Source organism: Ornithinibacillus californiensis, assembly GCF_001038485.1.
Lineage (GTDB): Bacteria > Bacillota > Bacilli > Bacillales > Amphibacillaceae > Ornithinibacillus > Ornithinibacillus californiensis.
On the sequence record NZ_LDUE01000063.1, the window covers coordinates 1 to 57,671 of the forward strand.

At 35.2% G+C, this 57,671-nt stretch carries 59 protein-coding genes and 1 tRNA gene (1 of these 60 running past the window's edge); 35 read left to right on the forward strand and 25 right to left on the reverse strand.

Annotated features, from left to right (window positions below; genetic code table 11):
- On the forward strand, positions 1-781 hold a 781-nt coding region (locus TE34_RS16295; RefSeq protein WP_047983079.1), incomplete at its 5' end, for an IS256 family transposase.
- A complete protein-coding gene (locus TE34_RS16300; RefSeq protein WP_047985884.1) occupies positions 781-2,181 on the forward strand; it encodes a hypothetical protein in 1,401 nt (466 codons plus the stop codon). The genes TE34_RS16295 and TE34_RS16300, both read left to right, overlap by 1 nt.
- Before the next feature lie 633 nt (positions 2,182-2,814).
- Here the strand turns inward: TE34_RS16300 and TE34_RS16305 are convergent.
- A complete protein-coding gene (locus TE34_RS16305) occupies positions 2,815-4,065 on the reverse strand; it encodes a HEPN/Toprim-associated domain-containing protein (protein ID WP_047985885.1) in 1,251 nt (416 codons plus the stop codon).
- Positions 4,066-4,323: 258 nt separating this feature from the next.
- Between TE34_RS16305 and TE34_RS16310 the strand changes: the two genes are divergently transcribed.
- Entirely contained in the window at positions 4,324-5,421 is a 1,098-nt protein-coding gene (locus TE34_RS16310) for a DUF4297 domain-containing protein (protein WP_047985886.1), read from the forward strand.
- Positions 5,422-5,462: 41 nt separating this feature from the next.
- A complete protein-coding gene (locus TE34_RS16315; protein ID WP_047985887.1) occupies positions 5,463-7,151 on the forward strand; it encodes an AAA family ATPase in 1,689 nt (562 codons plus the stop codon).
- 524 nt (positions 7,152-7,675) lie between these two features.
- Here TE34_RS16315 and TE34_RS16320 read toward each other — a convergent pair.
- Together TE34_RS16320 and TE34_RS16325 are read right to left on the reverse strand one after the other, a co-directional pair.
- A complete protein-coding gene (locus tag TE34_RS16320) occupies positions 7,676-8,440 on the reverse strand; it encodes a SurA N-terminal domain-containing protein (RefSeq protein ID WP_047985888.1) in 765 nt (254 codons plus the stop codon).
- Positions 8,441-8,687: 247 nt separating this feature from the next.
- The gene (locus TE34_RS16325) at positions 8,688-9,110 is read right to left on the reverse strand and encodes a pyridoxamine 5'-phosphate oxidase family protein (protein WP_047985889.1); all 423 of its coding nucleotides are present in this window, start codon (positions 9,108-9,110) and stop codon (positions 8,688-8,690) included.
- Between the two features lie 168 nt (positions 9,111-9,278).
- Between TE34_RS16325 and TE34_RS16330 the strand changes: the two genes are divergently transcribed.
- Positions 9,279-9,575, forward strand: coding sequence for a DUF378 domain-containing protein (locus tag TE34_RS16330; RefSeq protein ID WP_047985890.1), 297 nt, complete (start codon positions 9,279-9,281; stop codon positions 9,573-9,575).
- 18 nt (positions 9,576-9,593) lie between these two features.
- Here TE34_RS16330 and TE34_RS16335 read toward each other — a convergent pair whose 3' ends face one another.
- Positions 9,594-9,899: a hypothetical protein gene (locus TE34_RS16335; protein WP_047985891.1), complete on the reverse strand. Its 306-nt coding sequence runs from the start codon at positions 9,897-9,899 to the stop codon at positions 9,594-9,596.
- A gap of 142 nt (positions 9,900-10,041) precedes the next feature.
- Here TE34_RS16335 and TE34_RS16340 point away from each other — a divergent pair, with 142 nt between their 5' ends.
- Both TE34_RS16340 and TE34_RS16345 read left to right on the forward strand, forming a co-directional pair.
- Positions 10,042-10,845 (forward strand): MBL fold metallo-hydrolase, encoded by an 804-nt coding sequence (locus TE34_RS16340; protein WP_047985892.1) that lies wholly within the window; start codon positions 10,042-10,044, stop codon positions 10,843-10,845.
- A gap of 190 nt (positions 10,846-11,035) precedes the next feature.
- Positions 11,036-12,175, forward strand: a complete 1,140-nt coding sequence (locus tag TE34_RS16345) for a PQQ-dependent sugar dehydrogenase (protein WP_047985893.1) — start codon at positions 11,036-11,038, stop codon at positions 12,173-12,175.
- 54 nt (positions 12,176-12,229) lie between these two features.
- Here the strand turns inward: TE34_RS16345 and TE34_RS16350 are convergent, their stop codons facing one another.
- Positions 12,230-14,479 (reverse strand): outer membrane protein assembly factor BamB family protein, encoded by a 2,250-nt coding sequence (locus tag TE34_RS16350; RefSeq protein ID WP_047985894.1) that lies wholly within the window; start codon positions 14,477-14,479, stop codon positions 12,230-12,232.
- Between the two features lie 205 nt (positions 14,480-14,684).
- Here TE34_RS16350 and TE34_RS16355 point away from each other — a divergent pair, with 205 nt between their 5' ends.
- From TE34_RS16355 to TE34_RS16380, 6 genes are all read left to right on the forward strand, one after another.
- On the forward strand, positions 14,685-15,209 hold the full coding sequence (locus TE34_RS16355; RefSeq protein WP_047985895.1) for a cupredoxin domain-containing protein: 525 nt from the start codon (positions 14,685-14,687) through the stop codon (positions 15,207-15,209).
- A 17-nt stretch (positions 15,210-15,226) separates the two neighbouring features.
- Positions 15,227-16,708 (forward strand): cbb3-type cytochrome c oxidase subunit I, encoded by a 1,482-nt coding sequence (locus TE34_RS16360; RefSeq protein WP_047985896.1) that lies wholly within the window; start codon positions 15,227-15,229, stop codon positions 16,706-16,708.
- Positions 16,689-17,321, forward strand: a complete 633-nt coding sequence (locus TE34_RS16365) for an SCO family protein (RefSeq protein ID WP_047985897.1) — start codon at positions 16,689-16,691, stop codon at positions 17,319-17,321. The genes TE34_RS16360 and TE34_RS16365 overlap by 20 nt, the downstream gene beginning before the upstream one ends.
- A gap of 4 nt (positions 17,322-17,325) precedes the next feature.
- Positions 17,326-17,889, forward strand: coding sequence for a hypothetical protein (locus tag TE34_RS16370; RefSeq protein ID WP_047985898.1), 564 nt, complete (start codon positions 17,326-17,328; stop codon positions 17,887-17,889).
- 301 nt (positions 17,890-18,190) lie between these two features.
- On the forward strand, positions 18,191-19,417 hold the full coding sequence (locus TE34_RS16375; protein ID WP_047985899.1) for a putative glycoside hydrolase: 1,227 nt from the start codon (positions 18,191-18,193) through the stop codon (positions 19,415-19,417).
- Between the two features lie 147 nt (positions 19,418-19,564).
- Entirely contained in the window at positions 19,565-20,158 is a 594-nt protein-coding gene (locus TE34_RS16380) for a GNAT family N-acetyltransferase (RefSeq protein WP_047985900.1), read from the forward strand.
- A gap of 61 nt (positions 20,159-20,219) precedes the next feature.
- Here the strand turns inward: TE34_RS16380 and TE34_RS16385 are convergent, their stop codons facing one another.
- Both TE34_RS16385 and TE34_RS16390 read right to left on the reverse strand, forming a co-directional pair.
- The gene (locus tag TE34_RS16385) at positions 20,220-21,530 is read right to left on the reverse strand and encodes an ammonium transporter (RefSeq protein ID WP_047985901.1); all 1,311 of its coding nucleotides are present in this window, start codon (positions 21,528-21,530) and stop codon (positions 20,220-20,222) included.
- A gap of 33 nt (positions 21,531-21,563) precedes the next feature.
- The gene (locus tag TE34_RS16390; protein ID WP_047985902.1) at positions 21,564-21,905 is read right to left on the reverse strand and encodes a P-II family nitrogen regulator; all 342 of its coding nucleotides are present in this window, start codon (positions 21,903-21,905) and stop codon (positions 21,564-21,566) included.
- A gap of 347 nt (positions 21,906-22,252) precedes the next feature.
- Between TE34_RS16390 and spxA the strand changes: the two genes are divergently transcribed.
- The 4 genes from spxA (at position 22,253) to pepF (ending at position 26,780) form a co-directional block, all read left to right on the forward strand.
- Positions 22,253-22,648 carry a transcriptional regulator SpxA gene (gene spxA, locus TE34_RS16395; protein ID WP_047985903.1) on the forward strand — a complete coding sequence of 132 codons (396 nt, stop codon included), beginning with the start codon at positions 22,253-22,255 and terminating at the stop codon, positions 22,646-22,648.
- A 248-nt stretch (positions 22,649-22,896) separates the two neighbouring features.
- Positions 22,897-23,592: an adaptor protein MecA gene (gene mecA / locus TE34_RS16400; RefSeq protein WP_047985904.1), complete on the forward strand. Its 696-nt coding sequence runs from the start codon at positions 22,897-22,899 to the stop codon at positions 23,590-23,592.
- Positions 23,593-23,678: 86 nt separating this feature from the next.
- Positions 23,679-24,872, forward strand: a complete 1,194-nt coding sequence (locus tag TE34_RS20345) for a competence protein CoiA (protein ID WP_053075113.1) — start codon at positions 23,679-23,681, stop codon at positions 24,870-24,872.
- A gap of 93 nt (positions 24,873-24,965) precedes the next feature.
- A complete protein-coding gene (gene pepF, locus TE34_RS16410) occupies positions 24,966-26,780 on the forward strand; it encodes an oligoendopeptidase F (RefSeq protein ID WP_047985905.1) in 1,815 nt (604 codons plus the stop codon).
- A gap of 597 nt (positions 26,781-27,377) precedes the next feature.
- Here pepF and TE34_RS16415 read toward each other — a convergent pair.
- The 3 genes from TE34_RS16415 to TE34_RS16425 all read right to left on the reverse strand — a co-directional run bounded on the left by TE34_RS16415 (position 27,378) and on the right by TE34_RS16425 (position 29,320).
- Entirely contained in the window at positions 27,378-28,271 is an 894-nt protein-coding gene (locus tag TE34_RS16415) for a ClpXP adapter SpxH family protein (RefSeq protein WP_047985906.1), read from the reverse strand.
- Between the two features lie 21 nt (positions 28,272-28,292).
- Positions 28,293-28,673, reverse strand: a complete 381-nt coding sequence (locus TE34_RS16420) for a globin domain-containing protein (RefSeq protein ID WP_047985907.1) — start codon at positions 28,671-28,673, stop codon at positions 28,293-28,295.
- A 77-nt stretch (positions 28,674-28,750) separates the two neighbouring features.
- A complete protein-coding gene (locus tag TE34_RS16425) occupies positions 28,751-29,320 on the reverse strand; it encodes a CYTH domain-containing protein (protein ID WP_047985908.1) in 570 nt (189 codons plus the stop codon).
- A gap of 127 nt (positions 29,321-29,447) precedes the next feature.
- Here TE34_RS16425 and TE34_RS16430 point away from each other — a divergent pair, with 127 nt between their 5' ends.
- From TE34_RS16430 to TE34_RS16440, 3 genes are read left to right on the forward strand one after another with little or no spacing between them, the layout of a single operon-like run.
- On the forward strand, positions 29,448-30,056 hold the full coding sequence (locus TE34_RS16430; RefSeq protein ID WP_047985909.1) for a GTP pyrophosphokinase: 609 nt from the start codon (positions 29,448-29,450) through the stop codon (positions 30,054-30,056).
- Between the two features lie 26 nt (positions 30,057-30,082).
- Entirely contained in the window at positions 30,083-30,883 is an 801-nt protein-coding gene (locus TE34_RS16435) for an NAD kinase (protein ID WP_047985910.1), read from the forward strand.
- Between the two features lie 18 nt (positions 30,884-30,901).
- Entirely contained in the window at positions 30,902-31,780 is an 879-nt protein-coding gene (locus TE34_RS16440; RefSeq protein WP_047985911.1) for an RluA family pseudouridine synthase, read from the forward strand.
- A gap of 7 nt (positions 31,781-31,787) precedes the next feature.
- Here the strand turns inward: TE34_RS16440 and prpE are convergent, their stop codons facing one another.
- Both prpE and TE34_RS16450 read right to left on the reverse strand, forming a co-directional pair.
- Entirely contained in the window at positions 31,788-32,531 is a 744-nt protein-coding gene (gene prpE, locus TE34_RS16445) for a bis(5'-nucleosyl)-tetraphosphatase PrpE (RefSeq protein ID WP_047985912.1), read from the reverse strand.
- A 53-nt stretch (positions 32,532-32,584) separates the two neighbouring features.
- On the reverse strand, positions 32,585-33,754 hold the full coding sequence (locus TE34_RS16450; protein ID WP_047985913.1) for an FtsW/RodA/SpoVE family cell cycle protein: 1,170 nt from the start codon (positions 33,752-33,754) through the stop codon (positions 32,585-32,587).
- Positions 33,755-33,907: 153 nt separating this feature from the next.
- Between TE34_RS16450 and mgtE the strand changes: the two genes are divergently transcribed.
- Both mgtE and TE34_RS16460 read left to right on the forward strand, forming a co-directional pair.
- Positions 33,908-35,269, forward strand: coding sequence for a magnesium transporter (gene mgtE / locus TE34_RS16455; protein ID WP_047985914.1), 1,362 nt, complete (start codon positions 33,908-33,910; stop codon positions 35,267-35,269).
- Between the two features lie 471 nt (positions 35,270-35,740).
- The gene (locus TE34_RS16460; RefSeq protein ID WP_047985915.1) at positions 35,741-36,286 is read left to right on the forward strand and encodes a CotO family spore coat protein; all 546 of its coding nucleotides are present in this window, start codon (positions 35,741-35,743) and stop codon (positions 36,284-36,286) included.
- A 47-nt stretch (positions 36,287-36,333) separates the two neighbouring features.
- Here the strand turns inward: TE34_RS16460 and TE34_RS16465 are convergent, their stop codons facing one another.
- Complete coding sequence (locus tag TE34_RS16465) at positions 36,334-36,828, reverse strand: CotY/CotZ family spore coat protein (RefSeq protein WP_047985916.1); 495 nt, start codon at positions 36,826-36,828, stop codon at positions 36,334-36,336.
- 225 nt (positions 36,829-37,053) lie between these two features.
- Between TE34_RS16465 and TE34_RS16470 the strand changes: the two genes are divergently transcribed.
- From TE34_RS16470 to TE34_RS16485, 4 genes are all read left to right on the forward strand, one after another.
- A complete protein-coding gene (locus TE34_RS16470; RefSeq protein WP_047985917.1) occupies positions 37,054-37,278 on the forward strand; it encodes a hypothetical protein in 225 nt (74 codons plus the stop codon).
- An 85-nt stretch (positions 37,279-37,363) separates the two neighbouring features.
- Positions 37,364-37,561 (forward strand): hypothetical protein, encoded by a 198-nt coding sequence (locus TE34_RS16475; protein ID WP_047985918.1) that lies wholly within the window; start codon positions 37,364-37,366, stop codon positions 37,559-37,561.
- A gap of 74 nt (positions 37,562-37,635) precedes the next feature.
- A complete protein-coding gene (locus tag TE34_RS16480; RefSeq protein WP_047985919.1) occupies positions 37,636-37,908 on the forward strand; it encodes a hypothetical protein in 273 nt (90 codons plus the stop codon).
- 79 nt (positions 37,909-37,987) lie between these two features.
- A complete protein-coding gene (locus TE34_RS16485) occupies positions 37,988-38,653 on the forward strand; it encodes a nucleoside deaminase (RefSeq protein WP_047985920.1) in 666 nt (221 codons plus the stop codon).
- A gap of 20 nt (positions 38,654-38,673) precedes the next feature.
- Here TE34_RS16485 and TE34_RS16490 read toward each other — a convergent pair whose 3' ends face one another.
- The 6 genes from TE34_RS16490 to TE34_RS16515 form a co-directional block, all read right to left on the reverse strand.
- Positions 38,674-39,375 (reverse strand): YetF domain-containing protein, encoded by a 702-nt coding sequence (locus tag TE34_RS16490; protein WP_084710753.1) that lies wholly within the window; start codon positions 39,373-39,375, stop codon positions 38,674-38,676.
- Between the two features lie 108 nt (positions 39,376-39,483).
- Positions 39,484-39,909 carry a GNAT family N-acetyltransferase gene (locus tag TE34_RS16495; RefSeq protein ID WP_047985921.1) on the reverse strand — a complete coding sequence of 142 codons (426 nt, stop codon included), beginning with the start codon at positions 39,907-39,909 and terminating at the stop codon, positions 39,484-39,486.
- On the reverse strand, positions 39,906-40,424 hold the full coding sequence (locus TE34_RS16500; RefSeq protein WP_047985922.1) for a YjcG family protein: 519 nt from the start codon (positions 40,422-40,424) through the stop codon (positions 39,906-39,908). The genes TE34_RS16495 and TE34_RS16500 overlap by 4 nt, the downstream gene beginning before the upstream one ends.
- Positions 40,425-40,536: 112 nt before the next feature.
- Positions 40,537-41,265, reverse strand: a complete 729-nt coding sequence (locus TE34_RS16505) for an alpha/beta hydrolase (RefSeq protein WP_047985923.1) — start codon at positions 41,263-41,265, stop codon at positions 40,537-40,539.
- Between the two features lie 63 nt (positions 41,266-41,328).
- The gene (locus TE34_RS16510; protein ID WP_047985924.1) at positions 41,329-43,161 is read right to left on the reverse strand and encodes an ABC transporter ATP-binding protein; all 1,833 of its coding nucleotides are present in this window, start codon (positions 43,159-43,161) and stop codon (positions 41,329-41,331) included.
- Complete coding sequence (locus TE34_RS16515; RefSeq protein WP_047985925.1) at positions 43,151-44,881, reverse strand: ABC transporter ATP-binding protein; 1,731 nt, start codon at positions 44,879-44,881, stop codon at positions 43,151-43,153. The genes TE34_RS16510 and TE34_RS16515 overlap by 11 nt, the downstream gene beginning before the upstream one ends.
- Before the next feature lie 214 nt (positions 44,882-45,095).
- Here TE34_RS16515 and TE34_RS16520 point away from each other — a divergent pair.
- Positions 45,096-45,168: transfer RNA gene (locus tag TE34_RS16520), tRNA-Val, on the forward strand.
- Between the two features lie 67 nt (positions 45,169-45,235).
- On the opposite strand, the gene TE34_RS16525 is transcribed toward TE34_RS16520, so the two are convergent.
- A complete protein-coding gene (locus TE34_RS16525; RefSeq protein WP_047985926.1) occupies positions 45,236-45,778 on the reverse strand; it encodes a hypothetical protein in 543 nt (180 codons plus the stop codon).
- 134 nt (positions 45,779-45,912) lie between these two features.
- Between TE34_RS16525 and proC the strand changes: the two genes are divergently transcribed.
- The 3 genes from proC (at position 45,913) to TE34_RS16540 (ending at position 49,641) form a co-directional block, all read left to right on the forward strand.
- Entirely contained in the window at positions 45,913-46,707 is a 795-nt protein-coding gene (proC, locus tag TE34_RS16530; RefSeq protein WP_047985927.1) for a pyrroline-5-carboxylate reductase, read from the forward strand.
- A gap of 223 nt (positions 46,708-46,930) precedes the next feature.
- Entirely contained in the window at positions 46,931-48,721 is a 1,791-nt protein-coding gene (locus TE34_RS16535) for an alpha/beta fold hydrolase (RefSeq protein ID WP_047985928.1), read from the forward strand.
- Positions 48,722-48,948: 227 nt separating this feature from the next.
- A complete protein-coding gene (locus TE34_RS16540) occupies positions 48,949-49,641 on the forward strand; it encodes an MOSC domain-containing protein (RefSeq protein WP_047985929.1) in 693 nt (230 codons plus the stop codon).
- Between the two features lie 44 nt (positions 49,642-49,685).
- Here the strand turns inward: TE34_RS16540 and TE34_RS16545 are convergent, their stop codons facing one another.
- Complete coding sequence (locus TE34_RS16545; RefSeq protein WP_053075114.1) at positions 49,686-50,516, reverse strand: alpha/beta fold hydrolase; 831 nt, start codon at positions 50,514-50,516, stop codon at positions 49,686-49,688.
- A gap of 95 nt (positions 50,517-50,611) precedes the next feature.
- On the opposite strand from TE34_RS16545, the gene TE34_RS16550 reads away from it, so the two are divergent.
- The 3 genes from TE34_RS16550 to TE34_RS16560 all read left to right on the forward strand — a co-directional run bounded on the left by TE34_RS16550 (position 50,612) and on the right by TE34_RS16560 (position 53,125).
- Positions 50,612-51,076, forward strand: coding sequence for an NUDIX domain-containing protein (locus TE34_RS16550; RefSeq protein WP_047985930.1), 465 nt, complete (start codon positions 50,612-50,614; stop codon positions 51,074-51,076).
- 24 nt (positions 51,077-51,100) lie between these two features.
- Positions 51,101-51,880: a class I SAM-dependent methyltransferase gene (locus TE34_RS16555; protein WP_047985931.1), complete on the forward strand. Its 780-nt coding sequence runs from the start codon at positions 51,101-51,103 to the stop codon at positions 51,878-51,880.
- 87 nt (positions 51,881-51,967) lie between these two features.
- The gene (locus TE34_RS16560) at positions 51,968-53,125 is read left to right on the forward strand and encodes a hypothetical protein (protein WP_047985932.1); all 1,158 of its coding nucleotides are present in this window, start codon (positions 51,968-51,970) and stop codon (positions 53,123-53,125) included.
- Between the two features lie 349 nt (positions 53,126-53,474).
- Here TE34_RS16560 and TE34_RS16565 read toward each other — a convergent pair whose 3' ends face one another.
- Together TE34_RS16565 and TE34_RS16570 are read right to left on the reverse strand one after the other, a co-directional pair.
- Positions 53,475-53,747, reverse strand: a complete 273-nt coding sequence (locus tag TE34_RS16565) for a hypothetical protein (RefSeq protein WP_047985933.1) — start codon at positions 53,745-53,747, stop codon at positions 53,475-53,477.
- A gap of 78 nt (positions 53,748-53,825) precedes the next feature.
- A complete protein-coding gene (locus tag TE34_RS16570; RefSeq protein WP_047985934.1) occupies positions 53,826-54,257 on the reverse strand; it encodes a MarR family winged helix-turn-helix transcriptional regulator in 432 nt (143 codons plus the stop codon).
- Positions 54,258-54,397: 140 nt separating this feature from the next.
- On the opposite strand from TE34_RS16570, the gene TE34_RS16575 reads away from it, so the two are divergent.
- A complete protein-coding gene (locus TE34_RS16575) occupies positions 54,398-54,901 on the forward strand; it encodes a CarD family transcriptional regulator (protein ID WP_047985935.1) in 504 nt (167 codons plus the stop codon).
- A gap of 97 nt (positions 54,902-54,998) precedes the next feature.
- On the opposite strand, the gene TE34_RS16580 is transcribed toward TE34_RS16575, so the two are convergent.
- Together TE34_RS16580 and TE34_RS16585 are read right to left on the reverse strand one after the other, a co-directional pair.
- Complete coding sequence (locus tag TE34_RS16580) at positions 54,999-55,916, reverse strand: ABC transporter permease (RefSeq protein WP_047985936.1); 918 nt, start codon at positions 55,914-55,916, stop codon at positions 54,999-55,001.
- The gene (locus tag TE34_RS16585; protein WP_047985937.1) at positions 55,909-56,772 is read right to left on the reverse strand and encodes an ABC transporter permease subunit; all 864 of its coding nucleotides are present in this window, start codon (positions 56,770-56,772) and stop codon (positions 55,909-55,911) included. Before TE34_RS16585 ends, TE34_RS16580 begins: the two co-directional genes overlap by 8 nt.
- Positions 56,773-56,959: 187 nt before the next feature.
- Here TE34_RS16585 and TE34_RS16590 point away from each other — a divergent pair, with 187 nt between their 5' ends.
- A protein-coding gene (locus TE34_RS16590; RefSeq protein ID WP_047985938.1) for an MFS transporter crosses the window boundary here: on the forward strand, positions 56,960-57,671 show its 5' portion. 545 nt of this gene lie beyond the right edge of the window; 712 of the gene's 1,257 nt are visible here — the first part of the coding sequence; the start codon lies at positions 56,960-56,962; the stop codon falls past the right edge of the window.

The following is a 57,671-nucleotide window of genomic DNA, read 5'->3' on the forward strand; positions in this document are numbered from 1 at the left end:
GCCTGAACTAGAAGACTGGCAAAGTCGTCCTTTAAATGAATGTTATCCTTTTGTTTTTGTAGACTGTATGTATACAACCATACGCAATCAATACGAAACTAAAAAGTATGCCGTTTATACTATTTTGGGCTATACAATGGAGGGCAAAAAAGACATCCTTGGCTTGTGGCTAAATGAAACAGAAAGCAAGCATAAGTGGATGCAAATCTTTGATGAAATTAAGGCAAGAGGAGTTGAAGACATCTTCTTTATTTCCATGGATGGTGTATCTGGATTAGAAGAAGGAGCTCGCTCTATTTTCCCTGATGTCACTGTCCAAAGATGTATTGTCCATTTAATTCGTAATTCCATTAAATATGTTCCAAATAAGGATTATAGAGCTTTTACATCTTCTTTAAGGAAGGTTTATGGAGCTCAAAGTCTAAAGGCCTGTCAAAGTACGTTTGAATCCTTTAAGCAACAATGGTCTGCCTATCCTGGAGCTATAGATGTCTGGGAAAGAAACTTTGAACATGTAGAACAATTATTTGACTACGGTAGTGCTGTCCGTAAAATCATGTATACAACTAACGCAGTAGAAAGTATCCACTCTAGTTTTAGAAAAGTAACGAAAAAAGGAGCATTTCCCAACGAAAATGCCCTACTTAAAGTACTGTATTTAAGAGTGAAAGAATTAGAAAATAAGTGGAATGGTGGCGGCTTTATTCAAGGCTGGTCTCTAGCCTTAAACCAACTATTAATGAATGAACGATTGAAGGATAGGGTTCTCAAATATAGCTAGTGTGTATTAGAACTTACACACTTTATTTGACAACCCCTGTATATGTAGTAAAAGCCCCAACTGGAATTGGTAAAACAGAAGCAATTGTGAACTTTGCAGAAGAGTATAATTTTAGTATCGCTTTTCCTACACATAAATTGAAACAAGAGGTTTCCATGCGCTTAAAAGACAAAAATATTAAGCATATAAAAGTTCCAGAATTACCTTTACTTGAGGAACCATTTTCGGAAAAAATTGAACACCTATACAATATTGGTGCATACAGGACAGTAAATAAATTTTTAAGACAGATTTCCAATGAAAATGAGGATGTATCTGATTTTCTCCAAGACTTGGAGAAAGTGAAATCCTCTAAAAAAGAATTGCTGCTTACCACACATCAACGTGCGATTTTTACAAATGATGATTCAAATTCAACTATTATATTCGATGAGGATCCAATACCCAATCTTTTTCCAATATCTCAAATGAAGGTGTCCGATTTAGTATTTGCATTTACAAAATTGCAGGATAACGAAGTGAACAAAGATGTTATTACAACTTTGCAAAACATGATAATGAGTGCCCCGTTGGATATTGTTCAAGAACGGTCATCTTTTTTGCTACCATCTGTAAAAGACCTAGAACAGACAATTGTGGAGGAAACTACCATAAGTTCAAATGTATTAGGCTTTTTAAATTGTGATTATTTTCTTAGGAAGAGAATTCACAATATAGACTACATATATTTTATCCAAAGGAATAAACTACCACAGAGTAAAAAGACTATCATTCTGAGCGCCACTATAAATGAAAGTATATCTAAATTGGTATTCGGTGATAAAGTAACATTTATTGATTTAGGCCTTGTTAAGCCAACAGGGAGTATACTGCAGGTAACATCTAAGAGTTTTAGTAGATTTACAATTAAAGAAAATCAACTAGAAATGAAGTGTCTAGCAGAAAACCTTATGAAACTTTATAATCCCGATAGTGAAATTATTACATATAAAGATTTCTACCATAATGGAAAAAAGGAAGAGATATATTTTGGAAATACAGAGGGAATTGATGACCTAAAAGGAAAAAATATTACTGTAATTGGAACTCCGCATCTGAATCCAATTTCATATCTATTAATAAGTGTGGCTTTAGGGTACCGCATGGGTCTAGAGGAAAGTAGAATGGAGTATATCCCAGTAGAAAGGAATGGGCTACGATACTATTTTACTACATATAGTAATGATTCTTTGTTAAAGGAAGTACAATTCTATCTGGTAGAAAGTCAGTTATTGCAGGCAATTGGACGAGCAAGGGTCAATAGGTTTCCGGCCAAAGTACTTATTCTTAGTAATTTGCCAGTTGTAGGAGCCGAGTACATATCATTTTCGCAAAAGGAATTAATGGAACTAATGAAATAAGGAAAATAAATGAAGTCAGCTTATCATAGGCTGGCTATTTTAATGATTATAAAAGGTTAATTTTCATTATAACTATTAGTGCCTTTAATAATCATTAAAACAGTTAGTAACTCTTATAACTATTATAATGATAATAATTATTAGTAATGTTTAAAATGATTAGTAATGTTTAAAATGATTATTAATGATTACTAATCGTTCATTTATTTCATTTTTTTCAGGTTCCTTCATTTTTTTCACTTAGTTTCGTATCATGGAAATAGTTTTTACTATTATCTTAGATATAATAAAAAAGAAGAAATTACAAGAAACCCGAAAAAAATCAACATTTATTTTTAAATGGCTCAAACAGTCCCAAAACGGGAAATATGGCATATTTTGAGCCTTTTAGAGAAGTGCCTATTGATGACAATTTATTGATGGTTAAAGGTGCTACTTCTACAGTATGATGTCGCAGATTAAACGATATAAACACCAATCATTGTATTATCTACAAAAAGTCATCGCCCAATGCTATGCAACATTCACAGCCTGTTAGCTCAAGGCTATTTTAAATAGAATTGTCTATTATGATATACACTATATTAATTCCTGTCTGAAGTAAAAACATATATATTTATGTAATCTGTCCATTTAATCAAATGCTTTAAATATTAACTCTAAAACTTTCTTCATTCCTGACCAATCATGGTCTGATTTTTTAAAATCACCTTTTTCTATGTCATCAAGTAATTTAAAGTACTTTTGCATTATTTTTTCCTTATTAATAAGTTCACCTTGGTATTGATTTAAAGAAGCGTTGAAGCCTTTCCATTGTATAGGAGTAATATTTTTTTGATTATCAATCAAGATATCTATTCCTAGGTATAATTCAATACTCCCCGCTAGACCATTTATATTTGTTTTTATAGTTCCAGTTGGACCTAGTGTTGGGTAATCCTTAGCAATATCTAATTCTGGAAAATGCAAAATCTTGATATTATCAGGTATACTAAGACTTTTTAATTTTTTGGTTGCGTCAATTGCGGCGGTGTCATTATCAAAAAGTGCAATAACTTTATTATTTATACCTGAACCAATAAACCCTTTAATATAATTTACTAGTGATGATGCACTTCCTGCTGCTTTTGGGGTATTAAAATCCATAAAGGAATAGTAATCTAATACATCTGGATAAAGGGCCTTCATTGTTCTTTTAATTATACCTATATCAGAGGAACCTTCAGTTATAATGATAGTTTTTTGGTTAGTTAAGGATGAATTAGACAAGTAATCTATTGATTGATTACATAATTGGTCAAATTCATCATAATATCCTCCGTTGACAAGATCGGTGTAATCCAATATAAATTCATCTTCTTCATCAAATAGTTCCAAAATACCTCTTATAACAAACCTGATATCAGAAGAGATAAAACCAAAGTAGGACTCACCGTCAAAGTGTTCTCCTAATATATAAGTTTCGATAGGATAATCGTTTCTTTCAAAGTTACATAATTTATCTTTTAGGTTATAAATATCCAATTTATTAAAAATAATATAATCCATAGCCACAAGCCATGCTTTAAATGAGTAACCAGACAATTCCTCATCATTGATTCCATCAGGGGATTTAAAAGTTCTACTATATTTATATTCATTGTTTGAAATAAATTCTTTTTCAGTGTTCTTCAAATTGAACCCCATAATATCAAGCCTTAACTTGATGTTTTTTATTTTGTTAATGTATCGGCACTTAGCGTATTCCAAATCATTATCTTCATCAAAAACGTATTCTATTTTTTTATCAGTTTCTCTAAATAAGGTCATCGCTTCAGGTTCTACAAAGCTTTTAGATGAATATATTTCGGAACCATTTACAGTTATTGTGGCGTAACTTCCCATATTTTACTCCCTTCTTATCTAATATTAATAATTACAAGACTAGGATATTGCGGTCACCATATATGGTTGAATGAATTATTTACTTCCTTTTGAATTGCCTAGTTTAGTATAATCTCCCATACTATAATTATAATAAAGATAATCTTTATATTTAGCAAAACTTCTAAACATTACCAAAAAGCATGGAAAATTTTAACCATTTTTAGTATTGTAGAATTAATAGATTCTTAAAAATGAGAAATGGATAGAGTTGATTGTATGGAGAAAATAAAATTAAGGGATTTAACCTCAATAAAACCAAGGGATTTGAGTGGACCTAGGTCATCAAATAGATTTGACTATCAAAAAGATTGGGCAATCTTAAAGATGATGGAGATGTACGAAGCTGGTGAGGATTTTCTTCTAGTTATGGATTACTATGATGATGTTGTTATATATGATTCAGATACAGATCCAGAAAATGTGTCTTTTTTCCAAATCAAGACAGCATCTAAAAACTGGACTCTTAAAGAACTTACAAAAAGAAATCAAGGTAAAAATGGCCCATCATTATCGATTTTAGGGAAAATGTATGAATGCAAAATGCAATTTCCGGAACACACATTGTCTCTCAATTTTATATCCAATTACACTTATAATTTGAAATTATCAAGTGGTGAAAAAAGTCTTACTAAAACAAAGATTAGTTTATCTGAATTAGATACTTCATCTATTTCAGATATTGTCAAAAAGGTAATTGACGAACATAATTTAAAAGCCAATCCTGATTTTATTGAAATAACCTTTTTTGAAGTATCAGAGTTACTAGTAAATAAAAGGGAAACCTACCTCAGAGGTAAATTGGCGGAGTTTATTGAAAGACAAAATCCAGATTCTAAATACAAGATTAGTTTAATTTACGATGCTTTATACAGTGAAGTCAAAGTAAAAAACAACTACGAAGGTAAAATTACAAATTTTGATGAATTAGTAAAACATAAAGGGATAAGTCGTAAACAATTCCATGAACACGTTCAAATATTTTCGGAAGAAGATGGAGATCAAGAATTATGGACCTTTATCTCGAATAGATTAACACAGGAAGGGATTTCTTTTTCCGAAAGTTTAAAATTAAACAGGGCTTGGAATGAATACAGAGTAGAGAAAATGAATTATGCAAATCTTACTTTACGTAAAGTGGTTTCTGAAGTATCAAATATCATTGAAAGTTTCATTACTAAAGAAGTAAACAGTTTAAATAATGATCTTCTTGTACCAGCATATGAAAAGTACCTTTTAAAAAGCAATTCACATCCGCTATTTAAAGAACATTATATTAAAGTCATAATTCTAATGGAGTACTGCAAAAATGAATGAAAATTTTAGAAGATTAATTAGAAATTTGAGGTTGAAAAATTATGAAAAGATTAGTACTAAAAGAAATGAAACTTCTATCATTCAAAGAAGAGAAAGCGAAAAGAATAACCTTCCATCCCAATATAACGGTAATAAAAGGTGACAATCACACTGGAAAATCATCTCTTATAAAAAGTATATACTGGGCGTTTGGTACAGAGCCTAAAGATATTCATCCGAATTGGAAGGCAGCTAATGCAATTGTATTAGTTGATTTCTCAATTGGTAAAGATGATTATTCTATTCTTCGTAAAGAGAGATTTTTTGCAGTATTTGATGCAAATAAAAAAGTGATTGCAACATTTAATGGAATTACAAACGGGATTGGGCCATTTTTGGCAGGACTACTAGATTATAAGATTGTACTTAATGACAAAAAAGGTGAGGCATTAATTCCGCCGCCTGCGTATTTTTTTCTTCCTTATTATATTGACCAAGATGCAAGTTGGAACAATAACTGGTCCGGATTTGACAGACTAACTCAATTTAGTAACTGGCGTAATGACATTGTTAATTATCATACAGGTATAAGACCAAATGAATACTATGAAATAAATGCTTCTATACGTAATCATAAAAAAGAAATATCCGAATTGGAAACTCAACGGTCTATTTCGGGCAATATTATGACAAAAATAGATAGCCAAATAAACGATGATGTTGTATCTATTGATACTGAACAGTTTAAAAAAGAGATAGATGAACTTCTTGTTAACTATGAAGCACTAAACAAAAAAGGTGCAGAGCTAAAACAACGAATTATTGAATTAGAGAATCATAAGCTACATATTGAAGAACAGATTACTATAGTACAAAGAGCCATGAGTGAATTAAAATTGGACCTTGAATATGCGAATGAACAGACTGATTCTGTTGAATGCCCTACCTGTGGAAACATATATGAAAACTCGTTTGCTGAGCGGTTTGCAATTGCAAAGGATGAAGATACTTGTAAAGATTTATTAATAAGCCTTGATGGTGAATGGGAAGAAGTCAGAAAACAAATTGTGTATGAATATAAAGTTTATAACGAGAATAATATTGAAGCCAATAATATAAGGAGCATCCTCTCAAAAAAACAAGGTGCTATTCAATTAAAAGATATTATTCTTAACGAGGGTAAGAGAGAAATGAAATCTTTAATGGAGAAAGAGGTAAGTAAATTAAGTAATGACATCTATTCACATGAACAGAAAATTGATGGCTTAAAAGAAGAATTAAAAGCATATGAAGATAGAAAGCGTCAGAAGCAAATTAAAGATAGATATTTAAATTTAATGCATAGTAATTTACTTAAACTCGAAGTGTTAACAATGGAAGAAAAATCTTATAAAAAAATTACCTCTAAAATTAATGAAAGTGGAAGTGGTAAGCCGAGAGCGTTATTAGCTTATTATTACAGTATTCTTCAAGTGATTAAAGAAAATACAACTTCAACTTTTTGTCCAATTATTATTGATTCACCAAATCAACAGGATCAAGAAAAATCAAACCTCGATAAGATACTATCCTTTATTGTTGAAAATAAACCAGAAGACTCGCAATTAATATTGGGTCTGGTTGAGATGGAGAATATTGAGTTTGATGGTGAAACAATTATTCTTGATAAGAAACATAGTTTGCTCAGGGAAAATGAATATCCAACAATCTCTAAAGAAATAAAATCACTGTTAGCAAAATGTGATGAATAAAGATAACTGGGCTCTCTTTTGGGAACCTAGTTTTTATTTAATCAAATATTGGTATTTCAATTATACAAAAGCGGGTATAATCACCCGCTTCTAGTTGTAAATTCTATAACAATATGTTCTAAATTATCCTCTTTAATTAAAAAGTTTTGTGGTTTTGTGACACATGCCCCGCGGTGCCACCCTAATTATCTTAATTTTTAAGATCACTTCATTTATTCTAGCTCCAAAGTCCAATTCCTATTTACCTTGATACTTGTTTTCACCAACCACAAGTTCTCTAAAAATCAGAGGGTAAAGAGTACTACGCCTTTTTCATTGCTAATGATATTGAGTTTTTATTATTATATATATTATTATTTTTGATTGCAAGTAATAATTTATATTATTCGCCAGTTGACTTAGAAGTACATGAAGTAATTGATATAAAATTAAAAAGTTTCAGTTGAAATAAATGAAACGAACACTATAAAAACTAACCCAAAAAGGTTGCTTTATAGTGTTCGAATTTTGGCTTCAGCCCTACCTTATAAATTAATTGTTATATCAGCATCAGCTTTTAATTCTTCGACTAGTGCTTGATAGACTTCGATTTGTTTGTTAGACTTCGCTTGTTCTTTCAAGGAAGATTCCATTTCTTCATAAGAAGGTACCTTTTGTTTTTCGCTTTTTTCCCCGTTTGCTTGTTCATGTTGGGTTTTATATGAATCATAAAGCGCTTGTAATTCTTCTTTTGTAGGCTCTATATCTCCAGCCTTGCTAGCAATTAACTTGTCTACTTTGATTTGTGTTTCTACTTGGGAGAGAACTTCTTCTTTTCCCATGCCTTGCTCTTTTAAAGCAGCGAAAAATTCATCCTGTGATTTAAGACCGTTCTGCTCTACAATGCTATCAATCGTTTTATTGATATCTTCTTTAGAGGCTTCATAACCACTCTTTCCTGCTTCTTGTATGACCAGCTTTTGCGCAATTAATGCATCTGCAACTTGGCTTTTTAACTGATCTTGATCAAGTTCTTGACCAGTCATCTGTGCTTGCATTAATGCTTGTTGAAATTGACCTTTATAAGTCATTTCAAACTCCTCTTTTGAAACTTCCTCACCATTAACTTCGGCGACAACATCAGGTACATTTTCTAAATTAGGCTCAGGCATTTCAGGTTGTGTGGAGTTTTCCTCTGCAGTACTTTCCTCCACTTTATCAACTTTCTGATCTTTTGCTTCTTCATTATTACTACATGCAACTAATAATAGAAGCATGGAGAAAATACTTACTAGTAGTTTTTTTCTCATTTATTGTTCTCCTTTCAATCATTGTAGTCGTTAGTTTAACAAACTCTATCTATTTGTAAACCTTGCTAATTCTTCATAATGAGCGAGATTACAAGTATATTACTGTCGCTAGTGTAAGAATAGTAAGGATTTAAGAAACGGATTTTATAAGTACATAGAAGATTGTGTAAAAAATGTAGAAAAACATGGAGATATTCATCTAATTGAAATGTATCTAACAAAACCGAGCAAAATAGCTCGGTTCCGATCATAACTCTAAAATTCTTCGCTTTAAATCCTTCTTATTCATTAGACTAATTTGTTCGGGTTTAATTTCTAAAACAATATAATTAGGATCATTTGGACCGTCAAACCATTTCTCCATATGTGGATTCCATAACTTCCTCCTCAAATCTTCGGAATCAGATATGTGAACCTTGCCTTCATATTCCACATACTCATCTCCAACTCCTTCACCTTCATACCCTAAAAGAATATGTGTGTAAGGATTCTTACTAATCTCATCCACTTTATGTGTATCCTTATCTGTGGCCGTGTAAAGTGTTAGTCCATCACGTGAAAACGTCATATATCTCGTGTGTGGTTTATTGTTTTGAACAGTAGCCATTGTACCAACTGAACTAGAATCTAGAATATGTTCAATATCGGCTTTCGTTTCATGTTGTATCATATGCTACACTCCTTTTTTAACTTCATTACCATTATTCCTTGCTTGTGAGAAATTAATCGTTTTTTTTGTGTATGAAGAAATAGAAAATGGCAGAAGATAAACATGACTATAAATAAAAAGTCATAGAAAAACTTAGCTTAATTTCGATTCTTATTAGGAGGTGAAAAAATGGATACGTTAAAACGAATAGCACTTACTTTAGCAATAATCGGTGCCATCAATTGGGGATTAATAGGACTTTTTGATTTTGATTTAGTTGCAACACTCTTAGGTGGTCAAGATTCATTATTATCTAGAATTGTCTATTCATTAGTTGGTTTAGCTGGACTATTAAGTATTCCGTATTTGTTTGAGCCAGCTAGAGAAGATAATAGGACTACTGCAACCGGAAGATTAAATTATGGAACTGAATTTGGAGAAGAAGAAGACTTCTCAGAAATTAAGAAGGAAGACAAAGATCTTTAATTGAAAGGTTGAGCCATACTATTTGTTGTATGGCTCTTCTTTTTCCTTGAAAAGTATTATCAATAACCGATAGAGAAGATAAAGACCTAAGTAAGAACCAGAAATGATAAAGAACGGATTTAGGAAAATTGCATGAATGGTTGTCATCATCACTGTCTGATTAACAATCACTTCATGAACAGAAATAGAAGAGATAATGCCAAAGATCATTGCAGATAGAACGGCAGTCACATTAAAGAAGCTTCGGAAATTCCCCCATATATTTACTATCCATAACATAACAACTGGTAAAATGATAATTCCAGCAATCAATAAAAACTCCATAGATAACCTCCTATTAAATTAGTTATACCTAGTTTGTTCTTCACATTAAAAAACAAACATATTAATAAAGATAAAATATGAATCACCATTCATTTTGTGCTATTCTTAAGATAGTATAAGAACAACTAGGGGTTGATTACTTATGGTGATAAAGACAAATTCATATACTGGTCAGGAAAGTAATGTTCGTTTTATAAATGGTTATGTATCCATGGTAAATATGAGGTTAAATGCTTACTGTTTTGAAGTAGATGGGGTGTTAATTGATACTGGAGCACCAAGGTTACTTAACGAATTTAAACCTTTCTTTGCAGAAGCGGATATTGATAAAGTTGTTATTACGCATGCCCATGAGGACCATATTGGCGGAGCTTCCTTTCTTCAAAAAGAATATAATGTACCAATATTTATGAATGAACTTACCGTAGCGGAATCTGGACAAAAAGCAGATTACCCACTATATCGCAAAGTTTTCTGGGGAAGGAGGGAGCCTTTCCAAGCACAGCAAATAGGTAATAGCTTCTCCTCTCGTACTGCTACTTGGGATGTTATTAAGACACCTGGTCATGCAAGGGACCACCTTTCATTCATCAATAGAAGTACAGGGCAACTTTTTTCAGGTGATTTGTATGTCCAACCGAAAACGAATGTCACACTTAGAGAAGAAAGTGTACCAACAATTATTGCGTCTATTGAAAAGGTTTTAACCTTTGAATTTGAGGAACTGTATTGCTGTCACGCTGGTTACGTTAAAAATGGACGGCAATCATTAAAGCAAAAACTCAATTACTTAAAGGAATTTCGAGGAAATGTTCTTACTCTAAAAGAACAAGGCTATACCGAAAAGGAAATACAGACAAAGCTATTTAAACGGAAGTATCCAATTACATACTTCTCCTTAGGGGAGTGGGATTCCATCCATATGATTCGTTCCGTTCTTAAATAATAGATGTAAACTAATGTAACTAACCTGTTCATTCCAAAGACGGAGATAGGTTAGTTTTTTGATGTTCTTTCATTCTGTGAAAATAGTAATCATTTCTATGAAAATATGTATATCCTATTGAATATTGGAAATAATTACTATCATAACAATCTTCGTCAAATACGGAGAAAAATATTAAGAGGTGAAAGAATTGAAAAGATATGGTTTAGTTAGTTTGATAGGAGGACTATTAGTTGTAGCATTAATATTCCTATTTGTTATTAACACACCAGAAGAAAGTACTAATACAGAACAACCGAATGAAGAACAAGATGCAGTCCAGGTGTTTGAGGATTCGATTGAAGTAGTAGCATCAGATGATGGACATATTAATGCTAATAAGTTATTCATCCCGTGGACAATTAGTAAAAATGCTAGCACCTTCTATTTGAGTCAAAGGGATGGAACTGTAGTGGAGATTGATGGTGATTTTGGTCTAGTCGAAGTGCAAGATGTTCAAGTTTCAGAGGAGATTCTTCATGAAGGAGAAGCTGGCTTTCTTGGGTTTACTTTAGCTCCTGACTTTGAAACATCTAAACGAGCTTTCGCATTCCATAGCTACGATAAAGATGGGGAAATGGCCAATCGAATTGTATCACTTGTCCTAGATGAATCTACGTGGAAGGAAGAAAATGTGATTTTGGATGATATACCTGGTGGAGATATGAATAATGGTGGAAGGATTCAGATTGGACCAGATAATAAGCTTTATGCAACCACTGGTGACATTGGACAGTCTGATTTAGCACAAGAGTTAGACAGTCTAGCAGGAAAGATATTGCGGATGGAACTGAATGGAGATATTCCTGTAGATAATCCGTTCGAAGATTCTTACGTCTACTCGTATGGTCATCGAAATTCACAAGGCTTAGCATGGGATCCTCAAGGTAATCTATATAGTTCTGAACATGGGGAAGATGGTCATGATGAGATTAATTTAATTGAAGCTGGTAAAAATTATGGTTGGCCGGTTATTCAAGGAGATGAAGAGGCTGAAGATATGGTAAGTCCAGTAGTTCATTCTGCAGATAGTACTTGGGCACCATCTGGTATGGCATTTACTGATGGAAAGTTATTTATTTCTTCCCTAGCGGGCAAGAAAATCTTCACATTCGATGTTAATTCAGAAACAATTGCCGATTTCTATGATGAAGCGGGAAGAATACGTGATGTGTTTATAGAAGAGGATGCAATGTTTGTCATTACAAGTAATCATGATAACCGTGGTGAACCAACAGATAAGGATGATCGTCTGATTCACATTCCTCTTGCAGAAAAAACTGCAAACTAAAATAAAAATAAGGATACCTAGGAGGGACTGACCCTCTAGGTATCCTTGATTTTTTTATTCTTTCATTATGGTTTTTAGATATTCTTTTACAGCTTCGATTTGTTCTTCAGATAATGTTCCTTCAAATGGAGGCATTCCGCCGCCACCTTTTTTGATCTTTGCGATTATTTCTTCGTCACTCATCTCTAAATTATTAAGGTTCGGTCCATTATGACCACCAACACCTTCAGCACCATGACAAGATAAACAATTGTTCTCGAATACTTTCAGACCTTCTTCAGCCACTTCTCCACCTTCTGTGCCTGTTGGTCCTTCACTGTTTTCATTATCAGTATCTTTCTCAGCAATTGGTGACGTGTTAATGGCGTCTTCTGGGATATCCTCAAGTGAAGCATACTCTCCTTCTAATGAGAAGGTATATATCTTATCTCCGTGTTGCGTGCCACCTAAGGAATTTCCTGCCGCAAAAATGGAGACATATTGCTTACCATCAATAGAATACGTCATTGGTGGTGCATTGGCCCCAGCATCGGTCATGAATTCCCATAACTGCTCACCAGATGTTGCATCATATGCGATAATACGCCCATCATTATGACCGGTAAACAAAAGATTTCCTTTCGTTGTTAATAGACCACTGAATGCAATCGTATCCCATTCATTTTGCCATACGATCTTATTGGTTTTTACATCTACAGCTGTAATAAATCCACGTTGTGGTCCACCTTCAACAGGCTGCCAGATACTTCCAATCCATTCTTTACCTTCCACAAATTTATTAGCTTCATCTTCGGCATAATGTGCATAAGCAAAATAGTTACTATTAGCTTGTACATAGTATAGTTCTGTATTTGGGTTGTAAGCAGAAGGAGGCCAGTTGGCGCCACCTTGTGGTGAAGGAGTAATCGTTATTGGCTCGTCCCAGAAAGGAGTAAATAGTTCGCCAACTTTTCCTTCAAAATCCTCAGGTAAATCTTTTTCAATATCTTCTTCTGTAATAGTCTGTGGAACTAAAGCATCTCCTACTGGGTAAGGTTGTGTAGGTGATGTTTTTTGTCTTTCTTCTTGTGGAACTGGTCGTTCTTCGATTCCAATTAATGGTTCTCCATTAGTTCTATCTAATAAGTAAACCCAACCAGTTTTACCTGTTTCAGCTATTGCTTTTCTCGTTTGTCCATCAATTTCTACATCAAAAAGCGTAACTGGATTTGCAGGATCTAAATCCCATATATCATGATGAACTTGTTGAAAATGCCATTGATATTCTCCAGTATCAGCATCTAATGCTAGCATAGAGTTAGCATATAAATTGTCGCCTTCTCGGTTACTACCATCAAGGTCAGGAGATGTATTCCCTGTTGCAAAATATATCATGTTTAACTCAGGGTCTACAGCAGGTGTCTGCCAAATGGGGGCACCACCCTTTAACCAACTATCATTATCATCCGGCCATGTTTCTGACCCTGGTTCTCCTGGTGCTGGGATTGTATACGTTTTCCAAACTTCTCTACCGATTTCAGAATCGAAAGCCGCCATAAATCCACGGATACCATATTCCCCACCTGCTATCCCTGTATAAACTTTTCCATCAAAATATAGTGGAGCACTTGTAATGGTGTAACCTTTATCCCACTCGGCAACTTGTGTTTCCCAAACGACTTCACCAGTTTTCTGGTCAAGTGCTACAAGTCTTGCATCTAGTAAACCAACATAGACTTTTCCATCACCAATAGCTACACCACGGCTTATCCATCCACAACAAGCTGTGTCAAGTCCATCTGCAAGTTGAGGTGTATATTCCCAAATGATTTCTCCAGTAGTAGCATCAAGTGCTTGTACAACGTCAGCTCCAGTAATACTAAACATGACGCCATCATAGACAAGTGGTGTTTGTTCTCCTGAATATTTAAATTCGAGTCCAGAGCCTAAACTTGTCACCCACTCTAGCTTTAAATCACTAACGTTGGATACATCAACCTGATCTAGTGGAGAATATCTTCGATTATAAATATCCCCACCATTTGTCAACCAATTTTCGGTAGGTGGCTCCATTAATTGTTCAGCAGAAAACTTCGGAGCAACTTCTCCAGTATAGTCCATATGTTGGACGGAACTATGTGCTTCGTCTTTTTGATTGTCTGCTGGCTGTTTTTCATTATTCCCTTCAGCCTGTTCATTTTCATCTTTGGCTTCTTCTCCTGCTGGTTGCTCGGTATGTTCTTCATTCATACTTTGAAATGCAAAAAAGCCCACAGCAGTGATTATTGCAACAGCAGCAATAACAATCCATAATTGTTTATCCAATTCTTCGTCTCCTTTCTTATGATGATATGCATAGGTTCTCTAGTAATTTGCCCGGTAACAGTCAAATTAATCTTATCTAGTAAAAAACTACTAAAAATTCTTTGCACATACATGGATAAGTGTGACTTATTTCACATGATTTTAATTTTGAAATCGATATGATAATGGCAGAAAAACTATTCTTCAATAATGGGGAGGTATTAAAATGGTTCAAACAGCAGCATGGGTAACAAGTTTAGTTTTTATGAGTTTAGTTGTAGTTGTTTATGCAGTAGTTGCGTGGAAGTCAAAAGAGAAAAGTGATTATGAGCCTATTAAAAAGAAATGGAATAAGGCTAGGAAAGTGTATGCAACAACCCTCGTCACAATATTATTAGTAGTTTGTATCTATACATTGCGAGAACTACCTTATGATTTACCAATTTACGGTGAAGGGCAAGATCCTACTGTAGTAGATGTGGAAGCAGTACAGTTTGGTTGGCTGATGAGTGAAACTGAATTTAAAGTTGGGGAGCCAATCGAATTTGATGTAACAAGTAAAGACGTCAATCATGGTTTTGGTATTTACGATGAGGATATGACAATTATTGCTCAAACACAAGCCATGCCAGAATACACCAATACAGTATATATTACGTTTACAAAGCCAGGAACTTATAAAATTTTATGCTTAGAATATTGTGGAACTGCTCACCATTACATGGTAAGTGAATTAACTGTTACAGAATAAAGAAAGGAGAATATGACATGAGTACTGTAATTGGAAATAATAAGCCTAAATCAAATAATAAATTAATTGGAACCTCGTTAGTAATTGGTGGAGTTGTTATTGCAGCTATGATGATATTCGGTATATTAATGCTTCTTGCACAAGGGGGAGTCATTAGTGTATCAGATGCCATGTTCTATCAATTCTTAACTATTCATGGTACCGGTATGATAGGTGCAGCAGCACTAGCTGCGGCAGGAGTGATGTGGTATTTCTTAAGTCGCTATGTGAATTTATCTAGAAAAGTCTTTATTTGGTTTTTAGCATTAGTTTTAATAGGTGTTGTAATGGTTGTAGTCGGAGTTTTCTCATTTAAATTTGCAAGTGCATGGACATTCTTATATCCACTACCAGCCATTTCAGCTAGTGCATGGGGTACAATAGGTGCACTATTATACCTTATCGGAATGCTAATTTTAGGAACAGGTTTCTTATTATTATATATTGATACAGGAAGAGCAATTATTAAAACATACGGAAGTCTAGGTAAAGGATTGGGCTGGGATGTTATTTCTGGTAAGAAGAGATTAGAAGATGCACCGCCTAAAGTTGTTGTAGCCAGTACAATGGTTACGATTGTTAATACGTCAGCTCTAATCGCTGGTGCAACCGTTTTAATTATGAACATAATCAATGTAATCAATCCGTCATTTACATTTGATCCTTTGTTAGCTAAAAACCTAACTTATGCATTTGGACATATCTTCGCGAATGCGATTATCTATATGGCTGTTATTGTTGTCTATGAACTATTACCGAAGTATGCAAATCGTAAGTGGGCTGTTACGAAGCTTTTCCTAGTTGCATGGACAATGTCAACAGTTTTCACTTTACTAATTTATACACACCATATGTTAATGGACTTCGCAATGCCAAAATGGATGCTTATCATGGGACAAGCTTTATCTTATGCTAATGGCTTACCAGTTCTAGTTGTTACTGCCTATGGAGCATTACAGGTTGTTCACAAATCAGGAATTAAGTGGGATATGGCATCAGGGTTAGCATTTCTTTCGATGTTTGGTTGGACAGTAGGGGTTGTACCAGCAATAGTTGATGCTACGATTGTTGTTAACCATGTCATGCATAATACGAAATGGGTACCAGGACATTTCCATATGTACATGGGATTAGGTGCGGTCGTTATGTTATTTTCCTTTATGTATTATTTAGCTAAGATTGATAGCAATGTAAAAGAATCAAAACTAGATAAAATTGCATTTTGGTGTTATGCATTAGCTATCTTCTCCGTAAGTGCTCAGTTTCTAGTCTCAGGTGCTTTAAGCACACCAAGAAGATGGGCTATTCATTATCCAGGTTGGATGACTCCAGCAGTATTCGGTGCAATCGCAGGAGTATTTCTAGTAATCGCAACTTCTATTTTCATTATTCATTTCGTACGGTATATGAAAAACAGAGGAACACTGGGAAGCGATATGAATGAACAAGAAACAGCATAATTTCTTAATATTGTGTTTGAGTATAATTATTAGTTTCCTATTATTCTACGTTGGAACAAATGGCTTCCAAGCATTTACAGCAGAAAGTGCCAGGGTGTATCGGCTTCTGGAAGAGAAACCTTCTTTCCCAGATGTAACATTGGAAGATAGTATGAACCGAGTGTATCCTTTTACGGAATTCAAGGGTAAATATGTCTTTCTAACGTTTATTTATACTTCCTGTACAGATGTTTGCCCTCAGTTAGAGATGAATCTAGCTGAGGTGTACCAACAAGTTCCTAAAGAACTTCTTGGTGAAGAGATAGTCTTTTTAAGTATCAGCTTTGATCCAGAACGAGATGACCCAGCTACCTTAGAAAAATACCAATTTTTCTTCAATAGTGATGGGGAAACTTGGAGAATGGCACGTATCACGGATGAGAATGAATTAACAGCTTTATTAGATGAATTTGGTGTTATCGTAATTCCAGACGGCTATGGTGGCTATAGCCATAATTCTGCATTCTACTTTGTTGGAAGGGATGGAGAATTGTTAGAAGTGATGGATTATAAAAAGATTGACGAAGCTGCTGTTAAGGTAGTTAATACACTTCAGAATGATATGGAGGGATAGTGAAATGAAAAAACCTTTAATAATAGGTAGTTCAATTTTACTCATACTACTAATTCCTCCAATTAGGGTTTATATGGAATCCATCATGATTATTCATATGCTGGTGCAATTACCTTTACTAATTATTGCTGGCTGGTTCCTAGGGGATTATATGATTAGCAAAATCCCTAAGGTATTTATTTTATCGAATGATAATGGTGTTCCTGGAATCATTCTATTTGTAGCTATAACGATGTTTTGGATGTTGCCAAGAACATTGGATGAAGCTCTAACATTTCCGATGTATGAACTGTTTAAATTTGTTAGTTTACCTATTTCAGGTATCTTGTTAGTGGATAGTTGGGGGAAAATTAATGATTTAGGAAGGATATTTATTTACCTCAACTACTTATCTATGTTCGCACTGATGGGATGGTTATATTTAGATTCTCCTATACAGATTTGTAATAACTATCTAGTGGACCAACAAAAAGTACTGGGTTGGGGATTTATATTTATCACAGCTATCATGGTATTATATGTTGTCCAATATGTATTTACCGATCAATCTGAATTAGAAGAAACATAAGATGTAGTACTTATAAGTACATGGAATGGGAATCCATTTCATGTACTTTTTTTACCATTATTAGCACGTTTTTGAGACGCGTAGACGGTTGGTATTTTTTCAACCTATCAAAAATAGAATTAATAATAAAATATAGCAACTCTTAAGTTCGACAATCTATCTGAAAAAATGACAAAAATCTAGTATTTGCCATTCAAATTATACTAGTTCTGCATTATAATAGATTTAAAGTGTTGCAATCGAAAAGTTGAGTTCAACTTCACGGGAGCAAACTTAACTAATTGATTAGGAGATTGATAGAATGAAAAACAAACAACTTAAGAGAATTTTAATCCCAGTTGTTCTCCTACTGGTTATTTCCCTTCCGTTTGCAATACCAGAAAAAAGTAGTGGGGACGAAGAATTATTTGCTACTGATCATTTGGAAAGACAGACATCAATCCAATTGCTAGAGGAGAATACGGATTTAAAACGTTTCGTATTCGATTCAGGATATCAATTTAACTATCCAGACGCTGTTCGTGGGATTTATGTAACGGGGCATTCAGCAGGAGGAAGTCGATTCAATACACTAATTGATCTAGTAAATAATTCAGACTTGAATGCAATGGTTATTGATATTAAAGATGATCATGGCTATATTACCTTTAAGCCAGGTGAAGATTCACCATTTGCAGATATCGGTCAAAATTATATAAAAGATATGCAAGAAATGATGAAAACACTTGAAGAGAATGAAATCTATCCAATAGCAAGAATTGTTGTTTTTAAGGATAGTGTATTAGCGCAAAAGAGACCGGATTTATCCTTTACAGAAAACGGTTCTGTATGGAAAAATCCTCGCGGAGAGTCATTTGTTAACCCATTTTTGAAAGAAGTATGGGATCATAACGTAGAAATTGCAAAAATGGCTGCAGAGATGGGATTCCAAGAGATTCAATTTGATTATGTCCGTTTTCCTGAGGGTTTTGAACGTCGTGATAGTGAGCTAGGTTACTCTCAAGGTGAATACGAAAATAGCGAAATAGATAATGTTCAACGACGTGTTCAGGCAGTAACAGACTTTGTTGCTTATGCTAGACAAGAATTAGAACCATATGATATTGACGTTTCAGTTGATATTTTTGGATATTCAGCTACGATACCAGAAGCTCCTGGAATAGGGCAAAACTTTTCCAAGATTTCTGAAAATGTAGATGTAATCTCATCTATGATCTACCCTAGTCACTGGTCTAATCATTACTTTGGTATTCCGTTTCCAGATACGGAGCCATATCGCCTAACGGAAGAATATGCCAAAGTCGAAAACGAGGTACTTTCTAAATTAGAAAACCCTCCAGTTTCTAGACCTTGGATCCAGGATTTCGAAGCACCATGGATCTACCATGGTACCGGGATTCCAGTTACCCAATACGGAAAAGCAGAGGTAGAAGCTCAAATTAGAGCCCTACAAGATAATGGAATTAATGAATATCTACTTTGGAATGCAGGTAACACATATACTGAAAACGTTGATTATACGCCATAATTTATCAAAAAAAGCGAAACTTTTAATAAAAGTTCCGCTTTTTTTCGTTTAACTACACATACTTATAATAAACAGCCCTAGGAGGCATTTAACAATAGCATATATTTTCGCTATACTTACTACTAGAACAGACGAAGGAGTAGATCCATGGATTGGTATGAGAAATTAAGCAAGTATTTTCCAATTGAAGAAATGAAATCAAAAGAGCATATGGAGCTTTTATTAAAAGAAAAAGGTGACGTTTATCATAAGGATGAAGGACCATCTCATGTGCTAATGTATGCAGAGTTTGATACGTTTATTTTTATTGATTATGTGTGGGTCTCTGCAAAAACAAGAGGACAAGGAATCGGCCATAAGTTAATCGAAAAACTAAAGCGAAGAAACAAGCCGATAATTCTTGAGGTAGAACCAGTTGATTATGACGATACCGATACTGAAAAACGTTTGCATTTTTATAAGCGAGAAGGATTCACACATGCTCAGTCAATCGGTTACAACCGTCGTTCCTTGGCTACGAATGAGGAAAATGCAATGGAAATCCTATACTGGTCTCCAAATGATGAATCGGAGGAAGTAATCTTCGAACAGATGAGAAAAATGTATGAATCCATTCATACGTATAAGGATAAAGAATTGTATGGTCAGGCTTATCAGCCTGTGGATGAAGTGCTAACATATGATGAAGACAGGGAGTCTCAGGATATTTTAGCCGGACTAGAAAAAAATCAAGTGAAGTAATAAAAAGCCCTTCCCAAGAAAAGTAATGGGAAGCGGCTTTTATATTTGATGGGTGACTCTTTTAAGTTATAGTATTTTCTTCGGGTTTCCCGACTGGAATACTATTTAAGCGGTCTGCCAATCCAAGTCTTGTATGTGGTAAATCTATTTCATTACCTGATAATAATGTATCCTTGAAATCATATGCATTGGATCCATGCTCCGAGAAATCAAGTCCAGCAATTTCTTCCTCTTTGGATACACGTATTGGTGCCACTTTGTTTAATACATAAGTGAATCCGCCAATTGTAATTGAGACCCAGAAGATGACAGCAAGTATGCCTATTGCTTGAATTCCAAGTTGTGTTAAACCATTTCCATAAAAAAGGCCAGTAGAAGTAGAGAATAACCCAATTGCAAGAGTTCCCCAGATACCTAGTAGTCCGTGTACTGTAATAGCTCCAACGGGATCATCAATTTTTAACTTATCATCAAAGAATCGAATTCCCTCCACAAGAAGTACACCTGAAATAAATCCAACTAAAATAGCTCCACCAAGCGATATTTCTGCACATCCTGCAGTAATCCCAACTAATCCAGCTAATACGCCATTTAAAGTTAAGGATGCATCCACTTTTTTATATCTAAACTTGGTATAAAGAGCACTCGATACTACAGCGGCTGAAGTGGATAATAATGTTGTACCAATTACCATAGGTACTAACGTTAAATCGGCTGCTAATGTGCTGCCTCCGTTAAAACCGAACCATCCAAGCCAAAGAATAAAAACTCCAAGTGCACCAAGGGGGATATTGTGGCCAGGAATAACATTAATCTTTTTACCGTTATACTTTCCTAAGCGTGGTCCCAAAATGAGTACAACCATAAGTGCTCCTACAGCACCAGTCAAATGAACAACAGTAGATCCAGCAAAATCTGTAAAACCTAAATTCGTTAACCATCCATCTCCTTGCCAAACCCAATTTCCAACAACAGGGTAGACAATAGATGTCATGATAGCAACAATTAGAATATAACTACCGAGTTTTATTCGTTCAGCTACTGCGCCTGACATGATGGTTGCACAGGTTGCAATAAACATAGCTTGGAAAACAAAGAACCCAATATCTTCCACACCACTGAGAAAAAATCCACCTAATCCAATTAAAGAACCAGTAGATCCACCAAACATTAATCCATATCCAATGGTATAGAATAATATTGCAGAAACACTAATCGTTAGGAAATTTTTCATTAAAATATTCAATGTGTTTTTAGATCTGGTAAACCCAGATTCAACCATCGCAAAACCTGCATGCATAAAGAATACAAGAATAGCACCTAACATTATCCATACAAGGTTAATCGCTAATTCTAATTCTTCAGTACTCATTAAAACCCCTCCTTATTAAGATAAGTTATTGACTTACAAAAATGCTCGAGCTCCGCTTTCCTTTGTTCGGATACTAATTACTTCATCGATAGGGTGTATGAATATTTTTCCATCGCCAATTTCTCCGGTACTACACGTTCCAATAATAATTTTCACAATGTCCTCTACCTGACTGTCTTCAACAACAGTTTCTACTTTTAGCTTAGGTAATAATTGAATTTGAAAAGTAGTTCCTCGGAATAGACCTTTTTGACCAATCTGTTTACCAGTACCAGCAGCTTCTGTAATAGTCAACCCTCCGATGCCTAATTCATTCAAGCTGCTATGCAAAGATTGAAACTTTTCGGGACGTATAATTGCTTCTATTTTTTTCATGTGCTCCCCTCCTTGTGTTAGGTTTCCTTACATTTAATTTTATCTAAATATTATAATAAAGGTTTTTTTCTAAAAAAACAAGGAAAAATTTATTTTTTAAGATATTTATGTTAGAAAACATAACATAACGGTATGTAATTGGCAGGGGAGGGGTTTAATCAAATAGAAATAAGGGTAATTTAGAATTAAAAGGGTATAATTTGTGACATAGATAAATAAGGTTGAAGCATCTGTTATATACTTGACAGATATAGTATACTTATATTAATAAGTTATTTAAACTTATTATAATTTAATAACTAATTAAGTTTACATTATTTGTAAATAGTCATGAGGAGTGAAGTAAGATGGTAACACTTTATACCTCACCGAGTTGTACATCCTGTAGAAAAGCTAAGACATGGTTAATCGACAATAACATTCCTTTTACGGAGCGAAATATGTTTTCAGAAGCTTTAACGTTAGAAGAAATTAAAGAGATACTTCGTATGACAGAGGATGGTACGGATGAAATCATTTCTACTCGTTCAAAGGTATTCCAAAATCTGAATATAAATATCGATCAACTGCCTTTAATGGAGTTATACACTCTAATTCAAGAGCACCCAGGGTTATTAAGAAGACCTATAATAATAGATGAAAAAAGACTACAGGTTGGCTATAATGAAGATGAGATTCGTAGGTTTTTACCAAGAACAGTACGAACTTTTCACCTAGAAGAAGCTAGACGTATGGTGAACTAATCGTAATCGTGTGGATTAAAAATGAAAAGCGCAGATCTATTTTTGATCTGCGCTTTTGATATCTTGTTTTATAGGTGACAAAATAACTAAATTAAGTTAAAATAATATTTTAAATCATGATATCTAGGCATATTAATTTTCATTATGCAATATGCTAACATACAATATATATAAGAATAGGAATTCTTGTTTCAATAGATAAGGTAAGTACTAGCTCTGCCTATTTAAAAAAGAAGGGAGAGAATTACATGGAAATCGAAAGAATTAATGAAAATACGGTCAAATTCTTTATCTCTTATGTAGATATTGAAGATCGAGGCTTTGAACGGGATGAAATTTGGTACAATCGCGAACGCAGCGAACAGTTATTTTGGCAAATGATGGACGAGGTAAATTATCAAGAAGACTTTCATGTAGATGGCCCTTTATGGATTCAAGTTCATGCCTTAGAAAAAGGATTAGAAATTGTTGTAACAAAAGCACAGCTCTCAAAGAATGGAGATAATTTAGAATTTCCAATTGATGAGGATGGCTCTACAATAGATATCCCGGTTGATGAGAAAGTTGAATCATTCTTAGAAGATAAGTTTGGTAAGAGTGAAAATGAAAATAATGAATTAGAAGAAAATCTAATTGAAGAAAACCTATGGATTATTGCGAGCTTTAACGACTTTGAAGATGTCATTCAGCTGAGTCATCATTTCCAAAATGATACGGGAAGTGAAGAAGAAACGCTATACTTCTATAATGGCAAGTACTACCTATATATGGAATTTTCTCAGGATGTCTTAGATGAAAATACACAAGAGGATATCATATCAAGAGTATTTGAATATGGCGATGATTCGAATATTACCATTCATATGTTAGACGAATACGGTAAGAAAATAATTGATACAAATACGTTTACGGATATACGTACACACTTCCCAGCAAATATTTAGGATACCTTTAGAGAGGTATCTTTTTTTTCTTTTATAAGCAGGATTTTTTTCACCTTTATCGAAATATAATGATGGAGGTGATTTTTTTGCTTCAAGCAAAATTTAAGAATGGAAAATTGCTTACCTTGTTCCAGTTTACTAAAGGAGAGATTGAAAAGCTTCGATCTGACTCCGACTTTTATTGTCCAGCTTGTAATGAGAAAGTTATTATTAAGGCGGGTCCCAAAATGATTGCTCACTTTGCCCATCAAAGTACAGCGAGCTGTCATATGAATGAACGTGGGGAGGGGGAATACCATGAAAAAGGTAAGATATTACTTTACCAATGGCTATTGAGACAAGGATTGGATGTCTCAATAGAAGCTTATATATCGCCTATTAAACAAAGAGCGGACATTCTTGTGAAGATAAAAGGTAAGAAAATTGCTATTGAATTTCAAAGTTCCAGAATCCCAATTCAAGACATAGCTAAAAGAACATATGGCTATTTGCAAGAAGGAATTCAGCCGATATGGATATTAGGTGCGAATCTTCTTCAACGTACTGGTAAGAACATGCTAAAGGTTGATCATTTTACACTTCAGTTTTTACAGCAATATAACCAAACTCCTGCACCATTTCTATATTTCTTTGATCCCGAATCAACAACCTTCATTACAGCAGCAAATTTATTTCAAACTAACAATAATCGAATGATTGCAGACTTGACCATTAGAAAGCTCGATAAAATTACTTTTCTAGACCTCTTCAAGTTCCCCACTATGTCCTATGACCTTATTGTAGAAGTATGGAAAAAGGCAAAATCTAGGTTTAGATTGTATCAACCAAGAAGATTATATGGTAAAGAACTAGCTTGGTATAAATGGATTTATTATAAGGGTACACATCGTGAATATCTATCTTCCCTTATTTATCTACCTGTAATAGCTCAATATAGAATGAATACACCGCCTTGGGATTGGCAAAGTCGTATATGTCTAGAAGTCATTGATCCTCTTCCAAAAGGTTCCGCGTTTTCTCTGCTTACATGTCGTTTTCAATTACAAAAATCTCTCTCTAAACACGTTCCTCCATTGATTAAATCCACTAGAGACCCTATTCTTGAATATCTTCAATTATTATCCTACTTTCAAATTATTAAACAAAAGTCTAGTAATGTATTTATAAAATGCAATGAAGTTCCATATTACACAAGTCTTGAGGACGCTATTGTAGGCGATAAAAAAATAATGAACGAACTTTCACAACTATTCAAGTCAAAATACGAGCATGATTCATAAATGATTCGTTATACTAAATAATATAGTAATTATGTAGGAATTTTTTAATTTTTGCCGAATTACTATATGGATAGATGTAAAGGAGGAATTACGATGGCAAAGGCAACAAAAGAGCTTCAGTCAAGAAATGAAGTGCCCGTGGAAAGAACATGGAGATTAGAGGATATCTTTGCAACAGATGAAGCATGGGAAGAAGAACTGAATAGCTTGAAACAAGATATTCCACAAGTTGCAGAATATCAGGGAAAGGTAGCAGATTCTGCTGAATCTTTGTATAACGTACTTAAGTTACAAGATGAATTATCTGCAAGACTAGGAAAGCTATATACATATGCGCATATGCGTTATGATCAAGACACTACTAATTCATTCTACCAAGCCCTAAATGCAAAAGCAGAAAATGTTCTAACATTAGCACAGAGCTCGATGAGTTATTTAGTACCAGAAATCTTAAAAATGGAAGAATCTACTATTAAAGCTTTCTTAGAGCAAAAAGAGGAATTAAAGCTTTATGAGCATGTTTTAAATGAAATTATTAGACAACGTAAACATGTGTTAAGTGAAACAGAGGAAGCACTTCTAGCAGAAGCTTCAGAAGCATTATCAACTGGCTCTCAAACATTTGGTATGCTTAACAATGCAGACTTGAAATTCCCTACGATAAAGAATGATAAAGGGGAAGAGGTAGATTTAACACATGGTCGTTATGTAGGATTCCTAGAATCTAAGGACCGTCGTGTGCGTGAAGATGCCTTTAAAGCAATGTATCAAACTTATGGGCAATTTAAGAATACATTTGCATCTACATTAGGTGGTACTGTTAAAACACATAACTTCAATGCAAAAGTGCATCATTATGACTCTGCAAGACAAGCAGCATTGGATAATAATAACATTCCTGAAACAGTGTATGACAACCTAGTGGAAGCAGTAAATGAAAGACTTCCTTTATTACATCGTTACGCAAAACTACGTAAAGAAGTTTTAGGTGTTGAAGAAGTTCATATGTATGATATGTATACATCCCTAGTACAAGATGTAGACATGGACATTCCTTATGAAAAAGCACAAGAATATGTATTAGAAAGTATAAATCCACTTGGTGAAGAATATCTTGCTGTTATCAAAGAAGGGTTTGCTAATCGTTGGATTGATGTAGAAGAGAATAAAGGTAAACGAAGTGGTGCTTATTCATCTGGAACTTATGGAACTAACCCATATATTCTATTGAACTGGCAAGATCGCGTTAATGATTTGTTTACATTAACACATGAATTAGGTCACTCTGCGCATAGTTATTTCACTAGAAAGTTCCAACCTTACCGTTATGGAAACTATTCTATCTTTGTTGCGGAAGTAGCGTCTACGGCGAACGAAGCATTATTAAATGATTACCTATTAAACAACCTGGAAGATGAAAAGCAAAAGCTTTACATTTTAAATCACTTCCTGGAAGGTTTCCGAGGAACCGTATTCCGTCAAACTATGTTTGCCGAGTTTGAGCATGAGATTCATAAACGTGCCCAAGCTGGAGAAGCCCTTACTGCTGATTATTTAACTAAGATTTACTATGAATTAAACAAGAAGTACTTCGGTCCAGACGTTGTATCCGATGAAGAAATTGGCTTAGAGTGGGCTAGAATTCCTCACTTCTACTACAATTACTATGTATATCAATATGCAACTGGATATTCAGCAGCAACTGCATTAGCTAGCAAGATTCTTGGTGGGGAAGAAGGATCTGTTGAACGCTACCTTGATTTCTTAAAATCTGGTAGCAGTGATTATCCGATTGAAGTATTGAAAAAAGCTGGTGTAGATATGACGTCTAAACAACCAATTCTGGATGCTTTAGATGTATTTGAAGCAAAACTTACTGAGTTTGAACAGCTTTTACTAAATAAATAAAAGAATGGATGGTCAAATGACCATCCATTCTTTATTAGTTTAACAACGCTGGCTATTCTTTTGTAGATAAATGAAAAATACTACCTCATACGTCCACGGTATTTATTTCTATGGGTAAAAGAAAAAAGAGTAAAATATATACAGAAAAATAGTATTGGTAATGTGAAATAAAGTGGGATAAGCTGCATTAACCCAAATAAATTAAGCAAGACCGCAAAAAAGGTAAGGATAATGAATAGGTATGGAAGTAATTCTCGCATAAGCTAACTCCCCCTTATACATCAAATCTGTCTATTATATATATATGAACAAGGGTGAAATAATAGAAGTGACAAATTTGTGAAATGAAGTACAAACTTATTGCCAAATTATCTTGAGGCTGATATATTATATATGTGAGATGAATCACAAACAAAACCCCTTTGTTTGATCATGAAACTTTCTCCCATCCCCCTTTGTTTTAATACAAAGAAGTGAGAAAAGAAGGATATACGCTGCCCCGTATATCCTTTATTTTTGTCAAAAAACAAGAAAAACAAGAAAACCAAGGAAATCCTTGGTTTTCTTGTTTTCTATATAATGTGAATGATTTCGTTATTATTTTTTAATAAATCTCCAGAATGATCCATGTTTTGCAGGGATTTTTTCTACAATTTGCTTAAGTTGTAGTTTCTTCATTTCCCGCTCTGCTTTTTCCACCGACCAGTTATATACGACAGATACCTCTTTCGTTGCAACTACACCATAACCTTTCACAAATTCCTCTAGCGAAGGATGTTGAGAAGGAATTGGAAGATGGTCAAGCATTTCACTTAATACCCGTACATAAATCTCGTAAGGATACAGTCCAGAAATTTTAATACCTTGCTCCTCGATATTTCGATGAAAAAAGACCATTGTTGGCATATAATCAATATCCATTTCATGGTTTAATCTATAATCCGATTGTAAGGCTTTCTTTGCGGTGACAGAATATAAATCCCTACGAAACTCTTGTAAGTCGAGTTTTGCTGCCTTTGCGCAATTCAACAAAACAGCTTCATCTGAAATATCCAGCTTTTTAAGGAATAAACTTTCTTGTACTTTTCGTAAGAATACCTTTCCATAACGTATACCTTGAAACTCGGCAGCCTTTATGGCTAAATAGGCTTTCTTAGGTGAGTGAATCGGATTCTCTAGCCATAAGTCACCATCACAGCTCATACCAGTTCTGGAAGCGGTACGTTCCCATATTTCTCGAAGTTTTCTTGGTTGGTTAAAGTCATCATGGTTAAGTGGTTTAGAAGAACCAGAAATAATTGGTCTTATGGTAAACAAACGTCCATATTCAATTGATAGCTTTTTTAAATACGGCTCAAGTGACCAGCATTCCGGGCACATCGGGTCGATAAATACATAAATTTCAATTGGCTTTTTAACAGTATCGCAACTATATTCGGACGATGTGTTTGCTCTCTGTGAGCTAGCTAGCTCAAGTAGTTCCCAACTCACATCGATTCTCCTTTCTTTGGTTCATGGTTCAGGTGTATTCATCATATGATTGGCTGTCATGGTCAACCTTTCAAATATAGCTGTTCGGTATGGTTCTTCAATTCGTGCTTCTTCTAATGCTGCTTCCATGCACTCTAACCAAGCATCTCTTCTAGATGGGGTAATTTCAAACGGTAGGTGTCTTCGTCTCATCATGGGATGTCCACGTTCTTCGGTATAAAGTGGTGGACCACCGAAAAACTGAGTTAAAAATAAACTCTGCTTTCTTGCAGTCTCTGATAAATCCTCGGGAAAGATAGGTATTAACTTAGGATGGCTTCCAACACGTTTATAAAATGCCTGGACAAGTCTCTCAATTGTTTCAAATCCACCTATTGCCTCATATATTGAACGATGATTCACGATAAATTGACTCCTTCATAATTGTGTCTATATTGTAGCAACAAAAATTGACGTTGGGCAAATAATCTGATTATCTATCAGTTCTCTAGACTTTGAAAGAAGCGAGCAATCTTGTTAGGAGTGTCTTTTTTATCGATTCCAAAGGTATGAAGTATGGTATCCATAGCTTTTAATCCAGACTCTTTGTCAGTTGCCTCTATTTCTAGTTCATAATCTTCCTGATCATGATATTTACTATGATCAAGGACGTAGATTATTCCTTTTTCTTTATATTCTCTACGAGTAGTTTGAAGACTTCCATAGTACTGCAAGTCTGATACTTCAATTCCCATATTATTTAATTGTTTGGTTGTATATTCTTTCGGAATGGGATTACCATTCATCCATTCTCTAGCTTCTTCGTCAGTTAATTCATCATGTGTTTCCAATAACCCGTCCTGATAAGGTTGCTTTAATGTTAATTGATACATATCCTTCTTTTTTCTAATACGTAATGCAGAGCCAAGTGTTCGAAGTCTTAAATCGGGTGTTTCGAAATAATAATTGATTTGCTCCTGACCATTAGGGAATGGGAGCTTCGTTAAAAGGAACTCATACTCCTTTTTTGTTAGTAGGTTTTTAAACTCAATTTCTATCTCTTGTGCCATGATGTTCCTCCTACTTCCTATTAATTACATTGATTATGGCTAATCTGAAGTAAATATGCAAAGAATATCTATTTACTTTGTGTTAAAATAAAGACGAATTATGTCTATAGTCACAGGTGGTGTTTATATGAATTGGGAAGCAATACTTGCACCATATTCACAAGTTGTAGAAGAACTAAAAGTAAAGCTAAAAGGAATGCGCCGACAGTTTGAATATGAAGCTAGGCATTCACCAATAGAATTCATTACAGGTCGTGTTAAACCTGTTCAAAGTATTTTAGAAAAAGCGGAAAAGAGAAAAATTCCATTTGATCGAATCGAAGAAGATATTCAAGATATTGCAGGTCTTCGAGTAGTTTGTCAATTTGTTGATGATATTTATACCGTTGTTGACATGTTAAGGTCAAGAAAGGATTTTAAAATTATCGAAGAGAAGGATTATCTATCAGAGAAGAAGGCGAGTGGTTATCGTTCATTTCATATGATAATTGAATATCCAGTAGAGACGATACACGGCAACAAAGTGGTTATGGCAGAATTGCAGATTCGGACGATGGCCATGAACTTTTGGGCTACGAATGAGCACTCGCTAAATTATAAGTACAAGGGAAGGATCCCGGTAGATATTAAGAAAAGGTTGCAACGTGCTGCAGAGGCAGCCTTTAAGCTGGATGAGGAAATGTCAAAAATAAAAACAGAAATACAAGAAGCTCAACGGATTTTTCATCGAAAATAATCGAGTAGTATAGGGAGGGTTTAACGTTGAAGTTTAAAATAATTTCCAAGGGAGACGAACGATCAAATAAAATTAAAGTGAAGATGAAGCAGCATTTAATTGATTTTGATCTGATTTATGATAGAGCAGAACCAGATTTGGTAATCTCTGTTGGGGGAGATGGAACTTTTCTAGAGGCTTTTCATCGATATAATCATCGTCTGAGTGAAACAGCATTTATCGGAATACATACAGGTCATCTAGGATTCTACGCAGATTACGTACCCGAGGAACTGGAAAAATTAGTTATTGAGATAGCGAAAACACCATATCAAATCGTGGAATATCCATTATTAGAAGTTATTATCCGTTCGAAGACAGGGAATAAGGTAGATACTTACCTAGCACTGAATGAGGCAACCATTAAAACGCCGGAAAGTTCGGTTGTTTTTGATGTTGAAATCCGCGGGGAACGCTTTGAAACATTCCGTGGGGATGGCTTATGTATCTCAACACCTTCCGGAAGTACGGCATACAATAAAGCATTGGGCGGTGGAATCTTACACCCGTCACTCGAAGCAATTCAATTAACAGAAATGGCTTCTATCAATAACCGAGTATTTCGAACGATCGGCTCTCCTTTAATTTTACCAAAGCACCATACCTGTTTATTAAAGCCGATTGTCGATCGAAGCTTTTTTATTACGATTGATCATAATACACATAATTATACAAATGTGAAATCCATTCAATGCAGAGTTGCGAAGGAAAGAATCCGTTTTGCAAGGTTTAGACCATTTCCTTTCTGGAATAGAGTAAGGGACTCATTTATTAATGATAATAATTAGTGATTAGGTGAAATATTGATGGAGTGGATCATTCAGAAAGAATCAGAAGGTTTATTTTTACGAGATTTCTTACGTAACGAGCAAGGCTTTTCTAGACGTATCTTGAAAAGCCTTATTTATGATGGTGGAAAAATACTCGTCAATGAGAAAATTGTAAGATTGAGTTACATATTAAAAGCTGGTGATATAGTTGCAGTGGAATTCGCAGAAGAATTAAAAGGGACTTATATGCAAGCGGAGGAAATTCCAATAGATATAGTCTATGAAGATGATTCATTAGTGGTTATTAACAAGCAAGCAGGAATAGCGACTATCCCTTCCCATCATCATCAAGGGGGAACAATAGCTAACGGGGTATTATGGCATTATCAAAAATATAATATACCATATACTGTGCACGTTGTTACGAGGCTAGACAGAGATACGTCAGGACTACTATTAATTGCGAAGCACCGATATAGTCATTCCCTATTATCTGCCTCACAACAACAAGGAAAAGTGAAACGGAAATATTATGCTATTATTGAAGGAACAATTAACCCCAAACAAGGAATTATTGATGCAAATATTGGGAGAAAAGAAGATTCAATTATAGAGAGAATGGTAAGAGAAGATGGACAAAGAGCAATTACACATTATGAAATGCTGAAAGAAACATCCAGTTATTCTTTGTTAGCTGTTCAGCTAGAAACTGGGAGAACACATCAAATTCGAGTTCATTTCTCTCATCTAGGCCACCCATTGGTCGGTGATGACCTATATTGTGGAAAGAAGGATGTCATTCAACGTCACGCCTTACATTGCTATTCTCTAACTTTTGAACACCCTAAAACAAAAGAAGAGATGACGCTTCACGCACCTTTACCAGAGGATATGAAGAAGATCCTTTCTGACTAGAAACGAACTAGTCTGGAAAGGATCTAAATTTTTCTTCGTTAAAAGGTTGTTCAGACAAAACAGAGACCGTAGTTTCTTCTGGTAGTCTAAAAGCAGTTAATTTATTTCCAAACACACAACCAGTGTCGATATTGATTGATTTGTTTACAATACGTGGATTTAAGACTGGAGTATGTCCGTAAACTATCCAGGTATCCCCATGGTAGGATTGAGCCCAGTCTCTTCGTATTGGTTTTCCTGACTCATCAAACTCACCTGTAATGTCTCCATACAATACAAAGGTCTTTACCTTATTATCGTGACGACCTATATAAGAACTTTTTATTCCAGCATGTGCAACAACGGCATTTACCTCTGGAAATTCCAGGTATAAAGGTGCTCCTTCGTATAGTTCCATAAACTGTTGACGTATTTTCGCCTGCTGTTTATTATCTAAAGACTCAAACTCAGCTACAGTAGTTTCTAGACCATGTTGCTGTTTAACTTTATTGCCTAGGAAGAAACGATATAGCTTGTTACAGTGATTTCCTGGTACGTATTTTGCTTTTTCTAGTTTGACTACCATTTCATATACGAGTTGAATCACTTTAAGAGACTCAGGACCGCGATCTGTTAAGTCACCAACAAATACAGGAATTCTCCCATCTGGGTGAACATAAATACTTTCTTCTTTTTCATAGCCTAATTCCATAAATAACGAACAGAGCTCTTCAAAACAGCCGTGGACATCTCCAATCACATCTATCTTCAATTTTTTCACCTCACAAATAAAAGGAAAGCGAGAATAGTTTTTGCTATTCTCGCTTATTCAAACATATATTTTTTCGTTCGAGAATGTATATTTAATACAATCCCAATTGCAATGAGATATGTTAAGGTCGAGCTACCACCATAGCTTAAAAAAGGAAGCGGAAGTCCAGTTATCGGAAGTAATTGAATTGACATACCGATATTTTGGAAGATTTGATATGTGAACATACCAACAATTCCCGTTACGATAAAGCTACCATAGCTATCATTGCTTTGAATGGCAATATGGATAAGGCGGTAAAGTAACAGGAAGAATAATGTTACTACAATACTTGAGCCTATAAAACCAAATTGTTCAGCGACCGCTGTGAAAATCATATCTGTATGCCGTTCTGGGACATTTACTTGCATTGCTTCGATACCTTTACCGAATAACTGTCCGGAGCCTATTGCCATCATAGCCCGAATTAGTTGGTAACCTGAGTCAGAATATTGTTCTGGATAAAACCAACCATAAAAACGACTAGATACATGCTGAAATACGCCTTCTTGTAAATAAACAGCAATGGAATCTGGAAAAAGAAAATATGCTGCAATGATCAATCCGATTACACCTAGTGCAATGGAGACAATACTGAGTATCAGTCTCCAGCTAATACCAGAAACAAGTATCATGGCAGCGGTGATTGCAGCTAGTACTAGGAAACTACCTAAGTCAGGTTGTACTGCTATTAGTGCCATTGGTGGGAAGGATAGAGCAATAATTTTCCCCAATAGCCATAAGTCACTTTTAACAGTTTGTTTTACATACTTTTGATTATGAAAATACATAACATGTGCCAGTGTTAAAACTAGTATTACTTTCATTATTTCAGCAGGTTGAAAAGTTCCCAGTACTGGCACTTTAAACCAACTGACAGCATTATTTACTTCATGGATAATTGGGCCTGGGAACCTGAAAAACAACATCAGTAACATCGTCAAACCAGTACCGTATAATATCCAAGTTAGTTGCCTAAAACGGTCATAATCAATGAGCATAATTAAGGCAATTAATATTCCTCCGCCGAAATACCATACAATCTGCTTTAATAAGAAGTTTTGGTTTGCATATTTAGCTGGAAGGGTTGGTTCTACTGTGTTAATCGTAAATATACTAACAATCCCCAACAGTATTACGATTGAAATTAATGTATAATCAATGTTATTTTTATTAGTATTCATGTCAGAGTCCTAACTTTCTTTATGATTCTTTCTTCTAATTAAGTTTACACGAAATCAACTGTTTTTTTAAGCATTATATTATTATACCATCTTTCCTATGTTAGATGAACTACGTTTAAGGGTATGGTATAACTATAAAAAGGGGGGTGCACCATGGAAAATCAAGAAGAAATGAAAGTAGAATTATTTGAAAAAATAACCCAATATTTGGAGAACCAGGACATTGAGCGATTTAGAGATTATTTCTTGGACATGCATCCTTATGATCAAGCTTTGTTTTTCATGGAAGTAGAAGCAAATGTTCGAATGTTAATTTATAGCTACCTATCGCCTGAAGAGGCTGCAGCCATGATGGAGCATATTGAACTTGATGACATCCAGCCATTTTTCACAGAAATGGATCCAACCTTTGCTTCGATGGTATTTGCAGAGATGGCAACGGATGATGCGGTTGATATTCTAAATGAAATGGACAAGGATAAGGTCGTTAGCTTTTTAACCATCATGGATGATGAAGACGCTGAGGATATTAAGGATCTTCTGCACTATGAAGAGAAAACCGCCGGAAGTATTATGACGACTGAATTTATTTCAGTCTTTAAAACGCAAACAGTAAAAGAGACAATGGTCCAACTAAAACAGGAGGGGCCAGATGCGGAAACAATCTATTACTTATATGTTGTGGATGAAGATAAAAGATTAGCAGGTGTACTTTCCTTGAGAGATCTAATTATCTCAGAGGATGATGCGAAGATAGAAAGTATTATGAATGAAAAGGTCTTTCATGTTTCCGTTGCTGAGGATCAAGAAGAAGTAGCCAAAAACATGCGTGATTACGACTTTCTTGCTGTTCCAGTAGTCGACTTTCAACAGCATCTATTAGGAATTATTACAGTTGATGATATTCTAGATGTTATGGAAGAAGAGGCAAGCGAAGATTTTTCTAAACTCGCTGGTATTACAGATGGGGAACGACGCGATACAAGTCCCTTAATTGCAGCGAAAAAACGATTGCCATGGTTAATTATATTATTATTCTTAGGTCTTTTAACTGCGAGTTTAATCGGTCAGTTTGAGGACACGTTAAATAAGGTAACTGTACTCTCTATTTTCATCCCATTAATTGCTGGAATGGCTGGAAATACAGGTACACAAGCGCTTGCAGTTGCTGTCCGGGGACTTGCTACAGGTGAGTATGGTGATACTGGAAAGTTAAAATTGATATTAAGAGAAGCCGGGACAGGACTAATAACAGGAACTGTATGTGGAATAATTATCTCTGTAGTTATTTTCTTATGGCAAGATAATTTGTATTTAGGACTTCTTGTAGGGTTGTCTATCATGGCTACGCTAGTAATTGCAACCCTTGCCGGTTCACTAATACCGATACTAATGCATCGATTAAAAATTGATCCAGCAGTAGCGTCAGGTCCATTTATTACTACTATTAATGATATTATTTCTGTATTGATTTATTTTGGTCTGGCTACAACGTTTATGAGTTTACTAATATAGGATTTGGAAAGCAGGGGAATAGCCTCCTGCTTTTTTTTAATTGAACTTGATTCAATTTACATAGGTGAGGTTTATAAACTTTAACTCATCAGTAAAATTGCATTGAGTTAACGAATAGAAGTTGTTTAATCGTAAACTTATTAGAAGATTGGCTTTGAGTTAACGAATAGAAGGTGTCTAATCTTTAACTCATTAGGAGATTCGCTTTGAGTTGACGAATAGAAGGTGTCTAATCTTTAACTCATTAGGAGATTCGCTTTGAATTGACGAATAGAGGTTGTCTAATCGTTAACTCATTAGGAAACTCGCATTAAGTTGACGAATAAAGGCACTTATTCAATCATTCACTAACATCACTCTGCATCATGCTCCATTCAATTTCCACATAATCCTCTCCCATAGGCATATAACACAATTCAATACACCAGTTCATATAATAAGTTGAGAATGAATGAGAAAGGGGTTAAAAACATGCCAAACCAAAAGAAGTTTGCAAGAGAGCCTTTAATGTATATTCAACAACCGACTATAAGCAAACCAAGTGCACCAATGCAGGATTCCTATAAATCGCCAAGAAAGAAAAGACCAGCAGCACCAACTCCAACAGAAATAGAAAAAAAGCCAACACAAAATGTGATTAAAAAGAGACCTAGCTTAAATTCTTTTACCAAAGGAGCTACAGAGGAAGTGAAGGAACCTAGAGTAATTAAGAGAAGGGGACCTAATCTTGTACAGGAAATAGAAGAAGAAGAATTGATGACCGTTGAAGAATCCCTTAGCCAAGAAAATGGGGAACGGAAAAAGTTTAAGGATATGACGTTATTGGAGAAGGTTGATTATTTTGTCCATACACCTAGTCATTTACCTCGAATGCGCTGTGAAGTGATAACCACTGAGCGAAAGTATCGTGGAGTAATTTTAGATAAAGAAGAAAACGATGTGCTAATAAGGGTAGGAAGAAGACAAAATCGAGTAAACTTTGAGGATATCTTAGAAATAAATTTGTTAGGATTTTAAAAAAAGAAACACCATGGAATTATTTTTCCATGGTGTTATTTTTAATATCAGTCAAATACACTAATTGCTGGTAAGCAAGTAACGTGACAGAAGCAATCTAGGTCTACAGTGATACAGATACCTGTGTTCTCTAGATTTTCTGTTGATTGGTCACAAGGATCTTTTAGGTGGTCACAAGTGCAAGGATCTTGAGGGTCACGTAATAATTCTAGAACTGCACAGCAGTCATCTGTTACTCTCTTAACGCGGAAGATGAAGCTGGATTTCATTTCCCCAATCGGATTAGTTAAAGTAGTTCCACGCTTAGCACCAAATCCTTTAAATGGTTTACAATCACCTGCACAGTATAGAATTACAGGCACTGTGTCTAAACCATTACCTGGATCTGTTTCACCTAATAAATCATTAATTGATTGTTCACAACTAGTGTCGCAACAGTTCTCAACTACATCATTTTGAGCATCTACAATATCACGAAGAATCTCACATACGCAGTTTTCTCTTGTTGCTGCACCTTCTACTCTACCATGGCCACAACCCATGAAACATTTCTCCTTTCTAATGCTTATTGACTTATTGTCTTTAATAGAATATGTGTATGACGCTATATGGTGTGGGCACATGAACGATATTTATCATAGTACCTTGAAATGCACTGGATTTTTAAACGCGGAAGAAAAAGCAGGTCTAAAAAGGGCTTTTGACCATACCTATTTGGGTTCTTTACATAGACTAATATGGAGCAATATCATGAAGGAGGGACCATGATGTCTGAAAATAGAAGAGTAATTCGAGTGAAAGACCTTGTTATTGAAGCGGAGAATGTGATCATCAGACCAAAAAGACGGCCAGATCCAATTTTTGGTGGATATAGAAGGGACGAGGAAGACAGTCTGGAATCGAGCAGTAGTAGCAGCAGTAGTAGTAGTAGTAGTGAAAGCGTTAATCGCGAAGATGATAATAGAGGTCGCGGACCATTTTCTTGGATTTAATACTATGAATAAGTTTACCATAATCCATAACCATAGCAGCGCTTAGCTGCCTTTTTTTTTACCATTAGGGAGTGGAGGAGATGACGTGGACACCGATAGATTGATAAAGAATCTTGGTATTATAGAAAAACATCTAGCCAAAAATGAAAAGTGGCTACAGCATCCAGAAAAGAAAATGATTTCTTTTGAAAAGGAAATGCATGAATGGAATGGTCGTTATTTAAAAACAATCAAAGAAATTGAAAATTGGATGAGAGAGCTAGAAAAACGAATGGAAGGGTAATATTGTAGTAATAACCGTCACAAATGAATAGAATATTACGAATAGCTTTATAAAGAGGTTGAGGGGGTAGTAATATGGGATATATATTACCGATTCAACAACATGAGTATGCCGATTACCAAAAAAGAATGGTCACAAAGAAGAGAACGATCGCTTCCGTTGAAAAGCCATATAAAGTGATATTAAAATCGAGATATGAAGAGGTGCAGGAAGAAGCGGAATTACGTAATCAAAAGATAAATAGTATGTCAGACCAGTCAATCGATACGCTTTCTCATTATATGGATACGGAAGAGCTTTATGCAGAATTTACTGGCATCGGAATATTTATAAATGAACGAGTTTAACGGACAGTCTAATGAATATTAGGCTGTCTTTTTTCGATATGGTATGATATTGAAAAAAGGAGAATAGGGAGGAGCTTTCATGAGATGGGAAGATTTATCAGAACCATGGAAAAGGAGCTTTGTACAAGCTTGGGATGCCTATAATAATGGTTCTATACCAATCGGAGCAGTTCTTGTTGATCGTGAAGGGAAAGTAATCATAGAAGGTCGAAATAGAGTTCATGAAGAAACTGCACCGATAAATCAAATTTGTTCCAACCGATTAGCACATGCTGAAATGAATGTGTTGCTCCAGTTGGAATCGAATGATTATCAACATTTGGGAGAGGCAGGAATCTATTCAACGATGGAGCCATGTATTCAATGTTTTGGGGCAATTATTCTTTCAAAAGTTAAGAATATTTACTTTGCAGCCCTTGATGATAAGTTAGCGGGAGCTACAACACTTAAAGATAAACATGGTTTTATTGATTCACGCAAGTTAGTGATTAATGGTCCATATCCTGTATTAGGAGATATTCAGATGGTATTAAGAACTGATTTTTTATTACGATATGAAGCTGATCGTGCAGAGGATTTAATCGCCGCCCATGCTATTGATTATCCAATTGGGGTTGCACTGGGAAGACACTATTTCCAAACGAATAAGCTTTATGAAGTGAAGGGAAAACGTGAAGCTTTTCCAAAGTTTTTTGATGAAATGGCTGTAAGAATAAAAGAAATGGAAAAGGCCCACATCCGTTAATATGGGCCTTTAATAGCATTTTATTTTTTGGGCTTTCCCCGATTCACAAATGGTAAAACTAGTAGTTCTTCATCTTTCATATATTCCGCGTAAAATACGTCTTTCACATTATCGAAACCTTGTTCGATAAGCTGTTCCTTCAACCATTCCTCTGTCAAATTCTTTTCCTCTAAATTATCATATACTATTTCTCCATCATTAATTAGTGTTACAGATAGATTTTCTGGCTCTGGAGCTAATTTCATATCTTTACGAGTTGGTGTTTGATAGTCTGACTTTTTTAACACAGAAAGGGTGCCATCCGTTTCAAGAATAGCATATTCAACCTCTCGTACGGTGAAGATATCTTTTGAACGAAGAAGGTGTTGGAGTTGATTTGTATCTAGCTTGTTCTTTTTCATGACGTCACGGATCATTTTACCTCTACGGATGACTATTTCAGGGGACCCCTCTAGTAAGGAGCGCGTTCCCTTAAACTTTTGTGTAATTATTTCAATAATGTAAAGTAATCCTCCCCACAGAAAAAGAACAAATGCCATTTCTAATACGCCCGCTTTATCATCGAACATTGCATTACCTACAAGTTCACCTAGAATAATTGCTGAAATAAAATCAAAAGCGGTCAATTGGGAAATTTGTGTTTTACCAAGGATTTTTGTGAGTAAATATAAAGCAAAAAAGCCGAAAAGAGTATCCCACAACATTTGAGAATATGAAAGCACTTTTTAACGTCCCCTTTCCAATTTTATCTTTACCGAAAAGTTGTATGTCATGCACCGAAAAGGGGATTTGTAACCGTAAAAAAAACAGCTCGTTGGTTACGAACTGTTTTAGATTAATTCTTTTATCATGGTCACATGTGGAATTCCTGCATCTAGAAATTCCCCTGAGACCGTTTTATATCCTAATTTTTGATAGAATTCTTCAGCATGGGTTTGCGCATTTAATTTTGCCTTAACGTATCCCTTGTTACTTATAACATCTTCCATAGCTTGGATGATTGCTTTTCCATGAGATTGTCCGCGGTATTCTTTTAACACGCAGATACGTTCCAATTTTCCATACTCTTCCACAAAACGTAAACGACTTGCTGCAATTGGCTTTTTATCCTCGTAACCGATAAAGTGAATAGCTAATTCATCGTAGTCATCAAGTTCCTCTTCTGGTGGCACGTTTTGTTCTTCAACAAAAACCACGGTGCGTACATGATAGGCATCTTGCTTTTCTTCAGTAGATTCTGCAATCTTTACAATCATAGAAGTTCCTTTCCAAAGACGAATGATTCGTACACTGTCCAAGACCCATTCTCTAACTGATACAGCAACTGAAAGCGGTCCACTTCTTCTTCAAATTGAAAACTCTTCATCTTCAATCTACCAAAAATATCGGAATACTCATCATCAAGCAATTTTTGTCCAATGGTGATATGTGGAACAAAAGCAAACTTTTTATTTTGAGGAAACTGCCCAGTATGAAGTTTTTCATAAAGAGCAGTCAGTTTTTCATCTGGTTCTACTTTTAAGTAAATCGTATTGGTAACAGGAACAAAGGAACTAACTTTATTGATCCGAATAGTAAATGGATCTGTTTCATTAGCAATCCGTTTTAATTCTGGAATTAGTTCATCTATTACATCATCGTCTACTTCAAATGCTTCTTTTATCGTGATGTGTGGTGGAATTAATGCGTAGTGCGGGTCATAACGTTTACGATAAGAATTGGCTTCATCTTGAATTTTTTTAGATGGAAAAATAGCAATACCATATTTCATAATTAACCCTCCTATTATTTTTTCCGTAATATCTTTGTTCTCTTAAATTTATACTAAAGTTATTCGAAAGAAAAGTGTTTTTTTACCTATATAGATAATATTTGGAATTTTTTCAATCACCAAAGATTGTTTTTAAAGCATCTTCCATATCTTTCTGCCAGTATTTCCATGTATGTTCACCATCTGGAATTTCTTTATAATAATAGGTCATTCCCTTTTGGTTCAGCAATTTATTTAGCTGTCTATTCGGTGTTAAGAAATCCACTCCAGGTCCCTTTGTAGTCTCTACACTTGTTTCAGCAGTACCAATTGTATGATATATATCTAATGCTTCTAAGTTTGTAGCATCTTCTATAGCTTTTAGTACTACATCATCAACTAAAGGCGACTGGATGATAACCTTTCCAAAAGTATTTGGATACTTGACTGCCATCATTAATGCTAATGTACCAGCAAGAGAGTCACCCATTAAAGCACGGGTACCACCCATATGATAAGTAGGGAGGGTATCATCTAATAATGGAATGACTTCTTTCATTAAGAACTTAGTATAAGCATCATATTGCTCGCCTGAAGGATGATATTTCTTTAATCGATCATAGCGATCTTTGTAATGAATGCCTATGAAAATGGTATTCTCAATCTCAGCATCATCATGAAGCCTGTCACTAAAAGTCGCGACACGTCCAAGTTGATAATAATCATTTCCATCCTGCATGATACAAATATGATATTTATACAACGGTGAAAAAGATTCTGGTTGGTAAATCTTTAGCGTCATTTTTTCGTCAAGATAGCTACTGTTAATTTCTTTTTCTAACATTTTACCTTTTCTGCCCAATACGTTCACCCCATAAGCAAGATTACTACCTTTAGTTTATCATGAAACTCTTTAGTTGTAATCTTAACTGCCAACGACTTCCTTAAGCTGTCCCTTATACAGGTTATAGTAATTACTCTCTAATTTTAATAATTCATCATGATTTCCTTTTTCAAGAATCCGACCATGTTCTAACATAATGATTTGGTCAGCTTCCTGGATTGTATTTAGACGATGGGCGATGATGAAGCTCGTTCTACCTTTCATTAATTCTTTTAAAGCTTCTTGTATTTTTAATTCGGTTATCGTATCGATGTTACTGGTCGCCTCATCCAAGATAAGAATTGTAGGTTCGGCAATAAATGCTCTTGCAATCGTTAATAATTGCTTTTGACCTTGACTAATACCACTACCGTCTTGATCTAAGACGGTGTCATAGCCATCCGGTAATTGTTCGATAAAATCATGAGCATTTGCTTTTTTTGCTGCCTCAACAACTTCTTCATCTGTTGCGTGTAACCGGCCATAACGAATATTTTCCATAATCGTATTATGGAAGAGGAACGAATCTTGTAGAACGAAAGCCATATGGGAGCGAAGACTTGACCGTTTGATATCCTTTAAATCAATCCCATCAAGTGAAATTTTTCCACTGTCATAATTATAGAAGCGGGAAATTAAATTGATAATGGTTGTTTTACCAGCTCCTGTATGGCCTACAAAGGCTACGGATTGACCTGTTTTTGCTTCAAAGCTAATCTGGTCTAAGATGGTTTCATCTTCATACCCGAAGGATACATTCTCAAATTTAACATGTCCTTTTGTATGTTCTAATTCAATTGCTTTCCCTTCATCTAGTTCTTCTTCCTCTTCATCAATAACATTAAACACACGCTCTGCTCCAGCAACGGCTGAAAGTAGTAAATTAAACTGGTTGGAAAGTTCATTTAATGGACGTGTAAACTGACGAGAATACTCCGTGAAAATAACTATCGTACCAACAGTCACTAGCGTAGTATTGATCGCGAGTATCCCACCAACAAGGGCAATCATACCAAAGCTTAAAAAGTTTAACATGTTCATTACTTTCGGTATAAACCCAGCAAGCGTTAAAGCCCAGAACCCAGAATGGTTTAAATCTTTATTTTTAAGCTCGAATTCACTAATTACTCTTTCTTCTTGTGAGTAAGTTTTAACAACGTGTTGTCCCGACACTGTTTCTTCTACATAGCCATTTAGTTCACCTAATCTTTTTTGCTGCAGTTTGTATAATGGACCAGTACGTTTGGTAATCCAACGAGTAGCAAAGAACATAACTGGGATGATGGACATCGTAACTAATGTCAGAATAGGGCTTAGATAGAGCATAACTCCGACAGTCCCAATTAATGTCAGAACACTTGAAAAGACTTGGATAACTGATTGATTAAGTGTGTTATTTACATTATCGATATCGTTAGTAATACGGCTCATCAATTCCCCATGCTGTCTTTTATCAAAATAAGCTATCGGTAAACGGTGAAATTTATGGAATAACTCGGACCGTAAATCATAAACGGTGTTTTGTGCAATACCAATCATCCAGAAACCTTGAAGGAAGATAGATAGGGAATGGAATAAGTAAACAATAATTAGTCCGATAATAAGCATTCCTAAACCTGCCACTTCTTTTTTGACGATAAATTCATCAATCGCCATTCCTACCATAAATGGACCTAGAAGACTCATTGCTGAGCTGATTAATACCATCAGTACAACTAGCCAAAGCCGTGCTTTTTCACGTGCGAGATAGGAACCTATCCGTTTAATTGTTCCCCAAGTGTTCTTTGCCCGTTTCTTAGTGACTTCTTCAGAAATGTTCTCTATCGGTATTTTTTCATATTGAAAAGGATCTTTAAGCTGCTGTTTAATGGACATTTGGATACTCCTTTCCAAATTGAGATTCGACAATCTTTTGATATAGCTCAGAATGCACAAGTAACTCTTCATGTGTGCCTATATGAAGCATTTTTCCTTCATCTAATAGTAAGATACGATCAGCGTTCATCGCTGTAGAGATTTTTTGCGTAATAATGAGTAGCGTATTTAAGTCATCTTGAATAGCGTTTAATAATTTTGACTCTGTAGCTAAATCAAGTGCACTCGTACTGTCATCCAACATTAGAATTCTAGGCTTGCGAATTAGCGCTCTTGCGATGGAAATACGCTGTTTTTGCCCTCCAGATAGGTTCACGCCTTTTTGCCCGATTTGGGTTTGGTACTGATTCGGTAAATCCATAATCGTATCATGGATTTGGGCGTCTTTAGCTGCTTTTAATATTTCTTCCTGTGTGGCATCATCTTTACCCCAAGATATATTTTCTATAATAGGACCACTGAATAATAGCGGACTTTGGGGCACATATCCAATTGCTTTACGTAGTGTTTCTAATTTATAGGAATAGATAGGTTTATCATCGATATAGATTTCTCCTCCAGTTACATCGTATAACCTAGGAATAAGTTGGAATAAGGATGATTTCCCAGCCCCAGTAGCTCCAATAATGGCAAGCTTCTCTCCCGGATGTACGGTGAAGGACAGATTACTTAATACTAGGTCGTTAGAAGTAGCGTATTGGAAGGAAACATCTTGGAATTCAACTTTTCCATTCCTTACTTTTTGATTTCCATTGGCGTCCTGCTTATCAAGTAAATCAACCTTTTCCACAAGAACTTCACTAATTCTTTCTGCGGAAGCTTTTGTCCGTGATACAGCCATTATAATGAAAGAAAACATGGATATTGCCATCGCAACACGCATAGCATAGTTAACAATTGCTACAACATCCCCGACTTCTGCCGTCCCAGAGAGGGATTGCACGTTTCCAAACCAAATAATAGCTATAATACTTAAGTTCATGACAAACAAGAGTATTGGCATGGATGCTTCTATAAAACGAAATGTTTTTCTAGTAGTATCTCGTAAGTTTGTATTTGAATCAGTAAAACGATCTTCCTCAAAATCTCGTCTGAAGAAAGCTTTTATTAATCGCATCCCTGCAAGGTTTTCCTGCATGACACGGTTCACATTATCAATAGACGTTTGTACACGGTTAAACATTTTAGATGCTATCTTTAAAACCCAAAGAAGGAAGCCTATAAGAAGAGGAACCGTAATGAGAAATACGATAGCTAATTTAGGATTTACAATAAACGCCATAATAACTCCACCGAAAGCAATAAGTGGCGCTTTCACCATAATTCGTAATCCCATAAATATAGTGTTTTGAATTTGACGAACATCATTTGTGAATAGGGTCATAAGATGTGAGGTTGGATAGCGATTTAAATTTGCAAAGGAAAATTCCTGTATCTTACGAAAGAGTTTCTCGCGAAGATCATGTGCAAACCCCCAGCTGACATGCGATGCATAAAAGGAATTGGTTATACCTGATATGAAGGAGAGTAATGCTAGACCAATCATGATGCTACCCCACATTACAATATTGTTTAAGTCCTCAGTTAGAACCCCGTCATCGATCATTTTACCAAGGAAAAATGGTAATAGTAGTTCGACGGCGAGTTCAACAAGCATCAGAAGGAACGCAACAATAGCGGGTAATTTGTAAGGTTTTATAAAGGAAAAGACTGTTTTCACGTAAATTTTACCCCCGTTGTCGAAATTGTGTTTAAAATAAAAATATAGTGCTTTCTTATTATAAAGGATAAACAGGTTTTGTTCCAAGAATTTATTTCGTGTTTAGAAATAAATTTGCGTGTGTTATAGGAAGAGGGAGGGGGTATGGCAGCAAATATAATTATTGACAGGTTGTTATAGAATACATATAATTAATGCTACAATATCCTAATACGATTCCGTAGCTCAGCTGGGAGAGCGCCACCTTGACAGGGTGGAGGTCGTTGGTTCGAGCCCAATCGGAATCACTACTAAATAAAACAACGCCATTCCTCTAATCAGGAATGAGCGTTGTTTTTATTATAATTGTAATTATTATCCTGATACTTGTTTTCTAGGGAAAATGAAGTAAGTTAATGAAATAACTAAATCTGCCACTAGCACGATGCTCCATATTCCTAGTGTTTGAATCATTGCCAGTGTTCGCTCTGAATCGTTAATTAAGAAATAAATCCCCCCTATTAATGAAGCCCCTATTATGTAAGACAGTAGATGTCTAAGCCAACCTTTAAAATAGTTCTTTGCATAATCCATACCGAAAAGTTTTATTGGCTTTGGTCCTGACTTGGTCACATAATATTTAAACCGTTCATCTGCCCAACGAATCATGCTTTTTCCAAAACCTATAGAAACCCCAATATAGATTGCTGCCAGTGCATGGGCAGTTGTAGCAATTGAACCCTGGTACAGGTCGTAGCTTGTTGCCACGAGAAGAATTAAATCAACAATAGGAGTCATTGCTAGGAATAACAACCCTAATGACCTCTTGTTTAACACATACCTCATCACTAGACCAAGTAAAATAAATACCCAAAAGCCAATTTCACATGCAATAATTAACCATACGATCCAGTTCAAATTGTTCACCTCTAACTTGTTATAGGATTAAGATAACAGTTCTATGAATCTTTGACTATAGTTTTTTTGAGTTTGCAAGAATTTCTTCATTATACTAAACTATAACTTTATGACACCATTAGAGAGGACTTTTTTTGATGCGAAAAATAGGGTTTATAGGTAGTGGGAATATGGCAGAAGCGATCATTGGGGGAATAGTAAATTCTGAATATGTGCGACCGGAAAACATATATGCTTCGAATCGAACGATGCCAAAGCTACTCGATTTAAAAGTAACTTATGGAATTAATATTGCAGAGGATAACCAGGACGTGGTTAGAAATTGTAATGTAGTATTTCTGTCTGTTACTCCCGACCAATATCCAACTGTAATTAATGAAATAAAAGATATAGTATCAGAAGATAACATTATTGTTTTAATTGCTGCTGGTCAAACCATTGCTCAAAATGAAAAACAGTTTAATAGAAGTGTAAAAATCGTTAAGGCAATGCCCAACACACCTGTTCTCGTTGGAGAAGGATTAACGACTATTAGTTTTAATGAACTAGTGACTATTGAAGAGCAAGCTTTAATAAAAAACTTATTCGAGAGTTTTGGTAGAGCGGAAGTTATCGATGAGAGCTTAATGGACACGGCGAGTGCTGTAGGCGGTTCTTCACCAGCCTTTGGCTATATGTTCATCGAAGCTTTAGCAGATGCAGCAGTTCGAAATGGTATGCCACGAGAAAAGGCATATCGAATTGCTGCGCAAGCTCTTTTGGGCTCAGCGAAGATGGTACTGGAAACCGGTGAACATCCGGCTAAACTAAAGGATGATGTTTGTTCACCAGGTGGTACAACAATTGAATCTGTAGCAAGCTTAGAAGATAGTGGATTTAGAGCAGCGGTGATTAATGCTGTTCAAGAAAATATAAACAAAATGAAATAATGAAGTATTAAGGAGAATCCATCTATTAGGGGTTCTTCTTTTTTGTCTATTGGCTATCCACGTGTAGATGAAGAATTGAGGACTTTTCTTTCATACTGGTGCAGTAGAAAAGTCCGTTATAAGCACTTAATTTGTAGGTGCTCTATTCATGAACCTACATTTATAGGAATTGTTTAGCTATCCCCTTTACTAGAAAATGTAAGATAAGGAGGAGGATGGCTTTATGAATAGGTTAATAAAAATTGGTCTTGTATCTATACTTATGATAGGCTCTATCTTTTTGAGTGCAATTACAATTGAAGCAAATGATGACACTCGTGTACAAGATGACGTATATTTTACGATGGATGATGGAACTGAGATTGTTGGGAGTGTTTATCTACCGCCCGAATCTATGAAAGTGCCAAAACAAGGGTACCCTCTCATTGTTATGGTACATGGATGGGGAGGAGATCGTACACAGATGAGATTTCCTGAATTTGCTAGGAAACTAGCGAATGACGGTTATGCCGTATTGACGTATGATACACGTGGGTTTGGTCAGTCTGGAGATCCGGCTAAGATTGCAAGTAAGAGAGAACTGAAGGATTTGCATAGTTTATTATATTTTGTTCTAGATAATAGGAATTCCTATGAGGACAATGCAACTTCTATTTATTCCAATGAAATAAAAATTAATCCACAAGAGATTGGTATGACAGGAGTGTCATATGGTGGAGGACACGCTTATTTAGCTGCTGCATCGAATTATGATCCATATACATATGTACTTCCCGATGGTTTAGTTATTACTGATCCTAGAAATCAATTAAGTGACCCTATAAGATATCCAAAAGTGAAGACAATTGCACCAATCGTTGGCTGGACAGACCTTTACCAAGCACTTTATCCCAATGGTGTAATGAAGATGTCGTATGATACCGGTTTAGCTCTACTTGCCTTGGGAAATGCAGACCCACTTATCTATGAGCTTCTAACATACGCAGCTACCGGGGTAAATGATGAGGCCATACGAGAAATGGCTGAAGAACGCTCTATATTACTTGATGGTGAATTTGTAAACCAAAATATGGAAGAGAATTCTATTTATGAAGTTCCGATATATATGTTACAGGCATGGGAAGACTATCTTTTCCCGGCAGAACAAGCAATAGATTTATATAAAAAGTTGGACGGTGAAAATTCAAACGTAAAACTCTATTTAGGAAATACAGGCCATCCCCCAGCGAGCCTCAATATGGAAACGGGGGAAGTTAACTATATGTTCCAGAGTATTCATGAATGGTTTAACTATTGGTTAAAAGGTGAAAAACAGTTAAAAGTACTAGAAAATCGAGTAGAAATTGCACCTGAGCCTGGAACTTATGAGGAAAGTGTTACGGTTGGAGAATGGATAGATTTATTGAGAACTTATCATGAACTACCAACTGTAAACAACCTATCATTCTACCTACAAAGAAACCAAAAGCTCGCGCTTAGAATACCGCTATTTCCACAAGCGACGGATCTCATGATAACGAATCCATTCAATGGAATTGAGGATGATCCTATACTAGGTGAAGCCGATCCAAACGATTTTCTGGGAACATTATCGGGTGTTACGGATGTAAATCTTCAATTATTTAACCTAAAGGTTGGAAATGTTTATTATTATTCGGAGCCATTAGATGAAGATTTGATTGTATTTGGCCAACCTGAGCTAACTATTTTTGGGGCTACAAACGGCGATAGCATACAGTTATCTGCTAAGTTTTACGATGTTGACCATCAAGGAAACGCAACATTAATGACTAGAGGGGTTAATAAGTTTAGCTCTACTTTCCCGTTTGTTCCAGCCAAGAGTGAGTTCCAAACTTTTGCAGACTATCATGTTTATAAGCAAGGACATCGTATTATGGTGGAGTTAGGAGCGGTAGACTTTCCGGCTTATCGTTCAAATCTCACCCAAATTACTACAAGCATCTTTCATGACAATAGCTTACCTTCGAAAATTGAGATACCCGTCTTAGAATAAAAGTAACGCTAATCCCATTAGATATACGGGATTAGCGCTTTTTACTGGAAAAAGAGATAAAAAGTTGGAAAAATTATGTTATTATTACATTAATAGCCTTACACCCAAAAAAGGTATTGACAATAAGCAATGTTAGTCAGCGCATCCGTTAGTTTTTGTTCTGCGATTATAATAAATTTAAATAACATTAAAATATCATAGATATATTCAAGTGAAGGAGAATTAAGTTGCAAATACCATACGTGGAGAAACTATTGGTAGGGAAAGTGAAACAAGTTGGTGATCCCGATGCTTCAAATCCATTGGATAAACAATGGGAAAGTGGCATGTTTAAAACAGATACTACAAATAATATTTGGCTAAGTGAAATTGGTCTAAAAGGTGATGAGGTTGCAGATAAGAAAAATCACGGCGGACCAGAGAAAGCAGTCTTTGCTTATTCGGTTAGTCATTACGACTATTGGCAAAATGAACAAGGAATTGAAAGTATTGGAATAGGTGGTATGGGCGAAAACTTAGCCGTTGAGTTTATGGACGAGAATTCGGTGTGCATCGGTGATACCTACCAATTTGGTGAGTCGATTATACAAGTTTCTCAGCCAAGACGGCCTTGTTGGAAACCAGCCCGTCGTCATCGTACATTGGACTTAGCAGTTCAAATTCAAGAAACAGGAAGAACTGGTTGGTATTTTCGTGTCTTGAAGGAGGGAGTAGTTCATGGAGGGGAAAAGCTAACTCTTCTAGAACGACCATATCCCGAATGGACTATTGCCAGCTGTAATGAAGTCATGTATGAGAAAAAAGGTGACTTAAAGCTTGCGGAAGAGCTAGCATCCTGTGAGTTTCTAGCTGAAAGTTGGAAAGAAACATTAAGGAAGCGCTTGGCAGGCAAGCGTGTGTTTGGTCCAAATAAAGATTAATCAGAAGAGTTTTCTACTGTGTAGGAAACTCTTACTAGATATCCTTAGTTATTAAAAAAGTCTTGTGCAAGGGTGTTTATTTCACTTGCCTTTTCTATAACAGTCCAGTGCCCGCAGTTTTCAATCTCATGTAATCTTGCATGTGGTATATAATCGATTAATAGTTTTTTGATTAATGAAGGCGAGAGTATATCATGACTACCTTGGGCAACAAGAATTGGGATATCAGTTAATCTATCTACCTTATCCGTAATATCATATTTATCCTCAATGTCTTCAACAACCACATGATTTACAGTATGATTCATAGTACAATTATTTTTTAGTAATAAGTTTTTTGGTGAGTACACATAGTAGGGATCGATGATATCTAGCAGATCTTCAACAGAAGCGGTCTTTTTATTTAAGTTTCTTTCCGTTCTAATAAGTTTTATCTTGTCTTTAAGCGATATTTTCTTTAGTAATTCTTTTTCAAATGTCTTAAAACCTCTCTGATTAATCCCAATGGCTGCTGTTAAAAATAGTTTATTTACCTTCTCAGGATAGGTTGTTGCATAGCAAAGCGCTAGCATACTACCCCAGGATTCTCCAAACAAATTCAACTTATCAAGCTTTAACTGCATGCGCAATAACTCCAAAGTTCTAACTTCATCATCGATGGAATACTCGTTATTTGACGTGGGATCAGATTTACCGCAGCCTCTTTGGTCATACAAAACTAATTTATACTTTTTAGATAAGGGTAGAACATGAGGAAGAAAAAAACGATGCTCACCACCAGGGCCACCATGTAAAAAAATGATAGGCTCTCCTTCTCCTATTATATTTATATGGACATTGAGACCATCTATATTAACATACTGTGCTAGTGCCAACGTAATCCCCTCCATTAATAAGCAAATTTAAATGTTACTTTGGTTATTCCTATACTTATATATATGAAAAGAAAATAGAAAATATGGGAGATATCATGGAAATAAGAAACTCAGCAAAAGCTATTATTATACAAAACAACAAATTATTAACTATAAAAAAGAAAGATAAAGACGGCTATTATTATCTTTTACCAGGCGGTGGCCAAGAACATGGTGAAAACCTACATGAAACTCTAAAGCGAGAGTGTATAGAAGAAATTAATGCAGATGTATATATTGGTGACCTCTTATTCATTCGTGAATATATAGGGAAAAATCATGAACACGCTGAATTTGATGCAAATGTACATCAAACAGAATATATGTTTTTATGTAGCCTTATTGAGAATGGTAAACAAATTCGTAATGGAATTGTTCCTGATGAGGGTCAACTTGGAATAGAGTGGTTGCCACTGTCTAATATACTAAGCTATAGGCTTTATCCACAAACAATGCGAGAATATCTAATACAATACGTAAAAGGTAAACAACTACCGGTTTATTTAGGGGATATTAATTAAATCCATAACAAGTAGGTGAGGTTAATGAAAAACTTTTCAAATCCTTCCACACATCCTGATTGGTTACAACCACACTCGAAGGAATGGTATCAACAGCTTGGAAAGTTCGTTGGTAAATATCAATATCCCTGGCATTCAATAGTAGATGAACCAAATGGTGAATCCATATTCGATGCAGAAGTTATGCAAAGAGTTGAAAGCAAAGCTGTATTAGATATAGGTTGTGGCCATGGGGATTTTACGATCCAGTGTGGCAAAATTGCTGAAAAAGTTATCGGTTTTGATAATACTGATTCTTTCATTAAAAATGGCAACAAAAACAAAAAGCAGAACGTTTCATTTGTTATTGGTGATATAAAGGATGGTTTGCCATTCCAGGCTGATGAGTTTGACTTTGCATATATTCGTAAAGGACCAACTTCTGCCTATCCATTACTAGGGGAAGTAGTAAAAAGTGGTGGCGAGGTATTAGGCCTTCATCCCGGTGATAAAAATGGGTGTGAGTTAGTTTATCTTTTTCCAGATTTATTTCAACCAAATTCGCAAAAAATTAAAGCTAGAGTTGAAGAAAGATTAAGAAATAGTAGGTACCATGAAGTTAGTATAGAAGAAATAAATAGTCTAGAATATTTCCAATCACCAGATGATATTTTAAGGCTTTGCTGTTTTGGGCAAAAGGAAACCGTATATCGTGATTTGGAAGAAGAATACTCTACAGATGTGCGTAGGATTTTTGTACAATATGCAACTTGTAAAGGATTACCTGTTACTTTTTCACGGTATCTTGTTCGAGCGATCGTCTAATTAACTTATATATAGATAGGTAGAGTACATGTGAAGATTGATAGACATATTATGAGATATTAGAAAACTTACATAAGAGGGATTACGATGAACTTAAATCGACAATTTATATCTGATTTATACCATTTTATAGCCGAGAACGTAATCATATCGATTATCATGCTTTTACCAATCCATTTTTATTATAATTGGATTCCTGCTTGGAGCATCTTAACATTTACTATTCCATTATGTGTAATTTTCACAACTTTAGAGAAAAGGGAAATAGCTTACCCATATTTTTATCTTATTGTTCTTATATTGATTCCTGGTTTCTTGTTATTCGGCTATTCTCTGATTTTAAGTATCGCCCTATCTACTATTATGGTGTGGAGATATATACGTATTCGTGAGGTAATGGTTATAGGAAAAGAAGCTAGTTATATTATATTAACTGCTACCTTATCGTTAATTGTCTATTTAATAACGGAACAATTCTATTCGATTGGATTTCTATTACTTCAATTACTTGTGAATGTAATTTGTTTTTTGTATAGCAACTTAGCGACAATCCATCATAATAGGCTAAAATGGTTTAACCTTAGGATACTTAGCTCCTTAATTATATTTTTATGTTTTGGTGGTGCCTTAGCATTTTGGGTAAGTAAACAAGAATTTATCATAAAAGCGTGGGACGCTATTATTTATTTCATTTTCTTGAATTTAGGGAGAGTATTGAATTTTATCTCATTTATTGAAGATGAAACCGTAAATGAAATAGAGATAAACTTAGTGAGGGGAATGGGGTCACCACCAGAATTTATAACTGAAAATAAATTAATTGCAAATGCTTTCGGCGGATACTTTGGTATTGGGATGATAATTAGTGTAATTGGTCTGATTACCATCATTTTAATATTTAAAGGGGATAGACTGGCTCAAGATAGGTTAGAAGGAAAACCAAATAAATTAGTTACAGAAAGTGCTAACTACCGATTCGATGAAAATAGAGGACTTCTTAAAAAATGGAGGATTGGAAAAAAGCATCGAGTGAGGGTGCTAGTACATCAATTTGAACGTAAAACAGCAAAGCATCAACTAGGAAGAAAAAAATCAGAAACTATTGATGAATGGTTGAAGCGGATTGGGTTGGAAGTGAATATACATGTCTATCAAAAAGTTCGCTATGGTGGATTGAACGTATCTTATCAAGAAGTTGAAAATTTGCGGTTAGAATTAGAACGATTTATAGATAAGAATATGTAATAAGGTACTCTAGCATGTAGGTTATTCAAACAGAGGCTGGGACATAACTAAATCAAAGGAATTAAATGCGAACAATAGCCATATTAGCCCCGGAAATATACGGAGACTCCTTGAATAAGAAGATCGCTTTTTCTGCGTGCGATGAGTCGCTGCCGAAGCGTTCCTTGTCCTGTGGGAGGCTCACCAGCCGCCCACGGCAAGGGAAACACTGCGAGGTACTTTCGAGCAGATGTTGCTCCTGTGCTGGAAGTAAAAGCGCAGTATATTTCCGGGGCGGGTTATGTGCACTAATAATAATGTTCGGATTTACCTTTGATAGAATTACTTTTGTCCCAGCCACTTTGTTCCTTCATTCCATATCCTTCTCATAAAAATATCCAAAACTTGTTTCATTAAATTCGACCCGATATGAATTGGTTCCAGTGCTATTATTCGTAATTTCACTTATTATACCCGTTTTATTTTCAAAACTTTTTAGGTAAAAATAATCCTCGGAACCTAACTCATTGTTTGCTTTCTCTATCTTTCTAATTTTTACTTTATCACCAATTTGATAGATACGGGCTTCTAATTTACTTTCTCTATCAATTAACTCTAACTGGTCTGTATTTCCTGTAATCAATTCAAGCATCTCCTGATGTTAATAATGGTAAATATGTTAACAGATTTTTGAAGAGTAAATCCTGTACCGTTAGGGAATTTACTCCAAACCCCAATCTAACTTTAATATTTCTCTCAATGTATTTAATTGTTCGATTCCAATGCTTGTTGCAACCTTTGCTTCAATTTCAGTCTTGAGAGCTTCGTTTTTTTCATAGCATTCTTCGCCTAGAGTGGTTAGGCGCAAGAATTTGTCTTTTTTGTTATGTTCTTTATTAAATGTTACAGCTAAGCCTTTAGCCTCTAGCCTTTTTATAAACTTATGGGTAGCTTGTCTGGAAATATCAACTTGTTTTGTTACACGGGAAATGGTTGTCTCCTGTTTGTAAACTCGAGCTATGATAAACCATTCTGTATTAGATAAATAGATATTGCTTCGTTTGTTCCATAGTTCTTGTGTCATTCTTCGAAGTTGTAGGTGTCGTTCACTTAAGGTATCTATTAAGTCAAGGTTTTGAAATTGAGGTTCCAATTCATTCACTCCTGTTTTTTTCTTCGTGATTACTATATAAGAAGTTAGTTGCATTTGTCAACTAAGTTGACAAAGCGGCGGAAGTGGTATACACTTAATTTAGTAAACTAAGTTGACAATTTGAGTTGGGAGAGAAGCCAATGTTTAATATTGGAGAATTGGTTGTATATTCTGATCATGGTGTATGTAAGATTGACAGTATTAGTGAAAAAACCTACGGAGGTAAAACACGAACTTATTATGAGTTGCATCCGATAGAGGATTCCAAATTAAGAATTAATATCCCGGTCAATAATGTTAAAGTTAATATGTTAAAGATGATGAATAAGGACCAAGCGGATACCATCTTAAAATCATTTGAGGAACCAGGTGTAGAGTGGATTGAGGATGTAAAAATCCGAAATAAGGAATACAACAAACTTATTCAATCCGGAGATCGTTTAGACATATCCAAAGTTGTGAATACGTTAATGAAGAGGAAGCAAGAAATGGTGCTCGAGAAAAGACATATTCCAGAACAAGATAAGAAGTTATTATCCAAAACGCTAACCATTTTAATTGAAGAGCTAGCTATTTCATTGGATAAGCATATTGATGAGATTGAACAAAAGATTCTACATGCAATGAAATACCAAGTGAACTAAACGTCTGTAGATAAATTAGTAAAGTTATAACTTTTTACTGTGAAAAAAGCCAGAATGGAGCGCTCCTAAACTTTAGAGCGCTTCATTCTGGCTTTTTTTAAATGTGAGGGAATTTTTGCAGAGTAGTTTTCTGCTTTAGTTCTATTCCTCGCGATAAAATGTAAAAGGAAAACAACATCAGTATAAATGCAAGTAACGGGAAGAAGAGAATCCACTGAAAGTCGTAGATAAACGATCTCCATTGTCCGATTAACCCTGCCCAATCTCTACTAATTGAAATATAAACAGGTGGTCCATGGAGTCTTAGGATGGTTCCTCCTAAGAAAAGATTAAAGACTCCTAACTGACCAATTAATGTCAGAACTAATATAATCTCCTTAATAAACATGGCAAGTAAAGTGCCCTTTAAATGGGGTAGAATATGTTTACGCATGATTCGAATCTTTCCTGCTCCAAGCGCTTTAGTAGCAGTAATATATTCTTCCTTTGCTAGTTCACTAGTCTTGCTGTAAATAGCAGCATATACCCCTGGAAAACCTAAAAGAATCATTAATATGGATTGTAATGTAACTAGTTCCATGACAGAAAGTGGTGAATTAATAGTAATACCAATTAATAGAAAATAAATAATAAGAAAAGCAGGGATACTGCCCAGTAGTCCGAATACAGAATTTGTCTTTTTTTTCTTGCTAAGTGACAGCCCAAACCAAATGCCCAGTGCTCCACCAATGAAGATTCTGAACAATGCCACTCCAATGCCAACAAATACCGTATACTTTGCCCCATAAAGTAGCAACGTTAGGATATCATACCCCCATTCATCAGTACCTAATAGGTGCTCCTTCGATGGAGGATATGGTGAAGCATGAAAGCCAAAGTCATCTGGACCGTTATAATAGTATCCTGTTGGTTCCACATAATCTTTCTCATATGGGGCTAAGATTGGACCTATTAAGGCAATCAATATGATTAGACTAGTAGCTATACCGCCAACCCATAAACGCCAATTAGTCATGTGCAAACACCCTTTCAAGTAAGAGAATTAGGAGGCGAATAGTCCAATAGATTAATAGATATAGAAAAACTAAGGCTACTAGTGTGCTTACAATAAGATTGTATTGATACATCGTTCCACCGAATATAAAAGCGGTGATGCCACGAATGTTGAATAGGTATTCTACGATAAATAAGTTACTCATCATAATGGCTAAAATCTTATGTAAATCTGCCTTCAAATAAGGTAGTACATTTCGTACCACGTGATGTATAAAGATAAAACGTTTCCTTAACCCTTTTGCCTTAGCAGTTAAAATATAGTCTTCCGATAATACATCATACGTACGCTCAGAAAGCGTTCGGATTATATAGATGGTAGGAACAAGTGTTAATGTAATTAGTGGTAATAAATACGCATTTTCATCAGCTGATCGAGATGCTACTTTGGCGATATGAAATCCAGTTGATTGGTAGAAAGCTACAACTCCTAGTTGTAAAAATAACACCAGGATAAAATCAGGGATTGTTCCTAAGAATCCTATAATATCTTTTATCCATTCCTTCTGTGACTTACTATACCAAGCAGAAATGAACATTCCCATACAAACAGTAACAAATCCTGCAATTAGTAAATAATGCAACGTTGTAAGAAAATAGTCAGGTATATCTTGTAGAATACTGTAACTTCGTCCAATGCCCTCTTGGTAGATAAAGGACTCTCCATTCCAAACCCCTTGCAAATAATTAATAACAAGGTCTACGACGATGCTAAAGTCAAAGATCAAGTTATCGTCTGTGATAGAAATGGACAATGGAATTGCTCCGAGTAAAAGGATAAATATAATTACCCCAATGATTGATAATATTAGTCGCATATACTTACCATCCTTGCTGAAAAGTCTTATAGAGATAAGTAAAAATTACCACTTTCAGAAAACTTGGTCAAGTCAGATTTAACTAAACTTCAAAGCTAATTGGAGCATTTAGTTTAAATTTTCTTGTAATTTTGTTTTATTCGTACTAAACTAACGAGTATTAATATTAGAAAAGAGGGAGCTGCAGATGAGAGGGAAGCTGCATTACGCTTGGGTTATTGTATTTGTTATTTTTGTAGCCTTTTTAGCGGTACAAGGTGGGCGACTCGCCTTTGGTGCATTTATGGAACCGTGGGAAAATGATTTCTCTATGGATAGGGGAATGACATCTCTTATTTCAACTATTAGCTTTATTATTTATGGTGTGACTCAACCTATAATTGGGAGGTTAGTAGATAGGTGCGGTGCAAAGGTAATTCTTTCGTATAGTACGTTGTTAGTTGGTATCTGTTTTTCTTTCATTAGTTTTGTCACAGCTCCTTGGCAATTATTTATTTTATATTCTATTGTTTCAATTGGTGTCGGAGGTGCATCAAATGTCGTGGGGACTGTACTTGTTGTCAATTGGTTTAATAAGAGAAGGGGACTGGCACTTGGGGTATTAGAAGCTGGGTTTGGCTTTGGTCAGATGCTAATAGTGCCAGGATCATTGCTATTAATCTATTATTTTGACTGGAGAGTGACTATTTTATCTTTAGGCTTATTCTTAATGGTTGTTGTTTTTCCGATTGTTTTATTGGCATTAAAAAATCATCCAAGCGATAAAGGTATATTACCATTTGGAGGGAATACGGAAAAGCCGGTTGCGCCTGACGAACAAGAAACTAACAATACATCAATATGGGTCGTATTTCGAATGAGGAAGTTCTGGTTTTTGATGTTACCATTTTTGATCTGTG

Coding starts and splice junctions, on each gene's coding strand:
- TE34_RS16305 (WP_047985885.1), bottom strand. CDS start 4,065: ATGGGAAGTTACGCCACAATAACTGTAAATGGTTCCGAAATATATTCA.
- TE34_RS16375 (WP_047985899.1), top strand. CDS start 18,191: ATGAAAAACAAACAACTTAAGAGAATTTTAATCCCAGTTGTTCTCCTA.
- TE34_RS16315 (WP_047985887.1), top strand. CDS start 5,463: ATGAAAAGATTAGTACTAAAAGAAATGAAACTTCTATCATTCAAAGAA.
- TE34_RS16560 (WP_047985932.1), top strand. CDS start 51,968: ATGAACTTAAATCGACAATTTATATCTGATTTATACCATTTTATAGCC.
- TE34_RS16510 (WP_047985924.1), bottom strand. CDS start 43,161: ATGTCCATTAAACAGCAGCTTAAAGATCCTTTTCAATATGAAAAAATA.
- TE34_RS16450 (WP_047985913.1), bottom strand. CDS start 33,754: ATGAATACTAATAAAAATAACATTGATTATACATTAATTTCAATCGTA.
- TE34_RS16320 (WP_047985888.1), bottom strand. CDS start 8,440: ATGAGAAAAAAACTACTAGTAAGTATTTTCTCCATGCTTCTATTATTA.
- TE34_RS16310 (WP_047985886.1), top strand. CDS start 4,324: ATGGAGAAAATAAAATTAAGGGATTTAACCTCAATAAAACCAAGGGAT.
- TE34_RS16380 (WP_047985900.1), top strand. CDS start 19,565: ATGGATTGGTATGAGAAATTAAGCAAGTATTTTCCAATTGAAGAAATG.
- TE34_RS16440 (WP_047985911.1), top strand. CDS start 30,902: ATGGAGTGGATCATTCAGAAAGAATCAGAAGGTTTATTTTTACGAGAT.
- TE34_RS16550 (WP_047985930.1), top strand. CDS start 50,612: ATGGAAATAAGAAACTCAGCAAAAGCTATTATTATACAAAACAACAAA.
- pepF (WP_047985905.1), top strand. CDS start 24,966: ATGGCAAAGGCAACAAAAGAGCTTCAGTCAAGAAATGAAGTGCCCGTG.
- mgtE (WP_047985914.1), top strand. CDS start 33,908: ATGGAAAATCAAGAAGAAATGAAAGTAGAATTATTTGAAAAAATAACC.
- TE34_RS16355 (WP_047985895.1), top strand. CDS start 14,685: ATGGTTCAAACAGCAGCATGGGTAACAAGTTTAGTTTTTATGAGTTTA.
- TE34_RS16465 (WP_047985916.1), bottom strand. CDS start 36,828: ATGGGTTGTGGCCATGGTAGAGTAGAAGGTGCAGCAACAAGAGAAAAC.
- TE34_RS16385 (WP_047985901.1), bottom strand. CDS start 21,530: ATGAGTACTGAAGAATTAGAATTAGCGATTAACCTTGTATGGATAATG.
- TE34_RS16580 (WP_047985936.1), bottom strand. CDS start 55,916: ATGACTAATTGGCGTTTATGGGTTGGCGGTATAGCTACTAGTCTAATC.
- TE34_RS16500 (WP_047985922.1), bottom strand. CDS start 40,424: ATGAAATATGGTATTGCTATTTTTCCATCTAAAAAAATTCAAGATGAA.
- TE34_RS16360 (WP_047985896.1), top strand. CDS start 15,227: ATGAGTACTGTAATTGGAAATAATAAGCCTAAATCAAATAATAAATTA.
- TE34_RS16325 (WP_047985889.1), bottom strand. CDS start 9,110: ATGATACAACATGAAACGAAAGCCGATATTGAACATATTCTAGATTCT.
- TE34_RS16495 (WP_047985921.1), bottom strand. CDS start 39,909: ATGATTGTAAAGATTGCAGAATCTACTGAAGAAAAGCAAGATGCCTAT.
- TE34_RS16485 (WP_047985920.1), top strand. CDS start 37,988: ATGAGATGGGAAGATTTATCAGAACCATGGAAAAGGAGCTTTGTACAA.
- TE34_RS16575 (WP_047985935.1), top strand. CDS start 54,398: ATGTTTAATATTGGAGAATTGGTTGTATATTCTGATCATGGTGTATGT.
- TE34_RS16390 (WP_047985902.1), bottom strand. CDS start 21,905: ATGAAAAAAATAGAAGCAATTATACGTCCCGAAAAGTTTCAATCTTTG.
- TE34_RS16370 (WP_047985898.1), top strand. CDS start 17,326: ATGAAAAAACCTTTAATAATAGGTAGTTCAATTTTACTCATACTACTA.
- TE34_RS16425 (WP_047985908.1), bottom strand. CDS start 29,320: ATGGCACAAGAGATAGAAATTGAGTTTAAAAACCTACTAACAAAAAAG.
- TE34_RS16535 (WP_047985928.1), top strand. CDS start 46,931: ATGAATAGGTTAATAAAAATTGGTCTTGTATCTATACTTATGATAGGC.
- TE34_RS16340 (WP_047985892.1), top strand. CDS start 10,042: ATGGTGATAAAGACAAATTCATATACTGGTCAGGAAAGTAATGTTCGT.
- TE34_RS16430 (WP_047985909.1), top strand. CDS start 29,448: ATGAATTGGGAAGCAATACTTGCACCATATTCACAAGTTGTAGAAGAA.
- TE34_RS16480 (WP_047985919.1), top strand. CDS start 37,636: ATGGGATATATATTACCGATTCAACAACATGAGTATGCCGATTACCAA.
- spxA (WP_047985903.1), top strand. CDS start 22,253: ATGGTAACACTTTATACCTCACCGAGTTGTACATCCTGTAGAAAAGCT.
- TE34_RS16335 (WP_047985891.1), bottom strand. CDS start 9,899: ATGGAGTTTTTATTGATTGCTGGAATTATCATTTTACCAGTTGTTATG.
- TE34_RS16585 (WP_047985937.1), bottom strand. CDS start 56,772: ATGCGACTAATATTATCAATCATTGGGGTAATTATATTTATCCTTTTA.
- TE34_RS16555 (WP_047985931.1), top strand. CDS start 51,101: ATGAAAAACTTTTCAAATCCTTCCACACATCCTGATTGGTTACAACCA.
- mecA (WP_047985904.1), top strand. CDS start 22,897: ATGGAAATCGAAAGAATTAATGAAAATACGGTCAAATTCTTTATCTCT.
- TE34_RS16460 (WP_047985915.1), top strand. CDS start 35,741: ATGCCAAACCAAAAGAAGTTTGCAAGAGAGCCTTTAATGTATATTCAA.
- TE34_RS16330 (WP_047985890.1), top strand. CDS start 9,279: ATGGATACGTTAAAACGAATAGCACTTACTTTAGCAATAATCGGTGCC.
- TE34_RS16470 (WP_047985917.1), top strand. CDS start 37,054: ATGTCTGAAAATAGAAGAGTAATTCGAGTGAAAGACCTTGTTATTGAA.
- TE34_RS16365 (WP_047985897.1), top strand. CDS start 16,689: ATGAACAAGAAACAGCATAATTTCTTAATATTGTGTTTGAGTATAATT.